At 50.1% G+C, this 56,986-nt stretch carries 56 protein-coding genes and 1 pseudogene (1 of these 57 running past the window's edge); 26 read left to right on the plus strand and 31 right to left on the minus strand.

Annotated elements, in window-relative coordinates; genetic code table 11:
- The 3 genes from S7335_RS23420 to S7335_RS23430 all read right to left on the minus strand — a co-directional run.
- The coding region (locus S7335_RS23420; protein ID WP_038020004.1) for an alpha/beta fold hydrolase at positions 1-578 on the minus strand (578 nt) is incomplete at its 3' end.
- Between the two features lie 58 nt (positions 579-636).
- Positions 637-1,179 (minus strand): NADPH-dependent FMN reductase, encoded by a 543-nt coding sequence (locus tag S7335_RS23425; RefSeq protein ID WP_006458577.1) that lies wholly within the window; start codon positions 1,177-1,179, stop codon positions 637-639.
- 50 nt (positions 1,180-1,229) lie between these two features.
- A complete protein-coding gene (locus tag S7335_RS23430; RefSeq protein WP_006458551.1) occupies positions 1,230-1,817 on the minus strand; it encodes a TetR/AcrR family transcriptional regulator in 588 nt (195 codons plus the stop codon).
- Between the two features lie 156 nt (positions 1,818-1,973).
- Between S7335_RS23430 and S7335_RS23435 the strand changes: the two genes are divergently transcribed.
- Complete coding sequence (locus S7335_RS23435) at positions 1,974-2,594, plus strand: hypothetical protein (protein WP_006458693.1); 621 nt, start codon at positions 1,974-1,976, stop codon at positions 2,592-2,594.
- A gap of 66 nt (positions 2,595-2,660) precedes the next feature.
- Here the strand turns inward: S7335_RS23435 and S7335_RS23440 are convergent, their stop codons facing one another.
- Complete coding sequence (locus S7335_RS23440) at positions 2,661-3,011, minus strand: cupin domain-containing protein (RefSeq protein ID WP_006458631.1); 351 nt, start codon at positions 3,009-3,011, stop codon at positions 2,661-2,663.
- Positions 3,012-3,146: 135 nt separating this feature from the next.
- Positions 3,147-3,563, minus strand: coding sequence for a recombinase family protein (locus S7335_RS23445; RefSeq protein ID WP_369791699.1), 417 nt, complete (start codon positions 3,561-3,563; stop codon positions 3,147-3,149).
- A 629-nt stretch (positions 3,564-4,192) separates the two neighbouring features.
- On the opposite strand from S7335_RS23445, the gene S7335_RS23450 reads away from it, so the two are divergent.
- Positions 4,193-4,564: a L,D-transpeptidase gene (locus S7335_RS23450; protein WP_038020010.1), complete on the plus strand. Its 372-nt coding sequence runs from the start codon at positions 4,193-4,195 to the stop codon at positions 4,562-4,564.
- A 359-nt stretch (positions 4,565-4,923) separates the two neighbouring features.
- Here S7335_RS23450 and S7335_RS27135 read toward each other — a convergent pair whose 3' ends face one another.
- Entirely contained in the window at positions 4,924-5,298 is a 375-nt protein-coding gene (locus S7335_RS27135; RefSeq protein ID WP_071777074.1) for a beta/gamma crystallin-related protein, read from the minus strand.
- A gap of 30 nt (positions 5,299-5,328) precedes the next feature.
- Positions 5,329-7,089: a group II intron reverse transcriptase/maturase gene (gene ltrA / locus S7335_RS23460; RefSeq protein WP_006458647.1), complete on the minus strand. Its 1,761-nt coding sequence runs from the start codon at positions 7,087-7,089 to the stop codon at positions 5,329-5,331.
- A gap of 1,049 nt (positions 7,090-8,138) precedes the next feature.
- Between ltrA and S7335_RS23465 the strand changes: the two genes are divergently transcribed.
- Positions 8,139-9,428, plus strand: a complete 1,290-nt coding sequence (locus tag S7335_RS23465; RefSeq protein WP_006458600.1) for a hypothetical protein — start codon at positions 8,139-8,141, stop codon at positions 9,426-9,428.
- A 131-nt stretch (positions 9,429-9,559) separates the two neighbouring features.
- Here the strand turns inward: S7335_RS23465 and istB are convergent, their stop codons facing one another.
- From istB to S7335_RS23490, 4 genes and pseudogenes are all read right to left on the minus strand, one after another.
- Positions 9,560-10,294 (minus strand): IS21-like element helper ATPase IstB, encoded by a 735-nt coding sequence (gene istB / locus S7335_RS23470; protein WP_050766049.1) that lies wholly within the window; start codon positions 10,292-10,294, stop codon positions 9,560-9,562.
- A gap of 971 nt (positions 10,295-11,265) precedes the next feature.
- On the minus strand, positions 11,266-12,984 hold the full coding sequence (locus S7335_RS23480) for a reverse transcriptase domain-containing protein (RefSeq protein WP_006458497.1): 1,719 nt from the start codon (positions 12,982-12,984) through the stop codon (positions 11,266-11,268).
- Between the two features lie 682 nt (positions 12,985-13,666).
- Positions 13,667-14,422: pseudogene (locus S7335_RS23485) on the minus strand (IS21 family transposase); the annotation flags it as partial.
- Positions 14,423-14,646: 224 nt separating this feature from the next.
- Positions 14,647-15,471, minus strand: coding sequence for a linear amide C-N hydrolase (locus S7335_RS23490; protein WP_006458695.1), 825 nt, complete (start codon positions 15,469-15,471; stop codon positions 14,647-14,649).
- A gap of 526 nt (positions 15,472-15,997) precedes the next feature.
- Between S7335_RS23490 and S7335_RS23495 the strand changes: the two genes are divergently transcribed.
- The 8 genes from S7335_RS23495 to S7335_RS23530 all read left to right on the plus strand — a co-directional run bounded on the left by S7335_RS23495 (position 15,998) and on the right by S7335_RS23530 (position 23,935).
- Positions 15,998-16,357, plus strand: coding sequence for a helix-turn-helix domain-containing protein (locus S7335_RS23495; protein ID WP_006458661.1), 360 nt, complete (start codon positions 15,998-16,000; stop codon positions 16,355-16,357).
- Between the two features lie 64 nt (positions 16,358-16,421).
- The gene (locus tag S7335_RS23500; RefSeq protein WP_006458494.1) at positions 16,422-16,718 is read left to right on the plus strand and encodes a hypothetical protein; all 297 of its coding nucleotides are present in this window, start codon (positions 16,422-16,424) and stop codon (positions 16,716-16,718) included.
- An 82-nt stretch (positions 16,719-16,800) separates the two neighbouring features.
- On the plus strand, positions 16,801-17,364 hold the full coding sequence (locus S7335_RS23505) for a hypothetical protein (RefSeq protein WP_038020013.1): 564 nt from the start codon (positions 16,801-16,803) through the stop codon (positions 17,362-17,364).
- Positions 17,365-17,495: 131 nt separating this feature from the next.
- Positions 17,496-18,545 carry a DUF932 domain-containing protein gene (locus tag S7335_RS23510; RefSeq protein WP_006458676.1) on the plus strand — a complete coding sequence of 350 codons (1,050 nt, stop codon included), beginning with the start codon at positions 17,496-17,498 and terminating at the stop codon, positions 18,543-18,545.
- A gap of 114 nt (positions 18,546-18,659) precedes the next feature.
- Entirely contained in the window at positions 18,660-18,947 is a 288-nt protein-coding gene (locus tag S7335_RS23515; protein ID WP_038020015.1) for a hypothetical protein, read from the plus strand.
- 12 nt (positions 18,948-18,959) lie between these two features.
- Positions 18,960-19,364: a hypothetical protein gene (locus S7335_RS23520; protein WP_006458538.1), complete on the plus strand. Its 405-nt coding sequence runs from the start codon at positions 18,960-18,962 to the stop codon at positions 19,362-19,364.
- Positions 19,365-19,543: 179 nt separating this feature from the next.
- The gene (locus S7335_RS23525; RefSeq protein ID WP_038020018.1) at positions 19,544-19,840 is read left to right on the plus strand and encodes a hypothetical protein; all 297 of its coding nucleotides are present in this window, start codon (positions 19,544-19,546) and stop codon (positions 19,838-19,840) included.
- Between the two features lie 36 nt (positions 19,841-19,876).
- A complete protein-coding gene (locus S7335_RS23530) occupies positions 19,877-23,935 on the plus strand; it encodes a hypothetical protein (RefSeq protein WP_006458534.1) in 4,059 nt (1,352 codons plus the stop codon).
- A 16-nt stretch (positions 23,936-23,951) separates the two neighbouring features.
- Here the strand turns inward: S7335_RS23530 and S7335_RS23535 are convergent, their stop codons facing one another.
- Entirely contained in the window at positions 23,952-24,323 is a 372-nt protein-coding gene (locus S7335_RS23535; protein ID WP_038020020.1) for a hypothetical protein, read from the minus strand.
- 114 nt (positions 24,324-24,437) lie between these two features.
- Positions 24,438-24,848, minus strand: coding sequence for a hypothetical protein (locus tag S7335_RS23540; RefSeq protein ID WP_227500113.1), 411 nt, complete (start codon positions 24,846-24,848; stop codon positions 24,438-24,440).
- Positions 24,849-25,073: 225 nt separating this feature from the next.
- On the opposite strand from S7335_RS23540, the gene S7335_RS23545 reads away from it, so the two are divergent.
- From S7335_RS23545 to S7335_RS23555, 3 genes are all read left to right on the plus strand, one after another.
- A complete protein-coding gene (locus S7335_RS23545) occupies positions 25,074-25,565 on the plus strand; it encodes a hypothetical protein (RefSeq protein WP_006458558.1) in 492 nt (163 codons plus the stop codon).
- Positions 25,566-25,694: 129 nt separating this feature from the next.
- Entirely contained in the window at positions 25,695-26,096 is a 402-nt protein-coding gene (locus tag S7335_RS23550) for a hypothetical protein (protein WP_006458570.1), read from the plus strand.
- A 124-nt stretch (positions 26,097-26,220) separates the two neighbouring features.
- Positions 26,221-26,457: a hypothetical protein gene (locus tag S7335_RS23555; RefSeq protein WP_006458502.1), complete on the plus strand. Its 237-nt coding sequence runs from the start codon at positions 26,221-26,223 to the stop codon at positions 26,455-26,457.
- A 5-nt stretch (positions 26,458-26,462) separates the two neighbouring features.
- Here the strand turns inward: S7335_RS23555 and S7335_RS23560 are convergent, their stop codons facing one another.
- The gene (locus S7335_RS23560) at positions 26,463-26,657 is read right to left on the minus strand and encodes a hypothetical protein (protein WP_006458573.1); all 195 of its coding nucleotides are present in this window, start codon (positions 26,655-26,657) and stop codon (positions 26,463-26,465) included.
- Between the two features lie 111 nt (positions 26,658-26,768).
- Here S7335_RS23560 and S7335_RS23565 point away from each other — a divergent pair, with 111 nt between their 5' ends.
- From S7335_RS23565 to S7335_RS23575, 3 genes are all read left to right on the plus strand, one after another.
- Positions 26,769-27,053 carry a hypothetical protein gene (locus tag S7335_RS23565; RefSeq protein ID WP_006458566.1) on the plus strand — a complete coding sequence of 95 codons (285 nt, stop codon included), beginning with the start codon at positions 26,769-26,771 and terminating at the stop codon, positions 27,051-27,053.
- A 143-nt stretch (positions 27,054-27,196) separates the two neighbouring features.
- Entirely contained in the window at positions 27,197-27,802 is a 606-nt protein-coding gene (locus S7335_RS23570) for a hypothetical protein (RefSeq protein WP_006458671.1), read from the plus strand.
- Positions 27,803-27,914: 112 nt separating this feature from the next.
- Positions 27,915-28,139, plus strand: coding sequence for a hypothetical protein (locus S7335_RS23575; protein ID WP_006458699.1), 225 nt, complete (start codon positions 27,915-27,917; stop codon positions 28,137-28,139).
- A gap of 109 nt (positions 28,140-28,248) precedes the next feature.
- Here the strand turns inward: S7335_RS23575 and S7335_RS23580 are convergent, their stop codons facing one another.
- Positions 28,249-28,479, minus strand: coding sequence for a hypothetical protein (locus S7335_RS23580; RefSeq protein ID WP_006458511.1), 231 nt, complete (start codon positions 28,477-28,479; stop codon positions 28,249-28,251).
- Positions 28,472-28,759, minus strand: coding sequence for a type II toxin-antitoxin system HicA family toxin (locus tag S7335_RS23585; RefSeq protein ID WP_198011493.1), 288 nt, complete (start codon positions 28,757-28,759; stop codon positions 28,472-28,474). The genes S7335_RS23580 and S7335_RS23585 overlap by 8 nt, the downstream gene beginning before the upstream one ends.
- A 119-nt stretch (positions 28,760-28,878) precedes the next feature.
- Here S7335_RS23585 and S7335_RS28185 point away from each other — a divergent pair, with 119 nt between their 5' ends.
- On the plus strand, positions 28,879-29,040 hold the full coding sequence (locus tag S7335_RS28185; RefSeq protein WP_157620708.1) for a hypothetical protein: 162 nt from the start codon (positions 28,879-28,881) through the stop codon (positions 29,038-29,040).
- On the opposite strand, the gene S7335_RS23590 is transcribed toward S7335_RS28185, so the two are convergent.
- Positions 29,037-29,417 (minus strand): hypothetical protein, encoded by a 381-nt coding sequence (locus S7335_RS23590; RefSeq protein ID WP_006458656.1) that lies wholly within the window; start codon positions 29,415-29,417, stop codon positions 29,037-29,039. The genes S7335_RS28185 and S7335_RS23590 overlap by 4 nt on opposite strands.
- 312 nt (positions 29,418-29,729) lie before the next feature.
- Between S7335_RS23590 and S7335_RS23595 the strand changes: the two genes are divergently transcribed.
- Together S7335_RS23595 and S7335_RS23600 are read left to right on the plus strand one after the other, a co-directional pair.
- A complete protein-coding gene (locus S7335_RS23595) occupies positions 29,730-29,951 on the plus strand; it encodes a hypothetical protein (protein ID WP_038020024.1) in 222 nt (73 codons plus the stop codon).
- Positions 29,952-30,065: 114 nt separating this feature from the next.
- On the plus strand, positions 30,066-30,266 hold the full coding sequence (locus tag S7335_RS23600) for a hypothetical protein (RefSeq protein WP_006458536.1): 201 nt from the start codon (positions 30,066-30,068) through the stop codon (positions 30,264-30,266).
- A gap of 14 nt (positions 30,267-30,280) precedes the next feature.
- On the opposite strand, the gene S7335_RS23605 is transcribed toward S7335_RS23600, so the two are convergent.
- Genes S7335_RS23605 through S7335_RS23620 form a run of 4 tightly spaced genes read right to left on the minus strand, consistent with a single transcriptional unit; the run spans position 30,281 to position 33,246 of the window.
- A complete protein-coding gene (locus S7335_RS23605; protein WP_006458689.1) occupies positions 30,281-30,799 on the minus strand; it encodes a hypothetical protein in 519 nt (172 codons plus the stop codon).
- 4 nt (positions 30,800-30,803) lie between these two features.
- On the minus strand, positions 30,804-31,655 hold the full coding sequence (locus S7335_RS23610; RefSeq protein WP_006458657.1) for a DUF6753 family protein: 852 nt from the start codon (positions 31,653-31,655) through the stop codon (positions 30,804-30,806).
- Positions 31,655-32,461 (minus strand): hypothetical protein, encoded by an 807-nt coding sequence (locus tag S7335_RS23615; protein ID WP_038020027.1) that lies wholly within the window; start codon positions 32,459-32,461, stop codon positions 31,655-31,657. The genes S7335_RS23610 and S7335_RS23615 overlap by 1 nt, the downstream gene beginning before the upstream one ends.
- Positions 32,458-33,246 (minus strand): hypothetical protein, encoded by a 789-nt coding sequence (locus tag S7335_RS23620; RefSeq protein WP_006458544.1) that lies wholly within the window; start codon positions 33,244-33,246, stop codon positions 32,458-32,460. Before S7335_RS23620 ends, S7335_RS23615 begins: the two co-directional genes overlap by 4 nt.
- A 608-nt stretch (positions 33,247-33,854) precedes the next feature.
- Here S7335_RS23620 and mobF point away from each other — a divergent pair.
- The 6 genes from mobF (at position 33,855) to S7335_RS23650 (ending at position 44,180) form a co-directional block, all read left to right on the plus strand.
- Positions 33,855-37,127 carry a MobF family relaxase gene (mobF, locus tag S7335_RS23625; RefSeq protein ID WP_006458658.1) on the plus strand — a complete coding sequence of 1,091 codons (3,273 nt, stop codon included), beginning with the start codon at positions 33,855-33,857 and terminating at the stop codon, positions 37,125-37,127.
- Positions 37,128-37,291: 164 nt separating this feature from the next.
- Positions 37,292-38,776: a class I SAM-dependent DNA methyltransferase gene (locus S7335_RS23630; RefSeq protein ID WP_006458593.1), complete on the plus strand. Its 1,485-nt coding sequence runs from the start codon at positions 37,292-37,294 to the stop codon at positions 38,774-38,776.
- Positions 38,773-40,002 carry a restriction endonuclease subunit S gene (locus tag S7335_RS26440; protein WP_006458532.1) on the plus strand — a complete coding sequence of 410 codons (1,230 nt, stop codon included), beginning with the start codon at positions 38,773-38,775 and terminating at the stop codon, positions 40,000-40,002. Before S7335_RS23630 ends, S7335_RS26440 begins: the two co-directional genes overlap by 4 nt.
- Before the next feature lie 95 nt (positions 40,003-40,097).
- Positions 40,098-40,352 carry a hypothetical protein gene (locus tag S7335_RS23640; RefSeq protein ID WP_006458620.1) on the plus strand — a complete coding sequence of 85 codons (255 nt, stop codon included), beginning with the start codon at positions 40,098-40,100 and terminating at the stop codon, positions 40,350-40,352.
- A complete protein-coding gene (locus tag S7335_RS23645) occupies positions 40,349-40,693 on the plus strand; it encodes a type II toxin-antitoxin system RelE/ParE family toxin (protein WP_006458615.1) in 345 nt (114 codons plus the stop codon). The genes S7335_RS23640 and S7335_RS23645 overlap by 4 nt, the downstream gene beginning before the upstream one ends.
- A 73-nt stretch (positions 40,694-40,766) precedes the next feature.
- The gene (locus S7335_RS23650; RefSeq protein ID WP_006458510.1) at positions 40,767-44,180 is read left to right on the plus strand and encodes a DEAD/DEAH box helicase family protein; all 3,414 of its coding nucleotides are present in this window, start codon (positions 40,767-40,769) and stop codon (positions 44,178-44,180) included.
- Between the two features lie 75 nt (positions 44,181-44,255).
- On the opposite strand, the gene S7335_RS23655 is transcribed toward S7335_RS23650, so the two are convergent.
- The 10 genes in view from S7335_RS23655 to S7335_RS23700 are tightly spaced (at most 30 nt apart) and all read right to left on the minus strand, a layout consistent with a single transcriptional unit that may run on beyond the window.
- Positions 44,256-46,286 (minus strand): hypothetical protein, encoded by a 2,031-nt coding sequence (locus S7335_RS23655; RefSeq protein ID WP_006458634.1) that lies wholly within the window; start codon positions 46,284-46,286, stop codon positions 44,256-44,258.
- An 18-nt stretch (positions 46,287-46,304) separates the two neighbouring features.
- Positions 46,305-48,155: a type IV secretory system conjugative DNA transfer family protein gene (locus S7335_RS23660; RefSeq protein WP_006458591.1), complete on the minus strand. Its 1,851-nt coding sequence runs from the start codon at positions 48,153-48,155 to the stop codon at positions 46,305-46,307.
- Between the two features lie 9 nt (positions 48,156-48,164).
- Positions 48,165-48,785 carry a hypothetical protein gene (locus S7335_RS23665; RefSeq protein ID WP_006458553.1) on the minus strand — a complete coding sequence of 207 codons (621 nt, stop codon included), beginning with the start codon at positions 48,783-48,785 and terminating at the stop codon, positions 48,165-48,167.
- 11 nt (positions 48,786-48,796) lie between these two features.
- The gene (locus S7335_RS29395; RefSeq protein WP_006458653.1) at positions 48,797-51,067 is read right to left on the minus strand and encodes a M23 family metallopeptidase; all 2,271 of its coding nucleotides are present in this window, start codon (positions 51,065-51,067) and stop codon (positions 48,797-48,799) included.
- 17 nt (positions 51,068-51,084) lie between these two features.
- Positions 51,085-51,726 carry a hypothetical protein gene (locus S7335_RS23675; RefSeq protein WP_006458637.1) on the minus strand — a complete coding sequence of 214 codons (642 nt, stop codon included), beginning with the start codon at positions 51,724-51,726 and terminating at the stop codon, positions 51,085-51,087.
- A gap of 1 nt (position 51,727) precedes the next feature.
- Entirely contained in the window at positions 51,728-53,530 is a 1,803-nt protein-coding gene (locus S7335_RS23680; RefSeq protein WP_157620710.1) for a hypothetical protein, read from the minus strand.
- Between the two features lie 25 nt (positions 53,531-53,555).
- Positions 53,556-54,296, minus strand: coding sequence for a hypothetical protein (locus S7335_RS23685; protein ID WP_006458522.1), 741 nt, complete (start codon positions 54,294-54,296; stop codon positions 53,556-53,558).
- Positions 54,293-54,679, minus strand: a complete 387-nt coding sequence (locus S7335_RS23690; RefSeq protein ID WP_038020034.1) for a hypothetical protein — start codon at positions 54,677-54,679, stop codon at positions 54,293-54,295. The genes S7335_RS23685 and S7335_RS23690 overlap by 4 nt, the downstream gene beginning before the upstream one ends.
- 30 nt (positions 54,680-54,709) lie before the next feature.
- Positions 54,710-55,885: a hypothetical protein gene (locus S7335_RS23695; protein ID WP_006458504.1), complete on the minus strand. Its 1,176-nt coding sequence runs from the start codon at positions 55,883-55,885 to the stop codon at positions 54,710-54,712.
- A gap of 15 nt (positions 55,886-55,900) precedes the next feature.
- Positions 55,901-56,986 carry the 3' portion of a hypothetical protein gene (locus tag S7335_RS23700; protein ID WP_006458619.1) on the minus strand. 162 nt of this gene lie beyond the right edge of the window, so the window shows 1,086 of its 1,248 coding nt (coding positions 163-1,248); its start codon lies off the right edge, out of view; it ends in the stop codon at positions 55,901-55,903.

A 56,986-nucleotide genomic window follows, 5' to 3' on the forward strand; every position in this document is an offset into this window, starting at 1 on the left:
TTCATTTCCCCAATTAGGCGCAGCAGTCCAACTTGGCTGACTATCCTAAAACCCTGATACAGCCAAGACGTCATTTTTATACGCCGCTCCATTTCGGATGTCATCTGATTTTCATGGGAAGAATCGACTAACACTAATCCGGCTATATCTTCTAGATGCTGGCTCGCATACAGCCGCATATTGACTCCACCCAGTGAGTGACCTACTAAAATGTATGGAGGCTCAATCTCAGCTTTACTCAGAAGTAGATGTAATTCATCAGCGCTCTGCTGGCTGGTTCGAGCTGCGCCGAAATTCGGTTCACTCCAACCGAACCCTGCGCGATCATAGATGCAAACACGGGCAAATTTAGCAATTTCAGAAGGAACCAAGCCCCATGCAATTGAGGGCGCACATCCGCCTGCATCCATAACAACCGTTAGGATTCCCTGTCCCATACAGTTGAGGTGTAGACGGAAGCCTCCGACATCTATCAACTCACCTTGTGGAGGATATCTGCGTTGATCTATGGCTGTACCCACGACTTGATAGAGGATTCCTGTAAGCAGTGAGATTGCAACGATAATTAGAGCAAGCATAGTCAAGTTTCTCTAGCCATATACAGTAGCCAACTTTGAGTGGTTGCCGGGGCTGCAGCTAGGCAATGCAAGAAGCTCTGAGCCCAGCGAACATCTCTCCTATCTGTTTGATTAATGTAGTATCTTCAATACTCTCTTTCTTTAGAATAGCCTTGACGTATGGAACAGGGAAAGAAGCCTGTTGAGCTACCTCAGCATCTAGTGCGCTCAGCGTCTGTTGCAACCAAACTAAAGCCCTATCGCCGCCTCTTTCTGAGGGTGAAGTGCTAATTGCCGCAGTCGGTTTCTTGTAGAGATGAGCCGAAGACACTATCCAGTCCAGTGCGTTCTTCAGTGCCCCTGGCATTCCATAGGCGTACTCCGGCGTACAGATGATGACCGCATCTGCTGCTCCCAGCAGCGTACGTAACCGAACAACTGGTGATGGCGGAGAAGATGTATCTATGTCAGGTGAAAAGAGCGGTAACGAACCTAGCTCTTCGTAGATAGTCATCTCGAGTTGAATAGGGGCTAGCTTGGCAACGGCTCGAAGGAAGGCAACGTTGGATGAACCTACTCGGAGACTACCTGCGATCGCAAGAATTTTCATAGATAGAAGCATAGGTAGAGCACTCCGATAGCATGTCACACTTAACCCCCTTAGGAGTACTCTCACCCCTTGTGCTGAGTTAGCAGCGTTTTGATTAGCTCTTGCGCCGTATGCAACCGTTGAGGGTCGTCTGATTGTGCAACCCACAACGCCAATTCATTAAGCGAGCCATTGATAAGGTGAGCAAAGCCTTCAATACTAATCGTGCTTAAGCAACCTTCCTCACTTACTACTTGAATGCCTTCGTAGAGTAACTTAAACCCACGCTGGTCAACCTCAGCAATAGTTTCCGCAGCTAAGACTGCTGGTGCTTCGATAAATACTAATCGCCTGAGATCTTCTTTTTGTGCAATTTCTAGAAACGCTTGACAGCCAATAACCAACCGTTCCCAGCTGTCCTCTACAGGTTCAATCCGGGCGTCAATGTAGTCAATGATTTCGCTGTAGGCTTCGGAATAAACGGCCTTGAAGACATCTATCTTGCCCTTGAAATGATAATACAGCGCACCGCGAGTGATAGACAGCTCACTAATGAGGGCTTCCGTTCCAGTGGCTGCATATCCGTGTTTCGTAAATAGGCTACGAGCCTGATCAAGAATGGCTCGACGAGTGCGCTCAGTTTGCCCAGCCTTAGTCAGCGGAGAAGCCATAGTTATTAGTTTCATTCAAGATACATACAGACTGTATCTTGACAGGTTGAGCAACCAACGCTTAGTCTACATACATACAGTCTGTATCTTTACAGCTAGATTATAGACTTACGCTTAAATTAATTTGAGCAAGTACGCTAACTTGCTGCTGGCAATATGGGACGCTTACCCGATGCAAATGACGCGAATAAACGGCCTTCTCTATCCTGGAGTCTGATTGTACTTGCTAGCCTTTCAATGAGCTTACTCTCTGCGCTTGTGCTCTCGAATGGCTTGGAGATGTCTTCAGTTTTGCTCGCCTTGCGAGTAAGCTCTTTGACTACGGCGCTACCATTTTTACTTGTCTTCTCCATGCGTCCTCTGAAGCGACTGAAATGGACGAGTGAGATAGGGCAGTGGTCGCAGCAGTACTATCGCGAGCTATGGGTTATCACTGCTGTTAGCCACCTGATTCACTTAGCACAGATAGGTCTTTACTACACTTTGGGCCAGTCGTGCCCTTTTTTAGTTTGGGCTGTAACGCTACCGCTATGGATCATTATGGTCGGCTTTGCAAGCATAGCTATCTTCAACCCCGTGTGGTTCAAGAATGGTCAATTCCAGGACGTACGGCTGTATACGCTCGGGAGCTGGTATATATGGCTAATTTTCACAGTAGCCTTTGCTCTTGGTTCAGCGACACAGCATCTATTGTTCTACAATCTTCCGTCTGCAATATTGTTCATCGCAGGTGCGATCTTACGTTTGCGTCCTAGAGATATTGTTGCGGTACGCTAAAAAAGAACAACAATCTAGGATTAGTTATCTTGTCTGACTGCGGAGCTTCAAAGGTTCTGAATTTGTCTAAATAGCAACCTTCTTTGCAGCCGTAGCGTCATCTCCAGTGTTAGGAACGCCTTTCGGTTCAATGAGCAGTAGATGTGTTTCAACTTCTGCTTTGGGGCAATGCTCTATGCCTTTAGGCACAATATATAGTTCTCCAGGCCCAAGCGTGATATCGCCATTACGCATCTGAATAACTAGCTCTCCTGACAAAACTAAGAAAAAGTCGTCAGTATTAGCGTGGTCGTGCCAGTTAAATTCACCTAGCACCTTCACAACCATGACCTCGTGACCGTTGAATTCTGAGACTATCTTTGGAGACCAGTATTCGTTGAATTTGCCTAGTTTTTCTTGTAAGTTGACCTTTTTCATTAGGCTGAGTGGCTACTAGTCTGATAATTACAGTGCTGAAAAGCGGTGCCTTCACCTATGAAAACTTCCATGTGAGCGCTCTAAAAGGATATACGTAGTGTGAACAACAGTGAACTATGTCCCCTCCGCTAGAGATTACGAACGTCTTTTCAGATTTGGAGCTATTTGCCGATAGTAAGTAGAGCGTGAACACCCGACTTGCTCGCAGATCTTATTGATCGTCAACTCACCTGCGTCAGCCAGTGCGATCGCCACCTTCATCTGACTTTTATCCAGCGACTTCGGACGACCACCCATCCGACCACGCGCCCGCGCCGCTTTCAATCCCGCCATTGTTCGCTCACGAATCAGATTCCTTTCATACTCGGCCATCGCCCCGATCACAGAAAAGACCATCTTCCCTGACGCGGTAGACGTGTCGAAGCCGTCCTGAATGCTGAGAAAGTGTGCGCCTCGCTCTTTCAAGTATTCGACTATGCTTAGCAGGTCGCTCAAAGAACGACCCAGACGGTCCAGCTTCCAGATAACGGCCCTTTGGTAGTAATGGAACAGAAACGCACGCTAAGGCTGAAAGTATTGCTATACAAGCTTTTTACTATAGGTCTTTTGAACTACCGTTGAGACGCTATTTCTGTACCAGTTGATCCTTACCCTAATTGGTACATAAATTTGGCACGGTATATCAAGGGTTTCAGCCCTCTTCTACCAAAGGGGTTCAACTGGTACAGTACCCTACGGGTGCTTAGCGTGCGTTTCTGCTCCGATGCTACTGATAGCCCTAACACTACAGAGTGAATCTGATAGCGATGTTACCTATTGCTGCGATCACATGGTCTGCTCTGCCAACATCGCTAAATTAACGCCCCTTTTTGTAACAAATCAAATGCTCAGACCTGAGCAATGATAGGCAATCGCGCAGCTCACATAGCGTCAGTTCTGAGTGCTAAGTTAACGACCATTTTTGGGACTGTAGCGGCACGAGGATGCAGCGTTTCAAAGGCCAAATAACTGCATATATTTTGGCCTCTAGGACAGCTCAGCATCTGATGCAGGTATGCGCCTTACTTTGCGGCCACAAGACAGAGAGAAAATAGAAAACACCGTTAGAAATACATTTAACAAACTACCCAAACTTATACAATCTGCATAGAGAGACATGCCCTATACTTCAGCCAGGTGTGATGGATACAAATGCTATGTCAACAAAGAGAATCAAGATTTCGTTAGGGTCTAACGCAAAAGGAACACTTGAATGTGTTGGCTTTGAAGAATTTAGCTGTTTAGGGAAAAAGGATGCCCCCTACAAAACTGATGTCACTGTGAAAGGTGAGGTTGGGGTGGATAAATTTTCCACTCGCCGTAGCAGCGAATTTCAAGTTGACCTAAACTGGGTAATCGTAATGGATGGGAATAAGGGTTACTGGATACACGAAGGAGATGTTGGTAGAAGATCATCAGCTGGGTGTATCAATCTCATTGCGGAGGATGCCAAAAAAGTATATGGATGGGTAGATGGAAGAACAAGAATTACAATTACTGCTCCTTGGCTTTGAAGTCAATTCTGTAGAATCCATTTAAGAGAACCGAGAAGTTCGATGGCAGTTCAAAGCAACTACATTGAAAAGCCTATACATTAGCGCTTCTAGCCTCAGCATAGTTTTCTATTCCAATACTGATACTACTCAAGGGCCTAGCACAAGAGTACAGGGCAAACGCATACTAAATTAGTCTCAACGAAGAAATGAGGCTTTCAGCGATTAACGAGCTACCAAACAGTATATTTTTTCTCAATAAACCGGCTTAGAGGTCTCCTTATTGAGAAAAATCGGGAGTATGCGTTTGCCCTGCACAAGAGTAGCTATTACGAAGAGATGTAGGAGATACTCCGTTACAATACTCCTTTCCTTATTTATTATCCGGGCGGAAAAATCACATTCTCTAAAATCAAGTTTTTTGTAATTGGAACAATTTGAACACTAGAGATCTTATCGTTCCATCCACCTGGCATTTCGCTCAAATTATTGATAGATTCAGGCCCAAATACTAACAGCCTTTTTCCGCCAAAATTCTCATGTTCAAAAAATGCTGCTGCTGTTCCGCCTAATACTTTTAGCGATGATATCTGATCATTCCAAGGTTCCCATCTAAACATGTTAACCTTCCAATGAACCTGAGTTAACCTGCCGATAACGTCACCGTTCCTGAAAGCCCTTGATGCATCTCTGCCATTTCTATCGCGAAAAATGATAACGGCCGAGTCACTGGGAGCACCTTTCTCCCCCTTCAAGGCCTAGTGCAGTTAGCTAGGCGAGACCTCTCACGAAGCCCCGCCCGCCTTCAGCACCGTGCCTGAACTTTTCAGTTCACACAGCGCCTCTCCTACCGTTTCCCCACGCCAAGGACGCACCGGGCACCAGCCCTGTTTGTCCCATCGTGTTTTGCGGTGATGACAGGTTGGATGCACCACTTGCAGATTGTCATACACGTCCAATCCACCACTGGCCATAGGCCGAACGTGGTCTCTCTCGATGGAATCGTGTAGGTCAAAGATCCTTCTACAAATAGGACATCGCCCGCGCTGACGCTTGAGTAGGGTTGCCTCTCTGATGTGAACCATCGGATGCTTCCCCCGTCGCGCTGCCCAGTAAGCCCAATCGCCGTCATACCAGCTTTTGTGTCCTCTGACTTTGACGTGCCTTCGGATAGACACATCAGAAAACTTGGCCAACTTAAGAGTGACCCTTCCTGCTTGTTTCACCCCGAATACCCAGTGACGTCGCCCGACCGTATGCCAGTAGCGGGATTTCACCCATTTCCGACCTTGGTGAGGGTGTCTGCGCTTTGCCCATCGTCTCAGTTGCCAGTACAGGACTGAATCGAGGTAGGCGAAGACCCGACTAGCCACATTCGAGCGGTGATAGTTGGCCCATCCCACAATGACGGGGTTGAGTGCCTCAATCAGCGCTGCTTGTGAGCAGCCGCGATGTTGTTTTATAATCTCTCTTAGTTTGGTGACTAATTTTTTGAGAGAAGCTTTACTGGGTTTGATGAGGGTTTTATAGGGCCGCTGGCTTTTGTTGATTCGTCGCCTGCGAGTGCGGTACTGGCGCACATGACAACCGAGAAAATCAAAGCCAGTTGAATACTCAGCACCCCCATTGAGAGTATGGACAATGCGGGTTTTATCAGCCCTGAGTTTTAACCCCTTACTCGCTAGCCACTGACGAATTAAGGTCTGGGCTTTGAAGATAGCCTCACGGTCTTGATGAAAGACCACGAAGTCATCAGCAAATCGCACAAGATGTGCGCCTCTAATCGTTGTTTTGACCAGTGTTTCCAGCCCATGTAAAGCGATATTGGCCAATAAGGGGGAGGCTATCCCGCCTTGAGGCGTACCTCTTTCCGTGAGCTGGATTTGGCCGTTGTCCAACACTCCTGCTTTCAGCCATGCCTTGCACTGCCGCGCAATAGATGGATGACTTTGAGAGAGTCGGGCAACTAACGGGCCGTGAGAGATTTGGTCGAAGCAGGCGGCGATATCAGCATCGAGTACCCATTTGGGCTTTTGACTGATACATCGGTGAACCTGTTCGAGTGCATCTTGGGGTGAACGTCCTGGTCTGAAGCCATAGGAGTTTGGGGCAAAAAGTGCTTCCCACTGTGGTTCCAAAGCAAGTTTGGCGAGTGCCTGTTTTGCTCTGTCGCGCATAGTAGGAATCCCTAGCTTTCGATACTCTGACTTCCCAGGCTTCGGAATCAGCACTCGGCGCACCGGGTCTGCATTCTTGTCCAGGGTCAGGTTTTTGGCTAGTTCTGTACGTTCTGGTGCTTTCAGAGAGGCTATCCCATCGACACCAGCCGTCTTTTTACCTTTGTTCTCCTGTGTGACGCGACGAACGGCAAGCATTCGCGCTGACCAGGATGTACTCAGCAAGCGTTGGAGTGATTTGACCGTGCGGTCATCACCCCGTTGTGAGGCGCGATAGATACGCTGTTGGAGGCGGAAAACAGTGCGCTCGACCTGGGGCCAGTTCACTGCTCTCCAGTCATCAGATATTTGTTGAACAAACTCCGTCATAATTCACTCCGACGTTGCATCGTCGCCATAGCAGTAGTGTGTACGTCAGCGTATCCATCGGCTTTCCCGACAGCATTGGCTTGTTACACAATCCTTCTCCCCTAAACACATACGCCGTGAGTCGGTTGCTTTAGCCTTTCAATAGAAAGGTTAAAGAGCGTTCTTGAGGAGTTACTTCGTTCCTAGAAGTCGGGCATTTGGGCTGATTTAGGCTCCTACTTTCCGCCAGGTGCTCTGTGCGCACTCCAGTGAAATACGCTAGTTTCATTGAGCGGCACCGTGTCCGTTTTGGACGAGGGGTATCAGATTCCATTTCCCCTCAGTTGACATAACGACGGTTCAGACGTGGGTTCGTCTCCTAGCCTTGTCAGCTCACCTAGAGCCGTTGACTCGTTAGAATCTCAAGTCAGTAGCCCATTTCACCCCGCTTTACGGATTGATGCTCAGTCGCTACCGCAGGGGTGACGGTGCTGGGTCTGTGCTCGACCAGTCAGGCTTTTGTTGGATGTGAAGTCCAACAAGGTACTGATCCGACCTCTAAGTTGTCTAGGTTCGGTTGAACCACGCTAGCTGTACGCCAATTCAGAATGAATCAACTTTCCAGCTAAACGAATCGCACAGCGTAGCTGTAACCAAGTGCAATAAGCTCGAAAGCGTTGATATATAAGGGTTTTGCAGTAGTCTATTTGTACTGTATTTTTAGGCCAGTGCGAGATTATAGCTTGATTTTTAACGAGTTTTCAACGTTTCAGGCTGCGACTCAGTCCTTATTGCACTTCGTGGCAGCTATGCTGTCAGCACCCCTTCAAGGAGACAATAGGGGTTTCAGCCATTTTCGAGGCTGAAAATCAGCAGTGTACTACTCACTTTTGAGCAAAAACCAGTTCAGCTTTAGTCCAGTGGGTGTACTACTGTGTTCCTTGTACAGCAGGGACTTGGCTGGTAAGTTGCCCCAAATCACAGCCTCGCTACCTTATGGCCTTTTGGGGTCTCCCTATACTTTCTGTCGAGTTGTCGGTAACTTGAGGGTAACGGAACTAAGCTGAGCAATGCAACCGGACTTTGAGTTACTCCATCACGCCACTTTTCTTATTTATCCTTTTCTTCATACCGTCGTGCCCAAAAGCCGTCCTAGCCGCCTTCAGATACTGAACAAGAGCTGGCAACCGTGGTGGTCTCGACTGGATGAAATCGCCACGGCTGAGGTTTTAGACGATACCTATTTCTTCCTGCCCTACATTCGTGGGCTGCTTTTTCCAGAAACCAGTCTTCTTCAAGACATTCCGCCTGGCTGCGGCTATAAGGAGCATGTGCGTAAGATTAGAGAAAACCGCAACGAGTTGTCCGCGTTCTACCAAGATCAAACCCTTGGGTCAGATAGCGTTTGGAGGATAACTTATGCCAAAGAATGTTTGGAACGCATGGCTAGCTTTAAAGTGGTCCATCATCGGGAGAAAGCGGGTAAGGTCCTCGAACATCAAGAAATTTCAGCCCGTTTTGCATGGATAGATGCCGTACTGTTTGCTTCAGGAATTGGATTTCTCATTCTTAAAGTAGAGCTCACAGACAACAACCCTTGTCTTTCACAGCTGATCGATGTGAATTACTTTTTACGGATGGTACATCCTCCTACCGTCGCCTGGACGCTACCTCAACTAGACTTTGATGGAAACACTGAAAAGGTCTTTGTGCGCGACCTGATGGATTTTCTGCTGCAGGGAATGGTCAGTGAAAATCAGATAGATTGTGATTTGCAGCGGTTTACGAAGCAGTTAGAGAAGCGTTGGCGGTACTCTGAAACGGAATTAGGTCAGGTCTATGGAGAGCGCTGTCAGGTGTTATCTTCTGCCTGTATCAACGTTACCAACGATCACCGGCAGCGCCTGTCAAAAGGGGGATTCTCTAGTTTAGAAGACCGTCTGCTGTATGAGTTCGCTGCCTGTCACCCTTTGGGAGATTCAGTTGAGCAATCGATGTGGATTCCCGCACCAGAAGCGGTAGAGCGTTTGAATAGGGAAAATCGAATTAGGGTATGGCAGTGCTGGCGAGCAATGGCCCTGAAGGATACAGTCATGTTTCTAGCAACTGAAGATATTGACTGTAATAAGAATAGTTTGCCCCATAATATCGAGAATGATTACCTCCCGCTTTATCTCTACACCTTATTCCAGAAATTCCAACTTTATGTTTTTTCTAATGAGCTGATGGGGAAGGGTGCCTACCTCAAGCAGAACCTTCAGGAAGTGCGGGACTTGATGGATCAGTTCATTCGCTTTCGTAGTCAGTGTTGGTTTAATGAGGTGACACGCAAGCCTCTAGGCGGTATCAGGTGTCAATAGCAACGTCGGGTCGCGACAATTATTTGGGCAAGAAACAGTTTCTAGAATTTGCATAATTTGGGATTTGAAATAGAGACGACAATTATGATCGGCGCGACAACTATGATCGGTTCGCTGTGACGGGCTGCTTTTTAGCGATTCTCTTTCGGAGAGGCTACGCCAACGTTTTTTTTCTGACCGCGTTCAGCAGCGGACTGCTGTCGAAAGCTGTCAGACTGAATTTCAACGATGAGCGCATGATGCACCAAGCGGTCAACCGCCGCGACGGTCATCATGTCATCGGCGAAGATGTTGTGCCACTGGCTGAAAGGCTGATTGGCGGTGATAAGCAAGCTTTTGCGCTCGTAGCGATAGGCAATCAGTTCAAAGAGTACCGAAGTCTCGGTCTCAGACTTTTTGACATAGCCTAAGTCGTCAATGACCAGGAGGTCATAGCGGTCGAGCTTCTTGAGCATCGCAGGCAACAGTAGCTCTAGCTTGGCTTGTTGCAGTTGCTGAACGAGCACCGTGGCTGAGAAGAACTTGGCCCGTTTGCCTAGCTCAATAACGGCTCTGGCTAAAGCCACAGAAAGATGAGTCTTTCCGACGCCTGAGGGGCCGAATATCAAACAGTTTTCGGCTCGCTCTAGCCAGCCGGTGTCAGTCGCTAGCTGCATCAAGGGAGCGGGATTGAACTTGGGTATATGCGTCCAGTCGAAGTTGGAAAGCGTTTTGGTGCCGGGGAACTGAGCTTCTTTGAGGTTGCGCTTGAGTCTCAAAGTCCAGCGTCGGTTGACCTCCAATTCGCAGAGTGCCAGCAAGAACTGAGCGTATGACCAATGCTCTTGCATCGCCTGGTTTTCCAGGCTTTGCCAGTGGTTGAGCATATGGGAGAGTCTCAGACTTTTGAGATGCTCGCTGAGACTTTGGTAGGGACTTGTGGGAGGGGATGTCTTTGTCAGGTTTGATGGATTCGATAGGGTTGACGAGTCTTTGAGAGCTGAGGAGTTGGTCATAGCTAGAAAGGTTATGTTGTTTGACGCTCACCGTTGGCATTGATGTCCCCGTGAGCAGTTGAAAATGACGACGTAGACCGACTAGTGTCAGACTGCCAGTGCCTAGTTCTGTCTCTAGATACTCAGCGACAGCAGGCGCTTTGTTCTGCGTGGCCGCGATGTAGAGGGCTTCGACCATCAGCACCGCCGCCGAGTCGATGTCAAAGTCAGCTTCTATCTGCGCCCATAGCCGTCGGTAGTGGTCATTCGGCAGCAGGTCATCTCGCCAAGTGCAGTAGATAAAGGCTCTGGGCTTGCGTTTGAGTCCTTCAATGACATGGCGATAGTTGATACAGCGGGCGCGGCGTTTACCCTGGTTACTCACTCGCAGCCGTGGCAGTTCAACAACAACTTGTTTGCCCAAATAACCCACAATCCGGTTGTGATAGAGATGCAGTTCTATCTGGCGACCAATCAACCGAGAGGGCACCGTATACAAGACACAGCGGACATCAATCGTACTGTGACGGCTGACCCGAGCGGTGAGCACTTCGTAGTCAGGCACGCGATACTTGGGCAATGGTTGTAGTGATTTCTGTTCTTCTTCAAACTTCGCCTGAGTACGTTGATTGAGCTTTTTAACTGACTCGTCAATGAAGTTCTGATAGGTAGCGATGCTCTCAAAATCAAAGCTGCCTCTGAGATACAGCGCTTGTTTGATGCGGTGTTTGAGGTGTCCGTGAGGTGATTCAATAGGGTCGAGTGACAAGTCGCCCTGTCACCCTCCCGTTCAAAACCGTGCTTACGAGTTTCCCAGTACACGGCTCCTCAACAGTACGGCTGTTGTCATCAGCACCGTTGCTCTATTTCAACCCTTTAATTGAAGCCAGTTCAGTGTCCTGTTCTAGCTCTTTTATACGGGCATTGTCACGAGCAGTTTTAACATCATGGCAATGACGATGAAGCGGTTGCAGATTATCGAACGTATCTGTGCCACCGTCCTGTTTAGGAACTTTGTGGTCAACCTCTATCAAATCGTTGGCAACAAACATCAGTCCACATTCGGAGCATTTTCCTTTGTACTTCTTGAGTAGCAGTGCTACCCGGTTTGGTAGTTCAGGATGTCTGCCTCTTCTTTTTCCCCAGTAAAGAACATCACCGTCAAAGTAGCTCTTAGTTCCTCGGACTTTTACATGGCGTCTAATTGGTATATCGGAGTGGGCAATGAGCCTGACGCCATCTTTGGTAGAGAACGTCAATCGATAACCAATACGGTGCCAGTATTTGTATAGAGTTTTAGCGCCAAAGTTGCCGGTTTTGTACCTTGCCCAAGCGCGCAACTGCGACCAAACAATGTTCTTGCAGTAGCTAAAAGTTTTCTTGCTGCTGACCGTCGAGTAATAGTTACACCATCCTCGGATGACCGAGTTTAGCTTCCGAATCAGCCCCTCTTGAGGCCCACCCTTATAGCTCTTGATGATATTTCCTACCCTTTCAACATGTAGTGCAATCTTCTTTTTGCTGGGCTTGATGATAGTCTTAAAGCCTAGTTTCTGACCCACACCGTTGCATCCAGATTGGTGCTTGCCAACGGCATGTTGTCTGATGTTGAAGCCGAGAAAGTCAAATCCAACATTTCCTTCATGCGGTGTCAGCGTATGAGAGATGCGAGTCTTGCTAGGTTTTAATTCTAGAGACATCTCGTTTAGCCAGTTTTCTGCTGCTTGCTTACACTGTAGAATGACTTCTAGCGATGGATGAAGTACAACAAAGTCATCGGCGTAGACTGCAACAGTTAATGCCCGTTGGGGTCTGCCTTGACGAAGACAACTTCTAATCGCTGTTTCCAACCCATACAGAGCTATCAAAGCCAGTAATGGTGAGCACACGCCGCCTTGCGGCGTTCCCTCTTCCGTTGGAAATAGTTGGCCATTCATCACCACCCCTGACTTCAACCAAGCTTTGATTTGCCTGGTGAGTGTTGGGAAGGTATTCAGCTTGGCTAACAACTTTTTCTGGTTGATTTTATCGAAGCACTTCGAGATATCGGCATCTAAGACATATTTGCCTTTGTACCGAATACCGGCAAAGATTGCTTCAATGGCATCATGAGAGCCTCTGCCTGCTCTGAACCCATAGGTATTGGTCTCAAAGACCGCTTCCCATTCCGGTTCTAATGCCAGTTTTACCAGCATCTGCCGTGCTCTTTCCGTCATGCAGGGAATACCCAGCGGCCTAGTTTCCGTTGTACCGGGCTTTGGTATCATCACCCGGCGCGTCGGTTTAGACTTGTCCGTTAGGTACAGGTTATTCGCGAGGTCAAACCGTTGTGGTGGTCGTAGGGACTTCACCCCATCCACACCTGCTGTTTTCTTGCCTGCATTGTCCTGCGTTACCCGTCTGACTGCTAGAAGCTTGGCAGAGCGAGACTTCATCAGTAGTTTCTGGAGTCTGTGAACCTGCTTGGTATCACCACGACGTTTGGCTTTGAAGATTCTGGTTTGGAGTCGGTAGACCATTTTCTCGACTGCTTTCCAGTCGATGGCTGCCCATTCATCACTACCCATCGCTGAGTGTGTCATCGTCTTTACTCTGACTAAAGGTTCTTCATTCCGTACTATCGGGTCTACGTCTGCATATCCTGGGCATTACCCCAGGCTTTGGCTTCTTAGACCATCTTTCACGCCAGTCCTTGCGGCTTAGTACCGTCTCTGAATGTTCGACCTTTCAGAGGAGAAGCTTGGTCGCGTTACTTCGTTCCTAATGTGCTTTGGTTGTGAGGTTAGGGCCGTACTGTCCACCGGGCTTGCTTTGGGTATAAAACCTTCTTTAGCAATCACAAGAAGGTTCTGAAGCCAGTAACTTTTGTTTCCAGTGTTCGTGAGGTTCAAGCGGTACCGTTGGTATCTCTCAAACTCACATCAGCCGCTTTCACTGGGTGAACGTAACGATGGTTAAAACATACGTTCAAGCGTTGCTTTGCCCATACACACTTGCTAACCGGGATTTCCAGTTGAGGCTACTAGATACCGGCATTTAACCCCGCTTCATCCCATTGGCGCTAAACCGCTGGCATGGGGGTTATGCTTTTACGCCTTATACCGGGCGGGTAGGACTTGCCTCCTCATTTAAGGAGACTCACCTACAAGCACATCAAGTTATCATCTGAGAGAGATTAAAGTGCGAACTCCACCCAGAAGGGGTTATCTCTCAGACGCCCTACCTTATTAGCCTTTCGACCTTTCGTGTAGGAACGAATCGCACTATAGCGCCATTCTCGTGTGCTATCCCTTTGTTGTTTCGCGTCGGTTCTAACCGGTAGTGGTCGCAGAGTTCCTCGTAATATTGAGTGAGCACTTTGCGGTGCTGGCCCCTCGCATTCTTGTAGGCTGCACTCAGACTATCCGTCCGATGTTGACGCGGGACGCCACCGCTAGCAGCCAGAGCATTCTGTAGTCCTTCGGATAGGGCAATGAAGCTTTCGCCGCCTTGAATAATCTGCGCATATCGCCAGCGGTAGGACCCCGCGTCGCTTTGCGGCGCTAGGGAATGCCTACTAAGACAACCACTGTAGGCTAATCGGTAGTGATAGATCAGGTGCTCGAACGGCTTGCCTTTGATAGTGACCTCGATTTCTTTGAGTTCGGTGAAGTCGGATAGTCCCATCATGCCGGGGTCGTGCCGCAGCTCAAACATCACTTCCGGGGCAGGGCCGTGGACGGCTTTCCACGTCTTCACCCGCCGTTGTAATGTCCGCAGCACCCGCGAGTATTGGCCAGGATACTGTTCCTCTAGATACTCATAGAGCGTCGTTGGCATCAGTCTGGGTTCTCGCCGCAGCATTGGCTCTAGAACGTCATCCCAGACCGCTGCCAAAGGATCTTCTCTTGTCCGCCAGTCATGCGCTCTGCCCCGGTTTGGGCGATGCCGCCCGGACTCTATTCGCTGGCCTGTTCGCTCCGAAAACTCTGCTAGTTTGGCCGCGTCTGTTTGCTTTAAGCCGCTTTCTCTTGCATTCATATACACACGGATTTGATACCGTTGAATAGTTTGTTTCGACACTTGAGGTTTTCCCTTTTCGCAGTTGGGTTTCCTCAGTGTCTTTTCTTTGCTTTGGATTAGTTGCCCGACGACCATTAGCTAGTCGCTTGCCTTCGTAGTTGACGTTGCCTGACTATGCAATTGTCACCTGATAGCCGTCAGATGAAAGAGTTGAACCAAAATCAGCATTTTTTTAATAGCGCTTAGCGCTTAGCAAATCCGCACTGAACTTTGTAAGGAGCTTCTCTAAAGCGGTCCTGTCCCTTTGCAGACATCAGCTTGAGCTGCCCAAAGTTGTAAAACTTATACCCCTGAGCGATTTCCCGATCGAGCTGGAACGTGAGAGGGTACTGAAACGCTCTCTCAATCCACAAACTCACCGTCTTTTGCGTCAGCGAGTAGAGGCTGGAGTAGACGGTTGATTGCTGCGATACCGCCTCAACCAGGGCGATTGCGGCCTGCTCGTTCGTCACTGTCGGCAACCACTGCTCAAGACGTTCAAAGCGATCGCAGGCGATCTTACTCTTGAGCGAGAGGGGAAAGTTGGTCACGGCGGCCAATGTCGTTGCATCTAATCGTTGAATCGTTGTTTTTTCTTGACCCGCGATGATGCAAACATCTCCCTGTTGATCAGCGATAAAATATTGCAGCCGGACATAGGGTTCAATTTTGTGAGGCACAATCTGAACCTGATCCAGGATGGCAACGGCTTGTTGGGTAGTAGTGGCTCGCTCCAGCACAAAGCGAATTGCCCCTAGCTCATCCAGGGCGATAGCAGCGTCGGACTGTCTTCTCTCAGGAAAATCGTCGGCATGAATGCCTGCCATGCCGATAAACAGTCCTTGGGAATTCAAACCCTCGAAGGGGCGATCGCTGCCCACTTGTTCAATCACGCATAGACCATAGGTCGTCAGGCCATACTGACGGGTGGGCATCACAAAGTGAATGTTGCCGCCTAGCTGTATCCAGTCGAAGTTGCGACCAACGACGACCTGCCCGTTAATGATTCGCGAAAAAATAGAACACATGATTTGGCATCTGTTGGAGGGAGGGAAAACAGGAGCAGCAGTAGTCTCTAGATCGCCTGAGTGTTTTTAATGACAGCGTTTTGTAATACCTCATCGTTGTCAGCCGCTTGAAAGAGGTAGACTCTCAAGTCTGAGTGTAGGGAAAAACCATGAGGAAGTTATGAAACCTCTTTTAGATGCCTCATGGCTTCTTTCTGCAAGCAAGTGGCATCACCGACTACGGACTCCCTGCTGGCATGGAGAAACGATAATCGTCCCCCCACTGTGATTACCCCGACCATCTTCCCTTCGACGTCTGAGTAGAACAGAACAGAGGACCAGAGAGCGCCACAATGCGTGGTGAGACACCGCCCGGATATTGGTTGATCTCTGATGATATGATACACCTTCTCAGCTTGGCATTTAGCGATCACAATCCACAGTCAACATCGATATTTGGCATGAAAGCCTCTAGAAAATCGTTTGTACTACTCAACGAGTTTTCAACGTTTCCCACGGTTTTGGGCGCTCTCTCCACCCAACGCATATGAACAACAAAGGACACACATCCAGCGATACAACATTCGGACAACGCATTCAAGCACAAAGAGTCAAGAAAGGCCATAGCCAGCGCTCTTTAGCCCAGCTAGTCGGGGTTCACCATACTTACCTATCCAAACTCGAAAACAACAGTTCGGCGTATCCTCCCAAAGTAGCCGTCATTCGACAGCTCGCTCAGCACTTAAAGTTAGATGCGACTGAGCTGAGCTATCTAGCAGGACGAATACCGCCAGAGGACGCCAAAGTTGTTGCAGAACTTGCCAAACTGTACCAGAAGAAACTGCCTGTGCTGCTTCGGGCTTTGAAGAATAAGCGGCTTGTAGGGAAGATATTGAAGGAATTGTAGGACTGTTTTCTCATCAGCCTGAAGCTGCCTTGCAGCGGCGGTCTGAAGCATTAGGAGACTTCCCATGATTACAGATCAATACAGTGCTGAGTGCCAGTACGAACAAGAACGTCGAGCAGCCTTAGACGACAATCGAGCATTCTGGACAGCCGACGAAACACCATTGGTTGTCACACCGCCCGCATCGCCTGTCTGCGCTCAGTGCGTGAACTGGCAGTATGGGCGGCAACTGCGTCTCGCAGACGGCACTACCCAGTACAGCTCAGGCTTCTGCACCGTTCGCGCCGTCGCTGAACTGGAGCAGATGTCTCAAGATTACGCGGCTACCTGTCGGCTCTATGAAGAGGCGATCCCGTTCTAATCGCCCATAACCCGCCCGCTGCAACTCCTGTAGTGGGCTTTTGCTTTGCAACGACTTTTTGAAGTTCATTCGGATTCAACCCATGACCCATAATCCCATTGTCCCAGACGTAGTTGCCTTGCTACAACAGATGCTATCAGCCGTAGAAGCCCTATCTCAGCCGACTGCGCTCGAAGGCTTCAGCGACTACAGAAAAGTTGTTTACAGCAACATCACTAAAGGCAACGGCGATGGTTGGTACACGCTCGAAGGTGACAAAGCGATCACGCAGCCACCCGTCTTCACCGGACGGATACTGCAAATCAGTTTCCCGATGCTTGAGCGTCGCGGCCAGGAAGTTCGCAAGTTTCACCTAACGATGAAAGCCAACGGCAGTGTCTTTACCTTCGAGAGCGGCTACGATTGCTTCTTCAGCAAAACGATTCTGGCTACTTGTGCAGCTACTTCACCGGAAGTGCTCTCACAGCCAGTACAGCTGAAGACCTACGTGAAGGAGCTGCGAACTGGCGACAAGACGCTCGCCGTTAGTCTGCGCGGTGCCAACAATCAGCTGCTGTCGTCCGAGTGGCAAAACGACGATGACTGGAACGCAATTGCAGCGTTGGCGATCGCCAACGTGAACACAGCCAACGGTTGCACTCAATAGACTGCACCCTCTCTCGATAGCCTCTGAGCTGTTGAGAGAGGGGTTTCCCTTTTTGTTCAATTGGACGCCCTTTGCTTCGCAAAGACTATCTGACAAGGGCTTCTCAACGAAGTCCACAACAGGATAAAGACATGAAAACTGGAAAATCATTGACCGAGATGGCACAAGCACTTGAGTCTCAGCAATCGCTGAAGAAAGACTTTGTAGCCGATACTCGCGCATTGGAGATGACTACTACAGGCCAGCTCGCGATTCCTGACGCTCAGCCATTCAACGTCACACCTCATGCACACCGTCAGATAGGCGATCGCATTGGCATTCCGGCCAAGTATTACGACCGGATGCGCGTGGAAGCGCCTCAGCTGTTGCAAGCAAACGTAAACCATTGGTTCCAAGAGCAGCCTGAGCAACGGATGATTCGTACATTAGGGACTGATGCTCGTGCATTCTTGAGCCGGCGTTACCGTCGCCTAGACAACTTTGACCTTGCAGAAGCAGTGTTGCCGACATTGCTAGAGATGCAGGGTGCGCGGGTAGTATCTTGCGAGTTGACCGAAACTCGCATGTATCTGAAGGTAGTCACCGATCGCATTCAGGCCGATGTGAAAGTAGGTGATGCAGTTCAAGCAGGGGTGTGCATCTCGAACTCAGAGATTGGCATGGGTTCCCTGCGGGTCGAACCACTGATCTACCGCCTGGTCTGCACCAACGGGATGGTCTCACCTGATCGCAGCGCTCGCAACCGCTTTACCCACCTGGGGAGAGCTGCTGCGGATACCCCTGACGCATACGAGTTGTTCTCAGACAAAACGTTGGAAGCGGATAATACTGCTTTCTTCCTGAAGGTTCAGGATTTGGTTCGTGACGCGGTAGATCGGACAAAGTTCGAGAAGCTAGTTGCACAGATGCGTGACACGACCGAGCGCCGGATCGAGGGCAACCCTGTGAAGACGGTCGAAGTACTCACGAGTAAGTTCAAGTTACAACAAGTGGAAAGTTCGGGAGTCCTTCAGCATCTGATTCGAGGAGGTGACTTGAGTCAATGGGGATTGCTGAATGCAGTTACCCGTACAGCTCAAGACGTAGAATCCTACGACCGTGCAACCGAGCTAGAGGAGCTTGGCTCAACTGTGATGACACTGCCCGCTAAACAGTGGAAGCAGCTAGCAACTGTTTCCTAGTTGCCGATAGTAAAGCAGCTCACCTGATCATTCAGGTGGGCTTTGCTTTTGTTTGCTTTGCAACGACGGACTGAACGAGGCTACGTCCGTCGTAGTCCACCATAGGTACCCAATATGAGTCGGCATTGCGTTCAGCATAGGAACTATCTCATCTGCTACGGCTGGGATCCAGTTCCTCCGATGCGTACCTTCTTCATGCAGGTAGTGTCTGAAGACAAGAATCATCCTGAAGAAACCATCTTCGATATCGGTCAAGGGTTAATCTTCAACGATGCCTTTACCGATATCGATAAGTTTGTTGCAGAATGCTCCAAGCAGTTGAAAGCAGCAGGCATTGATTTCGAGATCTCAGAATCGATGCAGTTTCAGTTACTTGATGATTTGTTCGGCATCGGCAGCTAACCAGAGACCCCCTTGCCAGTAGAGGACTGGCAAGGGTCTCCTTTTGCTTTGCAAAGAGCGCCTGATGTTTTTGGTTCATTGGAAATGTATACAACTGAAACACGAATTAGAAAGCCACAGGCAACCAGCTCTAACACCGCTAAGACTCACTTCAACCGTATCAAGCAGCTCGCTCACGGTTTCGGTATGACGGCGATGATTCCCTACTACATCCAGACGCAACCGGAAGGCGAACAGAAGGCTTTGCTGCGGTACTCCAAACGCTGGTTGTTGCGGTACTGGGATCAGAAGACGCTGAAGCTCAAGCAGCCGTACTACCTCGCTCTTATCGGTGAGCTGAACGATCTCCCGCTGCATTTATCCGTTGCCAACTATGCCTGCTACCAGGAGCGGATCGCAGCGAGTCACCCCTACTAAAGCTGCTTATTGATCGCCCTCTGAGCGCAATAACAACCTACTCGGCATCGTGCCGGGTAGGTTGTCTTTTTCATTGCAGAGGAGAATCGCATAACGTGGTTTTGAACCCTTAACTTTTTTGACGGATACAATTTGTCCTTTTCCTAATGAGTATGATGAAACCACAAACCGAGGTAACTATGAGCAAACGAGTAAACCCGCTACATGGCCGTGCTGCCGAACTGAACGAATACGCGACGAGCGACCTATCTGTTGAAGAACAGCTAGCGGGTGGCGCGAGTATCGATGACCTGGTAGATGCAGGCGTTCTTGATGATGATATTGATCGGGATAGCAATCATGAATTCACGCCAATGCCAACAGAAGAAGAGATGGCTGCAAGAGAGGCAGCAGCTTACCAAGGACCACCTCTGTCAACAGAGGAACAGTTCGCGTATATAGAAGCGTATTTTGCGGCTTACGATGCGCTTACTTAAACTGCGGTTATCAGAAGGCCCACACTTTATTAGCAAATGATTCAGGCCGACCAGTTTGATATCAAGACGGGTAAGCCCATTCAGGTTGTTATTGATGGGCAATGGCAACCCGCTATTAAACAAATCGAGAACTCTTATCTTGAATACTGGTGCCAAACTAACCACATAGATACCGAAAGACGCTTCTCAGTAGCTCAGTTCTACGAGAGCGTTCACGATGCGGATCGCCTTCAGTTGGAAGCAGAAGGTAGGTATTTGGTCTGTAGCAATGGTAGTGAAGGATTATTCACCGACTATCAGACCGCGCAGCTGATGACGCTAGGTAGCGAGACGGTTGCACCGATCTATGCAGATAACAAAGAGGCCGCGCATAATGGTGGCAAAGAGGCCGCGCATAACGCGGTTGCCTATGGCAGCTTAGTAACTTCAGACGGGTTTGCGTCTACAACACTCTCGTCAGCGCGTATTCTCGTGATTGACGACCAGGAGAGACCACCCGGTAGTGAGCATTTAGCAGCGCTCTATGACAAGATGGGCGACGGTACGATGCTTGTCTCTGAGCGGACGATGCAGTCGTTACTGACAGTCGAAGAGAAAGAACAGATTGCGCTTAAAGCTGCCCAGGCCAATGCCTCTATCGATGCAGCGGAACAGCAGGAAAGGACGCTAGCACGGCGTAGTGTCTATCAGTTTAGAGCGGCGAGTCCTAGCTTGCCCGGTATCGCCAAAGGTACGGTGTCGAGTAGTCGATGGTGTGAGCGACTAGAGGTAGATGCGATTATCTCTGTTAGCGACATCAAAGGCGATGATGGCCGCTTCTCGAAACCAGGTATTCAGAAAGTTCCTGATTTCTGGATCAATCGAAAAGCGATGGCTAAGTACGGCCAGCAGACCGTAGGCCCGCAGGTGAAGTACACCATACCCAAGGCAACCCGGCACGAGATCAACCCGATAGTCCAAGAGAAAGCCGAACAACTAGCGGCGGTTGCGGATGACTACGATGCGCTCAGTCAGCGCTACCTAGAACAGAAGGACAAAGAGAACCTACGACCCTACCAAGACAACGAGTCTGAGTCGTCCGGCCCGAGTCAACCAGACTGGCTATACAACGCGCTATCTGCCGATACGTTTGGACAACTAAGCGATGAGGCGCATATTGTCAGAGGCTTGAACCGACATGTCTCCGGCGAATGGAAGCGGTTGGCTACGAATGGTACGTCGGTCCCCTCAGCGATGGCCCAGCACCACAGCCAGTTGAAGCCGTGGGAAGTCTGTAACAAAGACCTACCGCACGGGGCTATCGTGGCGTACTATCGCTCGCCCTTCCCGAATGTTGGGGCAGCAGCGATCGCCATCAACAACAGAGAGATTATTCAAGAGCAGGACAAAGAAGCGTTCGCTAAGCAGGGTGTCGCCTATCTACCACCGTATACAGCAAAGGAAGTAGCAATCACCGACTTTGATGGTGACCTGAACGGTTTTTTTGTCGGCTACACGGCGACGGTAGAGAACCTGCCAGAAAAGCTGCGAGACGAGCTAGCGGATGTAGAAGACCTAGAACCAGATCAGCAGTACGGGTATGCTCGTGATTTGTTCGAGGAGATGATCGAACGCTACGAGCAGGAGAAAGCTGAAGTGATAGCACCTGCTGACTATCCGATGGCAGTAAAAGAGTTTATCGAGAAGAACGCACCAGACGTTAAGCCGCCGCAGGTTGTCAAGCAGAAGAAAGAGAAACACAGTTGGCGAGAAGGTGAGACGTATTCAGCGGCAACCTGGCGGGCATGGAGTATTACCGCAGACAACCCGACTGGAATGGTAGCGAACGCCTGTATGTCGTTGCAGGCACTCGCGAACGAACTAGAGTATGCGCCTGAGTCAAGAATGCAGTCGCTTCTCCATCGAACATCTGAGCACTTCTCTAAGGTACTCAAGCAAGCAGACCTACCCACAGACCATAAGGACAAGATCCACATTCCTAGTGACGAGTGGCTATCTTCTCAGGGCTTTTCTGGTTCATACAGGGAGAAGATTGCAAAGATAGCAGGTTCTAGTGGAGAGTTGAATAAGTTCCTAGAGCCACAAGCAAAGGAAAAGTTTATTGAAGAGTCTCTAGATCGTGCCTCCTTCTTTCTATCAGAAGTGGCAAACGGCCCTGGTAGCGTCAATCTACAGACAGCGGTAGATACTGCCAAAAGTGCTAAGGGCATCAATACTGAGGTTCACGACTTCATGAAAGCGCTGCGCTACAGTGAGGACCACTTTAGGAAGCATCGAAAGAGTACATGGCTCTATAAAAACGGCAAAGGCATGCCAACAAATCTCGAAGAACCCGTATCGTGGGGCGCTGAGCTAGTCAACGAACAGTACGATAGTGCGGTTCTACAAGAGAGAAGGAACGAGGCGTTTCAAGATCTCTTCCCCAAAGGAGAGACCCCCCAACAGCGCCGCCGAGCCGACGAGATTATCCAAACGTCTAACCATCTAACGGGACAGGCAAAAGAAAATAAGGATAGACACCGCGAGCGTCGAGCTGAGGATCATCGGCCTACGGTACAGGTAATCGCAGCGGGTAACCGTCAGCTCACGTTGCAGAATATAGATGATACTCAGGGCAGTTTCCCTTGGCGTAGCGAAGGCGCACAGCCGCACTGGTCGATTAGAATTACCCACAACAGTGAAGCGAAAGCGGCGGGTAAACGCTTTCCCGCCGAACTGAGAGTAGTCGATGCCAAAGGCCAGCGCCGCACTGAACCAATGGGCTATGTAGATGCCGCCTCAGCTAAACGCTTCAAGTTAGAGGAACGCTTCGAGAAATCTAGCTCATTAGTCATTCAGGCTCCGCATCTGACCACGCAGGTACCGTGGGCACAGCAGAACGATTCCAAGCTAATCTACGCGCAATTGGACCAGTACCTAGACCAAGCGTTTGCAGTACCAGAAGGGAAAGACCCGCAGGTACATGAAAAAGAGCAGGCGGTCGCACTATGGCGAAAGTCCGTAGGTGGACGCAATCTGGTGATGCAGCACTTCCCAGAGCAATTAGAGAGGCAGCTGCAATCGTTCTCTACCTTACTATCACGGGTCGAGAACTCGACTGCGCTGGTAGCGGATGGGCCGCGTACTGTACAGTTCGCTACGCACGAGTTCATCAATCAGAAGCAACAGCGCGTACAGAGAAAGTCAGTCTCCGTAGCCGAATCGACTGGCGAGTTTCAGCACCTGGGCTATATCTCGAATGCGGTAGAGCGAGTCTTGCCCGAAGGACATACCTTTATGGCAGCTTTCGATAGTGTGTACAACAAAGATGGCAGTCTTGCTACCGTTGTGCGGATGCACCTGATGGAGCTGCCGACGATAGAACAAACGCCCGCAGAGATGGCTGCGATGAGTGAAGGGCGTCGGCATCTAACGCTTGATGGTGAACCTTACGCTGAGTACGGCATTCGTGCAGGCGATATCCTGATTGCCCAAGCCGAAGACAGCAGAGAACAAGTTGCGCTTCGGGTGCAGGGCCAGCACATTTTAGATGAGAAACTAGCGGCTAAGCCTGGTGCGATCCAGCGTTGGGCCGAGGCGGAAAAGTCTGTCTCTAGTCCGTTCTTCGATCAGCTGACACAAGCGCGAGTTGAAGGTAAAGAGCTATGGGGGTTAAACGTACAGCCGCTTGGTACCTATGAGCGCGGTCGGATACAACCGTTTGAAACGGCAGTAGAACAACCCGCGCAGTTGACTGTGGCCTCTCAATCTCCACCGATCCAGACGCAACCTACCAAAGCTCAAGAGATGGTCAATCAACCCTCTGGAGTGATGGCAGCGATCGCCGCTCGTGGGGTTAGCCAGCAACCTGCTAATACTCCCCAGCCGACTAGACAATCGGGCGTAGCGACAGGGGTGATGGCCGCACTCTCGCGCAACAACCCGAAGTGGCAGCAGCAGTTGCAGCAGGCAGAGCAAAGTACAACCGATAAGCCTAGCAAGCAGACCAACAAAGCGGTATCGAACCAGCCGCCGAAAGCACGACCTCGATCTATCAAGCGCGGTCAGTCAGCGAAGAAAGCTCAGAAGCAGAAGGATAGCGGTATGGGCTATTAGCTGTGTGAATCTAGGCTCATCGAAGAATTGCGCTTCTTGGATCTAAAGCTTCCTGATGTTCGAGCATACAGAAAGGGCAACGGCAATCCTTACTCGTAGGAAATTGCTGGATAACTTCTACAGAAGGCAGTTCAACAATTTTTCCTGTACCAGTATTTTCTACAAATATTTTGTAAGCAAACTGGCCGTCAACTTCGGCTTCACATACCATTCCCGGCCATTCTGCATACTCGTTATAGGTGTAGTAGGATTTCTCATTTTTATAAGAGTAAAATAAAGCCTCACCAGTTGGTCGGACTACTATACATCCTACCAGTCGCCCTTTTACTGAGGGTGTTGGTTGTGGTTGACCTGTCTCTTCGCTATCCGTTGATGGTTCAATTTGCATTGAGCCGATTCGAGACTTCCTTTTAAGAAAATTCCACTGTCTCATATTTTGCGTCTAGGCTCAGGTATCAGCCTTTTGAAAGTAGTATGGGCCCTTAGAGGATTTAGCTGAAAATCAACTAGGAGAAGAAGTCAATTTTTTAAAATAAGCAGACGTAATATCGCATGCACCGATGAAAGCAATTAGGCACAGCATAGCGAAGGTAGCCGCAGATAACAGCGGATATAAACTCTCACTAACATTCATGAATATTTCTTTTACTTGATCGGCTAATCCATTCCAGACAAAGATAACCATCAGGCCACCACAAACCGCCAGAGCAAATGATGCCAGGTAATAGAGCAGTAGCAGAGTTCTATTCTCTTTCTTTACTTCTGCTTCCTCTAGATCTTCTTCCGAATAACCTTTGGCTACATCAATTAGACCGAATAAAAAATAGCCCCCGTAGCTAGCTGTCATCCAATACTCCACCTGGGCAAGAAAGACTTCTTGTCCAAGTCTTGAAGCGACGACTGCTACGGGCATAAGAAGGACAGCGAAGAGATAGAACCAGCGAGTTCCCGATGTCAGACGTAGATTTATCATTTACTCAAAAATTTCTACCTTCTAAACATACTTATGATGGTTCAAGAAGGCTCGACAAATCATAAAATTTAACTACGCTTATCGTTTGCCCATAGCAGATTTCTATGAGCGAACAGTTCGTGGCCGTGCTTTGCACAGACCTAATGACGAATTAGGTCTTTCATCATGTCTACTAACTTCACTATCGGTCAGCTAGTAAAGGTTGCCGACCACCGCTTGCTATCGTTCGGACGCTTCGGCTATGTCTCTTCTGTTGAAAATGGTACCGTGGCGATCGAATTTGCCGATCTGCCAGTGGCAACTTTCAAACGGAGGCGCTTTTGCTCATCTGCACTAGAGGCCGTTACGACTGTTCCGATCGCCACTTCCTATCTCATGGTGACGATTCGTACCGTAGTAGCCAATCACGAAATGCGTAAGTGCTACGCGATCGCCCACGTCGAGGACGGCGAAACAGGTGCAGATGTAGCTGAGACGATTGCAGCCAAGTTCTTCGGTTCTCTAGGCGAGTGGGACGGCGACTTCTACAGGTGGGAGAACTCGCAATATGCAGCGAAGCTTCTCAGCTACCGGATAATCACAGCCGCTGAGTACGACGTCCTAAGCATGACCACGCCTGACTACTGTTTGGGTGCAGAGGTCAGCAGTCCCTTCTAACCGATACCAGATAGCCAGCGCAGCGTAGTCCAATTGGACTGCGCTGTTCCTTTATGAGCGCACTTCGCGCTGAGCGGATGAGAGAGAACGTTTTGCGCTTTCTCTCATTTACCCTCAAAAGGACACACAATGATTGATCTAAAGAGACTGGCGATCGCGTTAACGACTACTGTACTGACGCTGCCAGCGATAGCGCAGCAGGTAGTAGCGGCCTCCTTCATTCACGAGTACTCGGATCGCGCCACCCTAGAAGCTGCCTGCATCCGTAAAGGCGGACAGTCTGTAGCGCTGGTGGAGCTGACTCAGCAGTTTGGCTATGTGGATCTGGTTTCTCTCCAGATCACAGCACCAGACCAGACCAGCGCTCGCATCGAACAGACTCTCCCTGTCGAACAGATCGCTAGAGTTGGGTATGTCTTCCCTGAAGGCCCGTCGAGCATTACGTTCAACGGCGCATTCTGGGGAGTCTCGGTTGGAGAAAGACCCATCCGCTACGACATCCCTGCTGGCACTACCGCCAAGTGCGATTAAGCCTCCACAGCGCCTATCTTCGATCGCTAGCGGTCGAAGATAGGCGCACTTTGTGCCGAGCTAATGAGGAAGAACGATTACTTGTTTTCCTGCTCACAGTTGCACAATATTTTGAGGTCAAAAGATGGACCCAACAGCACTACAAATGGTCACGACATATGCAATGACGATCGGTGCCCGTGTTGGTAGGCTCACGGAACAAGGACTAGTCGTTATCTTCCAAAACCAAGAGATGTTAGATCTGTTTACGCAGATGCTTGAAGACCCTAGTAATGAGCTGGTCAATATTCCTCAAGCCAATCTGACCGTAATCTCTAGAACAGACTCACAGATAACCGTTGTCGTCTCTATTCTAGGCTGAAGAAGTTAGTGGCTGGCCTTTTGCTGGTCACTAATATTTTTGTTCCCGCTTAAAGAGCAGACTACGTGGTTGCCTTGTCGCATCCAGATACCCGGTGGGTCGGGCATAAGGCTAATCGCAATTGCTTCGGTCTCTACTATGACATGCAGCTCTTGTCCATGCCTTTCAATGACGCAGGGAACACCTGACTCTTCCACCATACCGATTACCCACTTTTTACTTTCATTCTAGTCACTATGGGTGAATGCTTTTGCTACGCAACGAATGAATGACGGGACTTCGATTGCTGAAGTTCACAACAGGAAAACATCATGAGTCGCCACATCGTTGAACACAAGTCTGAAAACGACCTGGAGTACTGGATTTCATTCGGATGGGATCGCCCAACGAGTACCTTCTTCATGCAGGTTGAAGAAAAAGATGAAGAAGAGGTCGTCTTTGATATCGGTAGTATTTTCACGACCCGATACACCGAGATTGACGGCTTTGCCCAAGCCTGTTCAGAGAAATTGGCCGAAATTGGTATCAACGACTTCGAGTTGTCCCAAGAGCAAAAGTTCCAGCTGCTTAACGACATGAACGGTATTGGCAACTAGCCGCTGCTATTGTGATCGCTTACTGGAGAGTTCCAATAGGCGATCGCAATAGCTTTGCTTGGAGAGTATGAAAATAAGCCATCTCAAGCATTCCACTTCAGCTTGCGGATGGCTTCTACGACACATTTAAGGACATTAAACCAATGACTACTATCAAAGAATTGAAGACCGAGTGCTTTGCTGCACTTGGCGAAGAAACTGCCAAAGAACAGGCTCGGGCGATCGCATCTGAGCTTTCGACGGATAAACAGCAGTACAAACTGTCGCATAAGATTGTCTGGGAGTCCCTGCATGGCCAGCTGCAAGACAAAGAGCCAGTCACACTCGCTCAAGTTTGTGCGACACTTGCTAGCGAAGAGAATCCATTTCTCGCCATGCTGCTAGTTTCCGTTTGGCTGTTCTCGCAGTGGCTCAGTCTATTGCTATGGCTCGCGCCTCGGGCGATTGCATTGGGACGTGCTACTAGACAAGGGACGATTGCGATCGCCAATGGATACACCAAAGTAAGCTACCGCCTGACCCACAGCAGTGAATTCCCATCCGAACTGCCTGAGACACCGATGGTCGAAGCGGTAGTCGAGCAGCTGTTTGCAGAAGTATTGCCGTCAATTAGACAGGCCATTGCGGATGAGGCGATCGCTTGCTCGGTTGTTGCCCGTGACTTCTACCTAGTTTCAGCGGTGAGACTTCTGCATTTGTTGCAGAAGCGATGGTCTGCTGATCAACCACTGCTCCTGTCAGCCGCATAAACGCTGGTGAGATATCTTCAGGACTAGCGCTGGTCCTGAAGATATCTATCAAAGCTGTAGCAAATCCTCGAATGGTTCTCTACTATAGTCTTAGTAATTTTGGAAACCACTCATGGATACCAAACATAGCGCTGACGATCTTCCTGTAGAAGATTTGCTGGCTGGTGCAGCAGACGTTGATATACTGAGCATTGCCATAGTACTTGATTATGACTACGATCCAATCATGGCCCTGCCCAAGCCAGTGAAGACAGAGGATTTAGTGGTTGACCCTGTACCACCAATATCGCAGGAAGAGTGTCAGACTTTTCTCACAAAGGCTGGACCAATAAATTAGCAGCAATTTCTTCAGCTCGCTAATGATTTAGGATTGAGTCTGGATTCGTGAGTTATTCTGCTCTTGAGGTTTACACTAGCTGAGGATATCCATAAAACAATAAAACTCATTAAGCCAGAGCGGCAGATAGGGGCTGTTGTACCTCCCAGCCTTCAGCAGTGCAAGCAGTTAGATACTCATCAATCATCGCGTCGAAAGCAGCCTTGGCCTCAGCGATCGTTTCCCCCTCAGTCATATTGTGAATCTTGGGTGCATTAGCTACAGTGACATAGATGGTCTCATCCTCTGGCTCTACCTCGAACTTGGCACGGTAGCCTTTGTAGGTATAGGAACTAATCATCGCTGTTTTCCTCTATCAGTTGCTTGATGCCGCTATCTACTAAAAACTTACGGATCTGTTGAACGTAAGGCGGTTTTACCAGCGGTCGGGGATGCGGCGGATGCATTCCCCATGTATGACCGTCGTATTCAAAAACGACGTTGGCCCCTCCTTTTGTAGTCCGTTTGCAGCCTATAGCTGCTAACAGTTTATCTACGTCCGAGAATTTGAGAGTTTTAGTAGTCGGTTTCGCCCATATCTGCCTGTAGACTTTCGTCTGTTTGCTATTGAGCTTAACCATCATTCTATCCTGCTAACCTCCTTAATTTTCCAGTCAGATATCTCCAGACACCCTACGATAGGTTGCCTTCGTCTTGACGGCCTTGTTGTCAAATATTGCAATCTGGAGACACTTAATTCATGAACAAGCTATATGCTGGAGCAATTTTGCTAGGGCTAATGACTCCATTCATCGCAATCTCTGCTTACCAGTGGGGATACGAACAGGGATTCTCAATAGGCTTCTCATCGGTCGAAATAGAAGCTAACAGTCCTGAAGCGCTCAGAGGTACCGACATTTAGGATTGCAGAATTTCAAGAAGCGTTTTTATAAGCCCAAAGACCAGAAGGAAAAAGGCATAAAATAGGAGAGGCATTGCAGAAAAGCTAGCTCCAGGCTCAGGCATTTTCCTGTCGTCGCTGAAGAATCGCCATTTCGCTAGTAGCAACCACAGATAATATGGCAGTACAGCAGTAGTTAGCCATTTCATCCATAATGGCGGTCTATCTGAAAGACAAAAAGCAATGTAGGCAATGATTCCAGAAATTCCATAAAGACACTTCGCAAGCGTTCTTATATACTTTTTCTCATTATCATATAGAAAATATGAAACCAGTAGTCCTACCAAGCCTATTATCCCAAGGTTTTCGAGCAATACGCTGGGTGCATTGTCAATCATATGGCAATCCGATCTGATAGTTGTTGCTATTAGCAGATGTTACAGGTGCTTTTATCAGCTTCTTTGAGCCTATCTTACAGAAGATCATCGAAGAGTACACCATCTGTCAACTGGAGATAGGAAAAAGCGATCACCTTCATTTAAGAATTGCGATCGCCAGTCGATATAACCTTTGATGGAAAAGGGGATGTAGTTCATTGGTTGCTGCTGAGTTATTGCAGACTGGGACTTTATTGGCTGAAGTTTCTGGGAGCTGCGCTCTGAGGCAATAGAGGAAGACATTTGTTTACCCCTTCCTCGAAAGGAATTCTAATGACTGATCAACTAAAGTCTCAACTGGAATCTGCTGATGGCTGGGCTACTGAGGTTTTCGGCGGACACCTTACTGAGTCACATACTAGGGGATTCGAGGTCTTTTTCCCTCATCCACAGACTGTGCTTTCCTATGTTTGTTATATAAACCGAGAGTACCCTGGCTTAGTGGTAGAAAAGCATGAATGGTCCGTGGAAGTCTCCGTACCCGAAGAACAATAATCCTCTCATCAAACCCTCACCTTGCCGCTAATCAGCGGCTTCTTTTTGAGATTGCACTTTGTGCAGAGCGAATGAGAGAAAGCCTTTGTCTTTCCTTTGCTCTCAACCATCACAATGAATGCAGAACTACAGCAAGCGATAGAGCTAGCGCAGCTCTATGATTGCGTGATCGTCAACCTGACTGGCTCGTCAATGGATGTACTATTCGACGATAAGAGGCTGGCGAAAGCCTACACACGCCGGGTGAGCACGGCCACGAACACCCTGATTGCTCAGCTTTATGGCCTGACTGTGACCGTCGAGATTCAGGAATAGGTTTGTCTCACCAGCTACAGATCACCATCAGTCACTTCGGTGACTGTTTTTTTGTTTCTGCGTGGGTGAAACGTAATCACCCGGCCTTCCCTCGTCCAGTTCTCCAGCGAATCGGGAACTAGCTTGATAGCCGCTGCTTCCGACACTAGAACAAACCGCAGCTCATCATCCGGCAGAATCGAGTAGTCAACCACCCTAGCACCAGAGACTTCGCCAGCGGCCATTCGCTCATCTAACTCAGTTAACGAGATAGAAGAGCGAATAAGGGCTCTATGTTTGGCCGCTGCTTCGTCCCAGGTCTCAGCTAGCCAAGGATCATTCTGGCCATCGTCGCCACTAATAGTTGTTCTAAAGAACTTCGGCATGAACTCACTTCCCAGGTTCACGCCGACGAAAGCCGTATGCACCCCAAACTTACCCGCTGTTTCAGAGCCGACAATGCGCTCGGTTGAGTTCATGAACCGCTGCCAAACCTCGATGTCTTGGCAAGGCACTACTTGTTTATCTTTCAGGATGTAATAGGTCGATTGCATCTTATCAATTCCGCTGAGCGGTCTCCTTTGGCCTTTCAATATGAAAGTTGCAAGTCGGCGTTCTGGCTCTCAGACAAGCCTGTAGCTCATCTCCATTCCAGCGTTCGATGTCCGACCAAACGGTATTGTTCTCGACTCGACCGCGAGAGACCCAGGCCGTTGTCCATGAGGTTGCCATCAGCAGCGCCGCACAGCCACAGGCAAGACCTGCCGCTTCCAGGTAGTGTTTCCACTTGATACCTTTGTTGAACTCCTTTATCTGCTGCTGCATGTTAGCCTGCGCGGTGGCGATCGCATGAGCCGCGAGCTTACCCGCTTGCACTTCTAGCTCTTTCGCCTGCCCCTCGAATACGGTAGTGAGTAGTTCAGCTTGCGTCCCGGCCTGGACGCGAATTGTCTCTTGTTCAGTCGCCGCTGCTTTCTGGAGTCCTTCGCGTTGCTGCTGTAGGAGAGATTCTACTTTTTTTACTTCGGTATCGAGCAGCTCCTTGACCTCATGCAGCCGACTGTCAATCTTGTGAGCCGTCGTCGCCGTATCCATTGCTGAGCTACTGAGTTTGAGGTGTAGCTGCTGCCAGTCTGCTGCTAGTTTCTCAGAAGCCGTATGGGTAACCGAAGCAATCTCTTGTTGCAACGTTTCCCACCGCTGATTCATCTGGGCCAGTAAACTGATGAATAGACTTTCAAACTGCTGTGGGTACTTCGTTAGCAGTGCTTCTAAGGTAGAGGTTCCCACTAACAAGATGAAGGTCGGGTCCGTCTCATCGATGTCGTATTGCTGGACTAAGGCGCGGACAGTATCTTTGAACTCTGGCGAGCGACCTTTCAAAAGCTGCTCTAATGGACTTTCTTTCATCAGTTCATACCTAGTAGACGACCAGCTTTAGAAAACTCTTCACGCACGTTCTCTCGCCATTGATAAACCATTGAACGCCGCATCATCGGCAGACCGCTCTCTTTCTCTATCGCTTCAGAGTACGTCAGACTGTTCTGATCGATGCTATCGCTGGCAATCTCACCGAGCGCGGGAAAGTTAATCGTTCTACCCCTACGCTCTTCGAGCTGCTGCTTGGTTTTTGAGTTGTTGTAGGTCTCGAAGTAGTGCGGTCCACCGAAGTGCAGGTTGCGAACAGCGACATGACCAACGGGTAGCCCTTGCGTATCGTCGAGTGAACGCTGTAACAAGTTGACACTTTCAGGTGTCGTACTCATAACAAAGATGCGAGTGAGTCTAGCATCCATGTGTTTGAGATTACTGATGAACGCGAATCGTTTCTCTAGCTGACCCAGAATGTCTACTTCACCCGCAGGCGAGTCGATGATAATGCAGTCATGCCGTCTGGCTTCTATACGTTCTGCAAGGGTTTCTACAGCGATATCTACGGTTTTTCTATCACGGTTCGTCAGCGGTAGATACTCCGCTCCATAGAAGCGCTTGAACTGTGGATTAATCGGGTCACAGTCGTATCCATATAGACGATCAAAGTTGTCCGATAGTAGGTCTGTGAGGATGCGAGCCATTGTCGTCTTACCGACGCCACCCTTACCGCCACTCACCCAGAGAATCAATGGTGAAATACTGGTTTCTACTATCGGTGCTTCGATGGTTGGTACGACAGTCACAATCTGTGCTGCATCAGTCGTCATTTTTTGGTTACTCATAAGTCTTCATTAATAGAAAGAGGTTCGCCCTGTCCGGCTGGGTAACGCCCAGAACTGTCATCGCTTATCAGTCTGCCTTTACCCAATCGCTTAGATGGCGTAGTTGGTATAGAAACGGTTGTCTCTAATGTGGCTTCTGTGGGTGGACGATTGTTGACAGTAGGTTCACCTTCACTCAATCGCGTAGACGGTGGTACTGACTCAGATACTACTGGCTCAGGTGTAGCTACTACGCTTGAGGAGTCGTTTCCATTTGCCTTGCCTTCACCCAATCGCGTAGATGGTAACGATTGCTTAGCAGCAGTCGGTGATGCTGGTGCAGGAACAGTTGTCTCAGGTTCTGCTACTACGGCTGAGAAATTACTTCCAGCTGTCTCGTCTTCACTCAATCGCGTAGATGGCGATGGTTGTTCGGGAACGGTTGTCTGAGCTTTAGCTTCTACTGTTGAATAATTGTTCAACTTAGAGCGCTTACTACTGGCTTTCTTCTTCGTCTTAGTGTCTCGCTTATGCGTCACTGTTGTTACTGTCGGCTCTGGCTGATGCCTTCTTCGATACTGGGAAACGTACTTTCTCAACGAGCTTTCAGAGATGTCCAAGCCCCACTCTTTCAAGCCGCTAGCTACTTCGCGGTACGACCGTTTAGCTAGTGCTATCTCAATAGTGTCAATAATTTCTTCGATGGCTTCTTTTTTAGTGAAGGTCATTCGCGGTTGCTCAGCAATCTTCACTAAGTTAGATTGCCACTCTTCAACCTGAGTCCGGGAATAAAGAGATTGCGTCATAGTGTATTCAACAATTGTGAGCCAATATTAGCAAGCTAATTGAAGTGCATCTGGTGCATCTGTGTAAATTTAAATGAACAAATATAGTAATAGAGGTATCAGTTCAGGGGTACAGACAGTTAAGAGGTCAACAACTCTAGCTATATTACTGCTATAGCAGGGCGTTAGCTCATTCTTAGGTGCAAAACTCGCTGCTTGCAAAAGGATACAAAAAGATAACTCTATCCACTATCTTCCAAAAAGAGTTCTGTCTGATTTACCTAACGCCAGTAGCAAATACGTTCTAAAGATGCAGGCTATCAGGCATAAATATAGTGAGATAGCCGCAAGTTCAGGCATCCGAATTGGTCAGAACTATAGCAGAACTTTGGTTGTTCTCTGAGGCTGATACCCACTGCATTTCTTCCAAAAAGTTGACGACATCTCTCCGACTAAGTTGGTTCGGAAGTAGCCGCTACGCCCGCTCATAGGTGGTCTGGAACTGTGTCACAACGAATCGCGAGCGGGCTTCGCAAGAGGTCAGACAAGACGCCCGTTAGGGGCCGCGATTGCACTCAAGATGTTACTATGCCTGCAATAGAAGCAACAATCTTCAGAAACAACGAAAAATGCTCACAAACGCGAATGTTAAGGCTGAGCACGCAGGCAGTTATTACGAGAAGGATGACTACTATACGCAGGGTGATCCAGACCTGCAATCGGATACCCAATGGCAAGGGAAAGGAGCGGCTGTTTTAGGTCTTTCAGGGCCAGTTGATCAATCAGCCTTTCAACAGCTTCTCTACGGTCAGACGCCGAGTGGAGAGTCGCTACATTCACAAAAGATAGATCCAAAGAAGCATCGGGCAGCAACCGACTATACATTTAGTGCGCCGAAAAGTGTTTCGATCGCAGGATTAATTCAAAAAGATAGGCGAGTGATCAAAGCGCATGACCAGGCAGTGAGTACTGTGTTATCAGTACTCGAAAGTAGATACGCTCAGACCAGAGTAAGGCATGGTCCCAGCATCCGTTCGCGGGTAACGACAGGTAATATTATCGCGGCGACGTTTCGGCATGAGACGAGTCGAGAACAAGACCCGCAGCTGCATACTCATTGTGTGGTGATCAACTCCACTCAATTAGCGAATGGTCGCTGGCAGAGTATGGCGAATGAGGAGATAGTCAAAAATAGGAAGCTGCTTGGTGAGTTCTATCAAAATGAACTAGCTGTGCAGCTGCGTCAACTTGGCTATGAAATCGCCCCGCAAGGCAACGGACTATTCGAGTGCAAAAGCTACGAGCAGCCGTTACTTAATTTGTTCAGTACGCGCAGCCGACAGATAGAAGCGTACATCGATAAGTGGGAAGCCAAGCTACAGGCGGAAGGACGTAAACCGCTCAGTCCGAAGCAAAAGGAACAGGCGACTTTAGCCACCCGGTTGAAGAAGCAATCGGTACCTAGAGAAGTGTTGCTCGCTGGCTGGGAAAGTGCGATCTCTTCAGGTGAAGTTAAACTACCTGAGATTCCCAATTCTCTCCCTACCCTTTCGGAAAAAGTGCAGGTAGCAGTGGATGGAAAATTAATGAATGCTGCTACCGAAGGCGTGAGTCATGCGGCTGAACGGGAGAGCGTATTCAAGCGAGAGAAGGTAGAGCGTTTTGTGCTCGAACATCACCTCGGAGAACACTCGTTTGACGAACTACAAAGTGCAATTTCCCAGACTGATCTCGTCCCTGCCGAGGAGCTGTATACGACTGAAGCAGCAATCGAAAGAGAACTCGATACGATCGCGATGATGAAGCAGGGACAGGGGCAGGTCGCAGAGATCGCACCGCTATCAGACGCCAGTGCATTTGTTGCCGCAACGGTAGCAGAAACAGACGCGGTGTTAACCGAAGGACAGCACCTCGCCATTCTAGAGACGGCGATCAGTCAAGACCAGCTGATTGCATGGCAGGGTGTAGCCGGAGCAGGTAAGACCTACAGTCTCAAACTACTCGCCCAGCTAGCAACTGAACAGGGGTATGAAGTGACTGGCTATGCGCCCAGTGCTCAGGCGGCAAATGTTCTCGCTGAAGAAACCAATATCGAAGGCAGTACGGTAGCTCGTCTGCTGCATAGTCAAGATAGAGATGACAGCGACAAAAAAGCAATCTGGATTGTTGATGAGGCCGGACTACTGAGTGCGAAAGATGCTCATTCGTTATTGAAGAAAGCGCAGGTGAACGAGGCCCGAGTCATTCTAGTTGGAGATACGCGGCAGCTGTCGGCAGTAGAAGCAGGTAACCCCTTCCGGTCGTTGCAGTCAGCTGGGGTAGCTACCTGCTATCTAGAAGAGTCGCGCAGGCAGAAGACCGAGGCGCTACAAACGGCGGTAGTGTGTTTAGCCGCAGGTGAGCAGCTTGAAGGACTAGAGACACTAGATAGAGCTGGAATGATCAGCAAAGTCGAGAATGATGAGATTCGCCAGCTAGCCATCACCCGTGACTACATCCGGCTATCGCCTGAAGAGAGGCAGCAGACGCTAATACTCAGCGGTACGAACCGAGAACGGCTAGCACTAGCAGGCACCATTCGCAGCGCCCTACAGCGGGAAGGAACGCTCGGTGAAGACACGTTCAAGATGGGGTCTCTACGTGCCAAAGACCGCACGAAGCCACAGTTGAAGTATGCCTGTGCTTACGCGCTGAACGATGTGATTGTGCCTGTCAAAGACTACCGCCGCTATGGGATGCAGCGCCGCGAACAGTACCGTGTAGTCGGCTTGGACATTGCAGCCAACCGACTAACGCTAGCTGCTGCGGATGGTAGAACGTTTGCGTTCGACCCGGCCACCTGTGCCGAGAAGACCACCTATGAGGTGCAGCAGCTGAGGGTTGCGCCCGGTGAGCAGCTACGCTGGACGCGCAACGAAGCCGTCGCCGGGGCGCGGAACGGTCAGACAGTCACGGTAGAATCAGTCGATGCGTCCGGTAGTGCCACCTTACGCGACCCGAAAGGGGAACGGCTGGATGTCAGTTTGCGCGGGCAGCAGTACTTGGACTATGCGCTAGTCAGTACGACCTACAGCAGCCAGGGGAAGACAGCAGACCGGGTGCTCGCTGCGATAGACAGTACGCTCAGCAAAGAAGGGCTATACGTTGCCGTATCGCGGGCCAAGTCGAGCTTGAGTTTATACACAACGGACAGAGCCGCCCTGTATAAGAAAGCGCAGCGCTCGGCTGCGAAAAAGAATCCGAGCGACTTCCTAACGTTATTTGAGATGGTGAACCCAGATGCCCAGCAACAGAAGAGTACCGAACCCGCCCGAGACCTACGAGGTGCAGATCAATCCGAACACGTTGGCGATTGCGCTGGAGAGCGGATTGCAAGCGGCTTTGAAACCCGTGTACGAGGAAGTGATTACCTTACGCGAGGAGGTCAGCCAGCTCAAAGAACAGCAGCGAGCCTTACTCGAAGCCTTAGCCGAAAAGCCGATAGTGCTAGACACCGAGCTTTGGTAGCACGAGCGCCCTACCAACAGCAGTATCAGCGGTATTCAGCAGGGTACCAGGGCAGCTCTGCGACGGACTGTGACCGCTTTGTCGCAAGGCAGATGGTTGGTGAGCTATCAGCGCGTAGTGAGGGCCGTTCGCTGACCACAGATGAGCTGAAGCAAGTGGCTTTAGTCGTCGGCCAGGGAGCAACAGCGCAACGGCTCAAACGGACTGAGGGGAAGGACGCGAGTGTGATGTATGTCGCTGAGTTGACGGTGGATGGGAAGAGGGCAGTGGAGAAGGCACAGCAGGCCGAAGCTGATGCGGTTGAAGTCCTGACTAAGGAGAAAGCGATCGTGGAAAGGTGGCAGCAGGTCGAGCCTGCTAAGCAACGAAGTCGCAGCCAGGGGATGGAGCTGTAGAAATATGATTAAACGGCTCTAGGCTAAGCATAGCCGTATCGTAGTCTCAATTGGGAGCTGGGTGTGAGACTGAGATATTACGGTAGGAAGCGGCGTCTATCAATGACAAGATGCTGTAGCCGCTTGATTGTCTGCGTTCAATCGTTATCTAGGGAGCCTGATTCATGATCACAGGGGAATTAAAGTCGAAGGTCGATCACCTGTGGACGACTTTTTGGAATAACGGCATCAGTAATCCGCTGTCAGTGATTGAGCAGATTTCCTATCTGCTGTTTATCAAGCGGCTGGATGACTTGGAGGTGACGAAGGAGAGTAAGGCACGGCGATTGGGCCGCTCGGTTGAGCAGCCGACGTTTGCTGAGGATGAACAGGAATGCCGCTGGTCGTACTTTAAGAACTTGGACGACTCGGATAAGAAGCTTGAGATTGTGCGCGACCAGGCATTTCCGTTTATCAAGCAGCTCGGGGGTGAGGCGGCAGATAGTCCTTATGCGCGGCACATGCAGGACGCGGTGTTTTTGATTAGCTCGGCGGCGCTGCTCGATAGCGTGGTGACTCAGATTGACCAGATTCCGATGGAAGATCGGGATACGAAGGGCGATTTGTATGAGTATATGCTCTCGAAGCTGAGTACGGCGGGGACGAACGGGCAGTTTCGGACGCCGCGCCACATTATCAAGCTGATGGTGGCGCTGATGGCCCCGGGGCCGAATGAGATTATTTGCGATCCGGCCTGTGGGACGGGGGGCTTTTTGATTGGGGCGGCGGAGTATGTGCGCGACTTAAAAGATGGTGAGGGGAATGACGTGCTGAATGCGCCGGGGAATCTGGCGCATTTTAATGACGGCATGTTTCACGGGTTTGACTTTGATGCGACGATGCTGCGGATTGGCAGTATGAACCTGATGCTGCACGGCATCGAGCAGCCTGCGATTGAGGCGAGGGATTCGCTATCGGAGGATCATGCGGGGGTGGAGGAAGCGTTTACGATGATTCTGGCGAATCCGCCGTTTAAGGGCTCGGTGGAGAAATCGACGATTGCGAAGGATTTAGCGAAGGCAATTTCGACGAAGAAGACGGAGCTGTTGTTTATGGCTTTGTTTTTGCGGCTGCTGAAGAAGGGCGGACGGGCAGCGGTGATTGTGCCAGATGGGGTGCTGTTTGGTAGCAGCAAGGCACACAAGGGTTTGCGGAAGCTGCTGGTAGAAGCGCACAAGTTAGACGGGGTGATTTCGATGCCGTCGGGGGTGTTTAAGCCTTATGCAGGGGTGTCTACGGCGATTTTGATGTTTACGAAGGTGGGTGTAGAAAGTGGGGGGAGTGATTTTGTTTGGTTTTATGACATGGCGGCGGATGGGCTGAGCTTGGATGATAAGCGTCAGCCGATAGAAGAGAATGATATTCCAGATATTTTGGCGCGGTGGCAGAGCCGGGATGTAGAGAAGGATGTAGACCGGAAGGGAAAGGCGTTTTTTGTGCCGAGGGAGGAGATTGCGGAGAACGGGTATGACCTTTCGATCAATCGGTATAAGGAGATTGAGTATGAGGAGGTGGTATACGAGCCGCCGAAGGTGATTATTGGGAAGTTAAGAGCGCTGGAAGATGAGATTCGGGTGGATTTGGATGAGTTGGAGGGGATGTTGAAATGAATTTACCTCACGACTGGAAGCTAGTTTCTCTATCAGAGATAGCTTCTTCTGAAAAAGGAGCTATTCGCCGCGGCCCCTTTGGAGGCTCTCTTAAAAAGTCTATGTTTGTTGAAAGCGGCTTCAAGGTATATGAACAACAAAATGCTATTAGAGACGACTTTCAAATCGGACACTATTTTATTAATGACGAAAAATATAAGGAAATGGAAGGCTTTAGCGTTAAGCCTAGAGATCTGATTATTAGCTGTGCCGGAACGATAGGACGAATTGCCATAGTGCCTGATAGTGCGGAGCCTGGCGTCATAAACCAAGCTCTCATGAGAATCCGACCAGACACAAATGTCATTCTAGTACGCTATCTAAAGTGGTTGCTTGAGTCTCCTACGTACCAAAGAGATATCTTTGGAAAAAGTGCGGGCAGTGCGCTCAAAAATCTTGCGGCTATTGGTGAAATCAAAAAATGCAAAATTCCCCTTCCCCCAATCAAGGAGCAACGTCGGATTGCGGCAATTTTGGATAAAGCGGATGCAGTGCGGCGGAAACGGAAGGAGGCGATCGCACTCACCGAAGACCTACTACGCTCAGTATTCCTTGACTTTATGGAAAGCGTTTCAAACGATTGCAGAAAAGTAAGCTTTAAAGACGTTACTCTTGAGAGCCGAAATTCTTTTGTCAATGGCCCTTTCGGAAGTAATCTTCTAACCAGCGAATTGCAGTCAGAAGGAGTACCTGTAATCTATATCCGAGATATTCGAGAGGGTGTATATAATAGGGTGAGTCAAGCTTTTGTAACAAAGGAAAAAGCAAAAGAATTAGCTGCTTGTAATGTTTTCCCTGGGGATGTACTAATTGCTAAAGTAGGCGATCCGCCTGGTACAGCAGCTATTTATCCATTGTCTTCTCCGAATGGCATCGTGACTCAAGATGTTGTCCGTATGCGCTTAGATTTAGAAAATGCTACGCCTGAGTTTATAGCCGCATATATTAACTCGCAAATTGGGAAGCACACTCTTAAACCCATTATTGTCGAGGCCACTCGCTCTAGATTTCCACTTGGCGCTTTTAAAAATCTTGTGGTCACACTTCCCCCACTAGAAGATCAGCAGCGATTTAGTAAGCAATACAAGAAAATTCGACACATTCAGAATTTTCTACATTGCACATGCGAGCAGGAGAATAATCTCTTCCATTCCCTTCTCCAGCGCGCCTTCCGAGGTGACCTCTAGCCCATGTCCGCTCGCAACAGCAACGAACATCAACACCCATACAAGAACCATCCTTTCAAGCTCGCTAGAATAGACTCACCGCCAACCGCATAGCCATGTCTATCACCCTCGACCTCCCGCCTAGAATTGAAACCCTGCTTCGGCAACGCGCCGAAACCACCGGACAAGACATCGGCCAAATCGCGCTCGCCGTTCTTTCCTGGGGCCTCAGCCTTGACGACGAAGACTTCTTTGAAACCCTGAACGGCATTCAACGTGGTCTAGACGACTTCGAGCAAGGCAAATCCTCTAGCCTTGAGGACTTCATTGCCGAACAAAACCGAAAATACGGTCTTGCCCTAGAGTCATGACCTACCGCGTTGACCTATCTAGCGTGGCAAAAGCAGAAGCCGATGCAGCATTTCTCAGCTTCTCCCAATACACCACCCCCGAGCAGGCTCAGCGCTGGTATCAAGGACTGATCAAAGCCATCAGCACACTAGGAAAGATGCCTCGCCGCTGTCCCATTGCCCGCGAAAACGCATTCTTCAGCCAGGAGATTCGTCAACTGCTCTACGGCAAAGGACAACACACCTATCGCATTCTCTTTACCGTGCTAGACGAGCAACACATCCCTACCGTGCGAATTTTGCACATTCGGAACGCTGCCCAGCAAACGCTAGGAGAATCCGAAGATAAACCTCAACCCTAAGCTTGCTGTCTCCTGATCACGACAGGGCAAGCTTGTAGGGCATACCATTAGATCGAATCTTCCCCCTCCCCTTATGCCCTCCAACTTCGACTTCCTAAAGCCCGCCTTCCCCAAGCTCTACGGCCACGCTTTGGAAGCCGAACGCCTCGCACTCACCTCGCCCCGTGCCTGCTGCTTCTACACCCGCTTCGCCCTAGAGCAAACTGTACTGTGGCTCTACGAAAACGACCCCTACCTGCGCTTTCCCTACGACAATAAGCTCAGCACCCTAATCCACGAACAAACCTTCAAAGACAACCTAAAACCCGGCCTCTTTCCAAAGATTCGTACCATCCAAAAGATGGGCAACACAGCCGTTCATCGCTCCACCGCCATCAGCGAAAGAGACGCCCGTCGCCTAGTTGAAGAACTGTTTCATATCCTCTACTGGCTGTGCCGCGCCTACGGCCCCAACGGTAAAACGCTTGCCCCCCTAACCTTCAACCCTAACCTCATCCCGCAACCCGATAACGCAGCGGCAGATCTATCCAGCCAGCAGCTACAGCAGCTAGAGCGTCAGCTTTCCCAAGCCCAGCGCATGCAGCAAATCGAAGCCGATAGACGCCAGAAAACAGAAGCCGAGCTAGAAGCCACCAAAGCCGAAATCACCGCGCTCAAACAGCAAAACGCCGCTGCCCCCGACACTCACGACTACAACGAAGCCGACACCCGCCGTTACCTAATCGATATCCTACTCGGTGAAGCCGGATGGGACATCACCGCACCCGACTTCACCGAGTACAAAGTCACCGGGATGCCGACTACCAAAAGCACCGATACCGGCAACGGCAGAGTTGACTATGTACTGTGGGGCGACAACGGCACACCCCTCGCCCTAATCGAAGCCAAACGCACCAGCCGCGACGCCACTCAAGGTAAACATCAAGCCAAACTCTACGCCGACTGCTTAGAAGCACAGTTCAATCAACGTCCCGTCATCTTCTACACCAACGGCTATCAAACCTGGCTATGGGACGACCAGCAATATCCCCCACGCGAGATCCAAGGCTTCCTCAAAAAAGAAGAGCTAGAGCGGCTAATCTTTCGCCGTCAAAACCGCCTACCGCTCACGCAAGTCAGCGTCAAACCCGAAATCGTTAACCGCAGCTACCAACAAGAAGCGATCCGCCAAGTCACCGAACACTTTGAGCAACACAAGGCCCGTAAAGCACTCCTCGTGATGGCCACCGGCACCGGCAAGACAAGGACAGCGATCGCGCTGATAGACGTGCTCAAAACGGCAAACTGGGCCAAGCGCGTTCTCTTTCTAGCAGATCGCACCGCCCTGCTCACCCAAGCGTACCGAGCCTTCAAAACCCATCTGCCTAGCGTCACGCCGATCAACCTCACCGAAAACAAGAACAGCCAGCAGATAGAAAGCGCCAACGTTGTTCTTTCTACCTACGGCACCATGCTCAATGCCATTAACCGCACCGGCAGCGAGCAACGCTTCTTTGGCCCCGGCTACTTTGACCTGATCGTCGTCGATGAAGCCCACCGCTCGATCTACAACAAATACGGCGCCGTATTTGAATACTTTGACGGCCTCCTAGTTGGCCTAACCGCCACCCCGAGAGCCGAACTTGATCGAGACACCTATCGAATCTTTGAGCTACAGCAAGGCGTTCCGACCTTTGCCTACGAGCTAGACAACGCCGTCGAAGACGGTTACCTAGTGCCCCCGGTCGGCGTCAACGTGCCGTTCAAGTTTCTACGCAACGGCGTCAAGTACCAAGACCTGAGCCCTGAAGAAAAGCTCGAATACGAAGAGAAGTTTCGCGATGAAGAAACAGGCGAAGTGCCAGACCAGGTAAACGCCGCTGCGATCAACAAGTGGCTATTCAACACAGATACCGTAGACCAGGCGCTACAGCTGCTGATGGAGCGAGGTCTAAAAGTAGAAGGCGGTGACCAGCTCGGAAAAACAATTGTGTTTGCCCGCACCCATGAGCATGCCGAATTTATCGTTAGTCGCTTTGACTTGAACTACCCCCACCTCAAAGGCCAGTTCGCCCAGGTAATCGATAGCCATAATGCCTACGCCCAAAGCCTGCTAGATAACTTCTCAGAAGTAGAGAAAGCGCCGACGATCGCTGTTTCAGTAGACATGCTCGATACCGGCGTAGACGTACCCGAAGTCGTCAATCTCGTCTTCTTCAAGCCAGTCTACTCACGGGTCAAGTTCAACCAGATGATTGGTCGCGGTACCCGGCTGTGTGAAGACCTTTTTGGGCCTGGGCAGGACAAAGAATGCTTCTTGGTTTTTGACCTATGCAGTAACTTCGATTACTTCAGTCAGGAGATAGAAGAGAAAAGTCAGCCGTTGCCAGAGAGTCTAACTAGCCGGTTGATTAAACACCGTCTGCAACTCAGCGAGCTACTCAAGCAGGCGGAAGGCGAACAAGCCGCGCCTGAGCTAAGAACAGCACTGCTCGATAGTCTGCACCAACACGTTGCGACGATGGCCCCAGAGAATGTTCTAGTCCGACGGCACTTGCAACAGGTTGAAACCTTTTCCGAGCGCGATCGTTGGGAGACACTCAGCACCGAAGACATCGAAACCGTGGCGGAGCATCTAGCCGACCTCCCAAACGGCAACCCCCGCGAGAATCGGCTAGCCAAGGAATTTGACCTACTGTGCCTGAAATTACAGCTCGCCATCCTAGCGCGACAGAATACGTTTGAGCGATTGCGCGACCAGGTGCGCGACACTCTCGCCGCGCTAGAGCAAAAGCGCGATATCCCCATGGTCAAAGCGCAGCTGCCACTCATTACCGAAGCGCAGGCCGAAACCTGGTGGGAAGCCGTCACGCCCAAGATGGTAGAGTCTCTGCGGCTGAATCTACGAGAGCTGATTCAATTCATCGATCGGCAGGCGCAGCAGACGGTGTATACCGATTTTGCCGATCAGATGGGTGATGTCACCTTAGTTGACGTCCCGACTTATCAGACTGGCTTTAGTCCTTATCAGTATCGTAAGAAAGTTGAAAGCTACATCAGAGCTAATGAAGACCACGTTGCGATCGCCAAGCTCAAACGAAACTTACCGCTGACTGAAACTGACCTAGAGTCGCTAGAGACCATGCTGTTTGCAGCGGAGGAGATTGAGAGTCGAGAACGCTTTGAGCAGGTGTATGGTACTGACCGCAGCCTCAAGCTATTCATTCGGCAGCTAGTTGGCTTAGACCGTAATGCGGCCAAGGATGCGTTTTCTCAGTACCTAGTCGGCAGCACCTTCAGCGCAGGGCAGATTCGATTTGTAGAGACCATCATCGACTATCTGACGCAGAACGGCGTGATGAACCCTGGGCTGCTGTACGAACAACCCTTTACCAATATCCATAGCGGTGGCCTAGATGGGGTCTTTGCTGATGCGGAGGCTGACGCGATTGTGGCGATCGTCCGCTCCTTCAACGAGACGGTAGATATGCAGTACGGTGTCAGTTAGCGCTCGATATCACTTCCGTTTTATCGCTAATTTTGAGCAGTCCTGCGATGAAGCCCCCAAATTGTTGATGTTGCATCACATTTCCATACCTTGACCCTTCGACTTACTACGGACTTTCCGCTTGCCTGTTATGTTTTTAGTTGACGGCTTAGTTTGCTTTGACTGAGCAACTTTCTTGCTAGCGGACTTTTCTCGCTTCTGGTCTGTAGCTTGTCCCTTCTCAGCCTTCTTCCCAGACTGATTGCTTTGTTTTTCCTCCTTGATTTCTTCCTGCACCTCTTTGACGACACCTTTACCGTACTGGCTAGCGTCAGCTGATTGCTGCGCGGTGGGACTATTCTTAGAGATCGCCTTACCGATATGCTCAGGGTTGTAGCCTGCTTTTAGCGCACTATGGACGATGGCCTTATCTGTCTTGTTGGTCTGCCCTGAACTAGCCTGAGTCTGTTTCCAGATGACATCGGGAGCTTGCTTCGAGAAGCTATCGGTTGCTTGTGCCTTCTCGACCGTTCGAGCACCATAGGTATCGGGGCCGCGCAAGCTCTTTGCGTGAGGGCTGTTCTGCGCGATCACCGCTTTGACTTCGACAGGTGAGTAGCCTGCTTCTAGCGCTCTACTGGCGATCGCCATATCGTTGGTCCTCACATCCTTTTTCGCCATCGTTGCAAAGACACCACTTGCCTTAGACTCACTGAACTGGTTGTAGATCGCCTTGGAATCAAGCTTCGGCTGAGCTACTTGCGGTTGTTCGCTCTGTGGACTGACGGCAGCGGGTGTCGGTGACTGAAGTGCTGTAGCAGAAGGTTGTGGCTGTGCGACTGTTGCCTTTGTTGGCGCAGTCGTCTGGTCTCTGGCCTGTTCAGCGCGTGAGATTACCCTGTCAGCATAGTTAGAAGCCTTTTGTGCCTCCATACTGTTAGCTTCAGGGCTGTTACGTAGAATAGAGTCTTTTACTTCTGCTGTTGTTGCCCCAGTGGAAAGGGCATTGTAGGCAAAGTGGGCATCGTTCAGGACGGCGTTGTCTTCATAGTTCACTTCAGGCCGGAGCTGCTTTCCCTGCTCGGTAGGACTATGTTGTTGCCATAGCGATTCTGACTGCGCGGTTGTAGCTTCATTGCTAGGCGTACTTTGAACGGAGCTAGCTTCAGTCGTCTGCTGTTGCGCCTCGGGCTTTGGAGCAGACTGTTCTGCTTGGATCTGTGGTGTTGGCTGTGGTGATGCCTGCTGACTCGCTTCAGGCGAACGGTTGACGACAGGCTTACTCTCAGTTGACTGTGATGACTGTTCTGGTGAAGTGTTCTGTGCCTGTTTCACCTCCGAAAGTGCTTGAGCATGTGCTTGTCTAACGGCTTTGGAACGATTCGCCCCATTGCCTCTAGCTAGCTGGTCCGCTGCTTTTGCTGCTAGCTCAGGTGAAACGCCGTTCTTCTCATAGACACCCTGATACATCTCTTTGAGCAACTGATGCTGACGAATCTCCTGATGGGCTTGCTTAACTGCTGCTCCATCGGCAGCACCAAGGGCTTGATCAACTACTTCGCGGCTTGCGGCCTTTGCCGTTTTAGGGCTAGCTCCCTCTTTTTCGTAGGCTTTTTGTTGGTCTAGTAGCAAGGCTGCTTTCGCAACCGGATTGTCTTTGGGCGCAGCTTCAATTTGTTTTGCAGGTGCATCTAGTTGGTTGATTACCTGCGCTTTCGCTTCGGCAGTTTGGCCTTTAATACCCAGCTGTGTTTCTAACTGGTCGGTTCTATCGAGTGCCTGTCGTCTCTCTGCCATCGGCTTTGAACGATCTGCTGCAGTCTTCACCACCGTACGGTACTCTTGTGCTTGCTGTGCCCGTTGCACTACCTGAGCTTCCGCTTGCCGAACGGCCTCACTATCTTTCGCACCGAAACCTGCTGCCATATCCGCAGCGGCAGACTTAGCGGTCTTATCATCGACCCCTTTATCGCGATAGGCACGATAGAAATCTTTGTATAGCTTGGTATCTTCGGGCCGCTGCTGCTGTTGCTTCTGTAGTGTGAGTCGGATAGCAGCTTCGGCTATCTCACGGGCTTTGTTAGCAGCAGCAGTTTCCGCTTCTTGAACAGAACTGTGGTCGGCCATCTCTCATTCTCCTAATTGCTAGTTGAGTACAGCGGCTAGTGCCATGACTTCATTCATTCGTGCATCGTCAACGTCTTCGGTAGCAGGAGCAGGTGCTTTCGCAGCTATCTCTTCGATTACTTCTTTTGCTTCGACTGCTTCTTCAGCGACTGCATCAGCAGTCGGTTGTGCTTCCCTTTCCGTCGCGTCTGCTTCTGTCTCATCGGTTACTGGGGGCAGCAAGACTTCTACTTGTTCTCTACGTTCGAGCAACGCTTGCTCAACGTCACTGATGTAGTCGGCATCCTGCTTTCGCCGCTCGGTTAGTCGTTGCTGACTTTTGCTATCCCACACCTGACCTGCGATCGCCTGCTGCTTAATGTGTGCGTGGTTGAGTTTGGGTCTTGCCAGTATCGGGATAGATGCTTGCTCACCCGCTTGGGTTTGATAGCCAGGGGCGAACATGACAAACTTACCTTTGCCGAAGCGGTTTATCTCATCCGGTGAGAGGAGCGGTCCCTTCTGTCGGTGCTGGTTACGAGTTGGCTTGATCAGCAGTGCGCCGCTGCGACTCCAGGTATGATGAATGCGATCGCATTCACCAATCCGAGCGGAGACTTCTTTGGCCGTATCTACGTTGTTCGGGTTGAAAAATAGCGTATTACGACAGCCAGTCATGATAGAAGTTGCCATATCTTTGCCGTAGGTTTCTCGCATCTGAGAAAGCGACTGAACGCCAAGGAAAGCAACTAGACCAGCCGAGCGTAATAGGTTGACATACTGGGCGATCTTCGGCAGATACAGTAGCGGTAGCTCATCTAGAAACAGTCCCAAGATGTTCTTTCTCGGCTCGGAGAAGTTGTGCGCGATCAGCAGCTCGATCATCGCTGCAATCAGCGGCAATACCGCATCTTGCGTTTCTTCATCCACCTGCAAGAACAGAATCTGCTTGCCATCCATCTTCAGCGGCACGGTAGACGGGCCACAGAACGACGGCACTAGGTCAGCTGTGATAAAGCGCTCGAAGATACTTTGAGCGGTGACAATCATGCCAACTAGCTGCTTCTCACTCTCTTCAGACGAGACCATCTGGCCGAACTGTTTGAGTGTCCAAGCAGGTGCATTGCCACTCTCCATCAGTCCTTTGATGCGCCCAACCAGGTCAGGTCGATTGATAATCTCGCTAACGGTCATCAGATCTGACTGTGGCAGTAGTTTGCTGAGCATGATGCCTGCTTGCACAATACCGATGCCCGTCCGCTGGAAGAAGTCACCCTGGCCGCTCTTATTCGGATTGAAGCCAGCTGTGTTCTTTTCTAGAATGTTGGCAAGATGCAGCGACCGAGAAGCATCTATCGGAGAACGGATGAACTCAAGCGGGTTGAGACAGTCGGAGTAGTCCTTCCCCGGCGCGATCACACCCACGTTATAGCCCGCTCTACCTGCGAGTGGTGCGAACCGCCGCGTGATGCTATCCTCACGGCTTCCTTTGGCATCGAAGACGATCGCAGGTAGTCCTCGGTCGATGATTTCCATTAGGCCAGGGTCACCGACCGTTGCTGACTTACCTGAACCAGGTGCGCCGACAAACAGAACTGATTCGTTCGCATAGGGAATAGCCACATCGCCTAACCGAAGCGACATCTCTAGTCCGCCTGTGTTCCGTTGTTTCTTCGCTAGCTGTCGCGCTCTGGCTTTCTCAGCTCTACTAGCGAAGCGGCCCGTGCCCAGCTTTTGCTTCTTCGGTGCCGTGGCGATACGAGCAAAGCTAAGTCCACCCGCTAGCGCCATCATTAGCATTAACGTAGCGGCAGAGGCGACAGGATGGTCGTCGATAGCGGTTTCAACAAGCTCTGAGGGGTCTACCAGGGAGATATATTGGTGTTTCAAGTTAACTCCTCAGCTTCCAGAACCATAAGGTTGAGTTTCTTGATATTCAATAACTTCGTAGAGTTCACTAGGAATATCTATTCCTAGTTTTTTCCATGTCTCGACATCTATAGAAGAAAATTGCGATAGCTGACCGCCGCTCAGTCCATCTGGCTGTACGGCCTCTAATAACCCATTGCGGTAGGCTTCTAGCCCACCTACGTAATCTATGTTGTAGCGGATAGTTTCAAGCGACAGTTCTTCAGCGACTTCTCTTGGAACATATTCATAGGGAACCTCGCTATATCGAGAGTCATTCGCTAACCCGCAACCAGTTCCAATTAGGGTTGTTGTTCGCTCAACCACTCTTCCATCAATATCCATCCGCCAAACTTGATAGGTTTTGTACTCTACGGTACTTTCAGCGATTAGAACTAAGTTCGACGCGTCTTCTGGTTGACACATTGCCCCCAACTCGGCTGAACTCATCTGTGAACGATCAGAGACTAGCGTGGCATTTCCTGATACCAGCGCAGTAGGATAGTTAGCTTCTAGGCTGCTGAGCACTTTATTAAATGCACCAATAACGACGACTAAAGAAAACGTAACTAAGCCAATAGCGATGTTCTTCTTGACGCTGCGAATACGCATGATAGAGTCCTCTACGGTTTTTTCAGGTTCGATGCTACTACGTTGTAGTCCGTATCGATGTCGGGATTAACTGGGCCTCCACCTACCCTATTTTCATAATGTAGATGTGGACCTGTTGAGCCACCTGTACTACCGACAAAACCAATTACCTGCCCTTGTGCAACAGAAGCACCCTCACCGACTACATAATCCTGCAAGTGAGCATAGTAGCTCTCCCTACCGTTGTCATGGTCGATGATAATGAGCTTGCCATAGCCGGAGGTCATGCTGCCGGATATTCTTGCATGAGAGACGATCCCTCCATCAGCAGCAACTACTTCAGCACCCATAGGCGCACCGATATCGTCGCCTGCGTGCATACGATTTTCTTTATAAATGGGGTGCCATTCCATTCCAAACTGTCTCCCGCCAGGTTTATATCCTGCTAGTGTTGGGTTGATGTATTTCCCTGTCGCTTTACAGACTGAATCTCCATTCTTAATTTTCTCTTTGTATGCGGTGACCAGCTTTCTCGAATAACCACCGTGCGAACCAGGTCGTGCGCCTTTGCCACCTGTATGTAGTTCGCCAACTCTAGCGATCAAAGCATCTCCTTCATGTCCCTCAGCCATCGCCTGTTTGATTAGCGTGGCTTGATCTGATTTGAATAGTTCATCTTGTTCATCAGGAGGAAATAGTCGCCTCATCTCAGCAACCGAGAGTGAAGCGCCACTATCGGCTTTCGCTAGGAATTCAGCGCCACCCTGTTTAGGCATGATGCGGGCGCGAACCTCTTCTCTATACGACATATATTGGTACTTTCCTAAGCCACGACCGCGCAGTCTTTGGCCGTGTCCACCTTTCCCACCATCGACATATCTACCAATCGAATCGTATTCATCGATATTGGATTCGATTGTTTTATATGCAGCTGCTAACGATTCATAATCAACGCCACCTGGCCCTTCACCACAAAGTCCACCACCATACCCATTAGGGCTACTGCCCCCGAGACCAGAGGGTGCGCCCGGTTTCATATCTTCCCATTCTCTAGGTGCTTTAATCGGCTGCGTAGAGCCGCCGAGACCGTCTTTCACACCTGTGAGAATCGTGGCCCCTTCATGTGTCGTGATCGGTAGAGGCACCTCCATAAAGTACGCCGTACAGCCAAGATCAATCGGAAAACGTTTACAGAAGCGAAACGCCAGCCCCCATTCCGCCGCACCAGTGGCTTCATCGGTCGATCTCACCTGAAAAGCAAACGTCGGGCCAAACGGCACTCGGTAGGCACCCGCTTCGTCGAACATTGCACCCAATACGCCGAAGCCATCCCTGATTCGGTGGGCATTGGTCATCCAATTAGCACCTGCCCAAGCGCCCTTAATAGGAGAGATATCAGAGTCATACAGCTCAATGTGAGCACAGCCACCGACACAAGCAATCGGTTCCCAACCTTCTTTTCCGTTAGTGCCGCCCGAGACTGGCTTCGGTGTCGGTTTGCCCGACGAGTACTCCTTGCTGCCGAAGCTAATATCTTGCTTGGCGATCGGAATTAGGCCACCGACTATCTCTAGGCCGGGATACTGACCAAACTGAAGCGTCGATAGACCCGGTACGTTAGATATCTCTTCATCCTCTGCTTCAGGCATATCACCTAGCGCAGTTGCATCGAGGTTAGGCACATCCGCGACTTGCAAATCGCCTAGCTCAGCACTCGATAGCGTTAGTTCACCAATCTCAGGATTATTCGCTAGATACTGCGAAAGTGTCTCTTCGGACCCACTACCACCGATGCGTTCAGCGAGTTCAGGCATATCAGCTAGTGAATAGTCGCCAAGGTAAGGAACATCGTTCACCAGTTCATTCAGCGTGAAGTCTTGTAGGAACGGAACATCTGCTAACTGATAGCCTTGAATATCGAAGCCGACTCCTTGAGCAATATCACCAAGCGAGAGTTCTTCAAGCCCTGCGCCCGTATACATGACATCGCCTAGCTTGATCACATCGCTCGGATACTCCCCGGCAAACCACTCCCGCGATAGGTTGTAGTTATTCTCATAGCCCTCCATTTGCGCGTCGTAGTTGTCTAAGCTCGTTTGCCCTTCGAGTTGAAAGACAACATCACGCTCGCTTAGCATGAAGCCATCACTCTCGAAAGCAGGTAAGTCGTCGAAAGATAGCTGACTGGCAAGTATTTCCAAACTATCGGAGACATCGGTAGATCCCTCCTGCGCGATCGCCGGACGACACCAGAGACACAGGACAACTATGAACGATAGGAGAAAGCAAAGGAATCGTTTCATCGATCAAGAAAAAGTGTTTAGGCACCGACGCTATCGATTAGGAGACCGTCGAGGACAGGCTGACCCGATAGCTGCATGAGATGGTTCCACTCAACCTCTGCTTGCTGCGCGGCTAGCCTTTGAGAAGTGCCTTCATCTACTAGCGTGAGAAATACGCCCACACGCTGTAGAAAAGCATTATCTTCACCGTGTTGTTCTATTGCCGCTGCATGTTCAGCACGGAGGGCTTCGATGTTGATATCTGCACCACCAGGAAGCTGTGCGGTCTGCGAGAGATTAGGATTTACGCTAGGTAGCGCGCTGACGGTGTTGTGAACAGGTTGGGTACCGAAGGAAACATCGAAGACAAAGCAGCCGCTAGCGGTACTCGCGAGCAAAGAGGTAGTCGCGGTATGGGGCATTCCTGGAAAAGCCTGCGCGTCTACTTCTGTGAGAATGAGCGCATGTGTTCCTTGTTCAGGAATCGGCTCAAGAATGAGTCTCGATACATCGAACACCTGCGCCTGATACACGGGTTCGTTAAATGTAATACTAGCGCCGTGACCGCGATTGACCACCACATTAGGCCCGCGAGTACAGGCGGCTTTTGCAGCGGTGGGTGCGAACATCAGCGCCGCTGCTGAAAGGGCGATCGCTACTTTCTCTAGTGTCAGCTGCATCCTATGACCTCCGTAAGTTAGCAAGCGGAATATAGTTGTTGAAGGTGAGTCGAAGTGAACGAGAGTCAAGCGTCCAAACGACAGGCTGGGCCGCGCTGCGCGATGCTCGAACAGCCGCGTTAGCCCTGGAGCGCTGCATTTGATTATCGATTACAGTCTCAGCCATCCCCCCGGCGATATCACCCGCCAAGCTGTCGTTGTCGCTGATGACGTTGCCAAGGCTATTCCCCAGAGATTCCATTAGGAACCCACCAACGTTCGGGCCAGTTCTCGCAGGACCGCCACTGGCATTAGCGGTGAGCACCGAGCCATCTTCGGAATGGACAATAATACTAGAGCGAGGAATTTGGATATCTCTGGCTTCACCAAAGAGACCAACTACCTGTAAATTGACCACGCCAGAACCAGGATCAATCCGCGCCCTGGCGAGCAGCTGCGTTCCTGCTGGGATAACAGCGCGGCCTCCTGCCATGATGTCTTCTGTTGTTTCTAGCAGCACTTCGGGCAACGGTGCGCCTTCCTGCCAGCTAAAGCCATAGGGAAGGTTCGCACCGATGCTAGTCCCTGGCATGATTGCCATTGGCGCAGCCGCGACAGGTGTTTCGACAGATGCGGCTACGACAGGTGTTTCGATAACCGTACGGCTAGCGGCTGTTGCTTCTTGCTCAGTGCTCTTCTCAGAAGACTTGAACCGTCTAGGATCAATAACAGCGGAATCTTTTGTATCGATTGGTTCAATGACTTTGGGTTCATCGGCTTTTGACTCTACAGGTGCCAGTGCGACTTCCGCTTCAGGTAACTCGCTAGAGGGTGTGACTTCCGCTTCAGATAAATCTGCTTCAGGTGGTGCGGCAGATAACACCAGCTCAGCATCCTGTTGGTAATCTAGGTCTTCGGCGCTAGGGGGTTGTTCGACAGGCGCAACGGGTGCAGGTGCTGAGGTTTCAAACGCAATCGTCTGCACGTAGTAGTCGTCAGTCGAATCAAACGGGTTAGACGCTTGGGTGTAGCTTGCTGCTTGTGTCGGGTGGCCGTTGGTCGGCGGAGGTGCGCCGTAGCTACCAAGTGCTTGCAGCTGCGCTCGGCGCTCGAACGGGTCAACCGGGGGCTGCTGTACGATAGGTCGGCTGGGTGCTGAGGTAGAAGAAGCCGCTGGAGACTGTCTCGGTAGGGCCGCTACCTGCGCAGGTCTAGCGGCAGGTCTCGGTGCAGGTGAAGCTGCTCTTACCCGTACTGCTGTGGGCGACGAGGTTCTAGCAGGAGCCGCTGTACGCGCCGTGGCTGTACTCGCAGGCTTAGTTGGGGTGGATGGCTTATTAGGAGCAGCTTGCGCGGCGGCCTGCGCCTGTTTCTGTTGACCAGCGGCATCGATAGCCTCAATATCAACCTGCTGCGTAGCAAAGGCTTTCTCTGCTCGCAACTCTTCTAGTTCTGCCTGCTGCGCCGCATATTCTTCAGCCGTAACGTAGGTGTTTTCTTCTTCGCCTTCTAGCTCGATTACATCGCTAGTTTCTGCGGTTTGGCTGCTGCTGTTAGACATGCCAAAGAAAAGCGCACCGAGCGGGAAGATAGTCAAACCTACTAATGCAGCCGAGAGCGCGGTCTTCGGGCCTACTCGCCTAGCAAACGGCTTTTTCTCCTCGACTTCGGCAAAGTCTGTTGCGGAGGCGATGGGGGTACTATCAGCGGGTTGACTGGCTGCGACCGGCTTATCTGAGAGGGCCGGTTGGTTGATCACAGGTGCGCCGTCGAGTAAGGCTGTGATATCGTTCAGCGTCGTCTCCTGATTACTAGGAAAAGTCATGATGTTGTCGTTGTTCGGCATGGGTTTAACCTTTTTTGAGAGCAGTAATTTCGTCAATCCGAATACCCGATTCGAGTAAACGATAGGTCGCTTGAGCAGCAGGGGAAGGATTCTGGTCGAGCGCGAGCATAGGTACCTCAGCCGCGACCAGCGACAGACGAACATTCGTCGGAATCAGCTCGCCAGATGGATTATCAGGTGTAGTGATTAAGCGAGAACCGATGACATCGACTTCCCAGCGGCCAGGGTTGATTTCTCTCGGCACTGAGATGCGATAGGGCATATAGAGAGAGCTGAGGTTACCACTCTGCGCTTCTGGGTTGTAGATATTCTCAACAAAGCCTTTCAGGTAAGCATCTCTGGTCTTATCGGTTAAGAGATAACTCGCCGTGACCGTTTGCTCGGGTAAGTTGTTGCCATCGTAGGAAACCGTTACGGTCTGGTGGTCAATCTGCGGCAAATTACCAAACGAATAGTTCAGCAGTGCCCATTCACGCGCAACCTTCTGTAGAAGCTGTGGGTCGCGGTAGGTGTAATCAACAGGTTTGGCAACAAAGGCACGTCCGCCCACCTGTTGTACCAGTGTAGGCGCTTGACGGTTAGCAATTCTAGAAACGCTAGCGGCTAGCCAGAACATCATTACAAAGGTGAAAACGTTGCTACAGATTAGACATAGAAAGATTACTTTGCTGCCAGTTGACTCATCTGCTGACTTCACCTCTGGCAGCAGCCGATTCAGTTTCTTGAGTCTTAGTTTGGCAGTCATTTCTTCTCCTCCCTCTCTTTTCTTAGTCCTTCGAGTACACGACTAGTAAGCACACCACTATCGCCATTCGCAAGTTCTATCGCTAGCATCTGTTCATAGATCTCAATCTTTCCGTCGATGTCGTCTAGTACGCCGTATACCTTTAGCAGGCACATGCGATAAGCGAACGAGTTACTAAACTTCTCTTCTATTTCAGTGCAGGTATCTAAGGCTTCTTGTCTTTCATCTAGCTCTGCGTGATACCGCGCTTTTCTCTGATAGTCATCTTCAACAAAAAGAAGAACGTCATCTGGATCTGGATCAGGCCCTGAGTTAAAAACAGCAGGCATCCCCATTACAAATAGGGCAACAAACCAAAAGGGAACAATAAACAATACTCTCATGCGTTTTCCTCACAACTACTTTTGACTTTACTATCGTCTGGGAACTGGCACTGGAATCATTGAAACCATCGCAGTTGCGCCCCCCGCCATTGCATGAACAAGGCGAGTACCTGCCCAGCTACCCATTCCCATTGCTAGTATGGGGGAAAGAACGCCCATAGAAATTAGAAGACCAGTGCTACCGAAATCGGTTGCTTGAATGAGCGATGCCACCGCCGCAATCGCACCAATTAGAATGTTGTAGCTCATCTTCATTAGAGCAAAGCCAACATAACCTGCACCCCAGATAAACAAAACTCTAGGTTGTAGCGGTGCCAGCGACGAGACTACCGCAACTGGGGCAAGCAAAGCAGTCAGATAGAAGCCCACATCAATGATTGTCATCATCGCGCTTTGAAAGCCCTTCATTAGTTGTTGGGTTATGGCCTGACCCGTTGTTTGGAAAGCGAAGTTAAGCAGTCCGAACGTCATATCGTTCATCCCGTTATTGGCTGTGATATCGATATCTTTAATTACCCTATCTAGACGCTTAATCAGACTTTCTAAACGTGCAAATCGAATCCCTAGAAATCGCTTATCATTTCTAATTTCTTCAAGAGACTCTTTTGCTTCTTCTGCACCATCTACGTAACACTTTTTTTGTTCTTCTCCCTCCTTAGCTTCACATTCGGCTAGGTTCGCTTGAATAGTGGCCTTTGCTTCTTCTGTTATCAACACATCGGTGAGCGCATCTTGCATGGTGACCGGACCCAGCTGAAACGATAGGATTTCTCTAGTCGATGCGTTGATGAAGTTTCTAGAACCGTGGCTGATCGTAGTGATTAGGCCGAAGTCGTTTGCCGATAGCATCAGGATCAATACCAGCCAAGCCACATGCTTGAACATCTCTTCATAGCGGTTAGAAACAAAGTCACGGGTAATAGGAATAAACAGCCAGAAGAAGGGAATAACAGCTATCTTTCGAGCGAAGTCAATGATGGCGTCATAACCGGGCGAATAGCCGTTTGTGAATGTTGTTTTCCATAGTTCATTAAGTCCTTCTTCACTTTTGATAGAGACTTCTAGCGCGTTGTCTAAAATAGAGGTAGGGCCTCCAGGCGCGTCCTGGGCAAAGACAGCCGATGCTGAGACAAACAGAATCAAGCCTGCGTAGAAGCAAGCGACTAAGTAGGATCTATATTTGACTTGTCTGTCGAATAACAGCATAGAATGAGTAAAAGGCTAAGGGGATACGAATAGAGAATCAGCGGGCGGTGCAGTTGCTGTGCTATCAGGTGTCGATTTCGCAGAAGCGACATCGGCTAGTCCTGGAATAATCATGGCTTCGTATGCAGAACCAGAAAGGGCAGCAGCGCGACTCGCCCGGTCTCTACGGTTTTGTTCATCGGCGGCTTCGCTACTATTGGCGGCAAGCTGAAGCTGAGCACTTTGTAGCCGCTGCATATTCCAAAGCGATTCGCTCATCAGTGCGTTCTGCTGCATCTCCTGCATCTGCAACGTCGCGGCCATACCGGAAATTTCAGCACTACGCCTGACAATCTCCTGGGTAGAGGTCGCATCAGTCGCTTCAGTAGACTTAGTGACAGCGCTCTGCGTGGTTTTTAACCCCGCCTGCATCATGTCGGAACTGTTGGAGATCTGTGCGCCTAACCACTTGTTCCCCGCTTCTGCCAGCATCGGCGCAGCCATCGCCCGTCCGAGCGTCTGATCATACGCATTCGCCCGGTCTCGTCTCAGTACAATTGGCGAACGAGTCAGAATGCCACCTTCTTTATTCTTAGAGTCGTTGCGGTCGATACTTTTATCTTTCTTATTGGGTAAGCGCACCTTGTAAGGATCTGGTGGTGTCGATTTCTTACCATCACCATCGATATCTTTCCAATCATCACCCAGCACAACTTCCATCATCTCCTCAAAGATTCTGTTCTCGCCTATCAGTACGCCGAAGACCGTTTCAAGAATGCCGCCCATATCGCCGTTCATGATGTCGTCGAAGATTTCAGGCACCGGGCCACTGCCTTTACCGAAGATGCTACCTAATCCGATATTGAATACATCACTTCCAGAAGACGGGAACTGTCCATTTTCTAAGCCAGAGAGATCGAAGATGCTACCTAGTTCGCCCATAGAACCGTTGCCAGCCATATCGCCAATAGCATCTCCGGCAATATCACCAACCGCACTTCCGGCCATATCCCCAATGGTGCTTCCAGCCATATCACCGACCACGCCGCCGACCGCATCGCCAGCCATACCGCCAACCGCATCACCGATCGCATCACCGCCAGCACTATCGCTACCGCCGCC

This window comes from Synechococcus sp. PCC 7335, from assembly GCF_000155595.1.
In the GTDB taxonomy this organism is placed as follows: domain Bacteria; phylum Cyanobacteriota; class Cyanobacteriia; order Phormidesmidales; family Phormidesmidaceae; genus Phormidesmis.

Coding starts and splice junctions, on each gene's coding strand:
- S7335_RS23425 (WP_006458577.1), bottom strand. CDS start 1,179: ATGCTTCTATCTATGAAAATTCTTGCGATCGCAGGTAGTCTCCGAGTA.
- S7335_RS23430 (WP_006458551.1), bottom strand. CDS start 1,817: ATGGCTTCTCCGCTGACTAAGGCTGGGCAAACTGAGCGCACTCGTCGA.
- S7335_RS23435 (WP_006458693.1), top strand. CDS start 1,974: ATGGGACGCTTACCCGATGCAAATGACGCGAATAAACGGCCTTCTCTA.
- S7335_RS23440 (WP_006458631.1), bottom strand. CDS start 3,011: ATGAAAAAGGTCAACTTACAAGAAAAACTAGGCAAATTCAACGAATAC.
- S7335_RS23450 (WP_038020010.1), top strand. CDS start 4,193: ATGGATACAAATGCTATGTCAACAAAGAGAATCAAGATTTCGTTAGGG.
- ltrA (WP_006458647.1), bottom strand. CDS start 7,089: ATGACGGAGTTTGTTCAACAAATATCTGATGACTGGAGAGCAGTGAAC.
- S7335_RS23465 (WP_006458600.1), top strand. CDS start 8,139: ATGCAACCGGACTTTGAGTTACTCCATCACGCCACTTTTCTTATTTAT.
- istB (WP_050766049.1), bottom strand. CDS start 10,294: ATGCTCAACCACTGGCAAAGCCTGGAAAACCAGGCGATGCAAGAGCAT.
- S7335_RS23480 (WP_006458497.1), bottom strand. CDS start 12,984: ATGACACACTCAGCGATGGGTAGTGATGAATGGGCAGCCATCGACTGG.
- S7335_RS23490 (WP_006458695.1), bottom strand. CDS start 15,471: ATGTGTTCTATTTTTTCGCGAATCATTAACGGGCAGGTCGTCGTTGGT.
- S7335_RS23495 (WP_006458661.1), top strand. CDS start 15,998: ATGAACAACAAAGGACACACATCCAGCGATACAACATTCGGACAACGC.
- S7335_RS23500 (WP_006458494.1), top strand. CDS start 16,422: ATGATTACAGATCAATACAGTGCTGAGTGCCAGTACGAACAAGAACGT.
- S7335_RS23505 (WP_038020013.1), top strand. CDS start 16,801: ATGACCCATAATCCCATTGTCCCAGACGTAGTTGCCTTGCTACAACAG.
- S7335_RS23510 (WP_006458676.1), top strand. CDS start 17,496: ATGAAAACTGGAAAATCATTGACCGAGATGGCACAAGCACTTGAGTCT.
- S7335_RS23515 (WP_038020015.1), top strand. CDS start 18,660: ATGAGTCGGCATTGCGTTCAGCATAGGAACTATCTCATCTGCTACGGC.
- S7335_RS23525 (WP_038020018.1), top strand. CDS start 19,544: ATGAGCAAACGAGTAAACCCGCTACATGGCCGTGCTGCCGAACTGAAC.
- S7335_RS23530 (WP_006458534.1), top strand. CDS start 19,877: ATGATTCAGGCCGACCAGTTTGATATCAAGACGGGTAAGCCCATTCAG.
- S7335_RS23535 (WP_038020020.1), bottom strand. CDS start 24,323: ATGCAAATTGAACCATCAACGGATAGCGAAGAGACAGGTCAACCACAA.
- S7335_RS23540 (WP_227500113.1), bottom strand. CDS start 24,848: ATGCCCGTAGCAGTCGTCGCTTCAAGACTTGGACAAGAAGTCTTTCTT.
- S7335_RS23545 (WP_006458558.1), top strand. CDS start 25,074: ATGTCTACTAACTTCACTATCGGTCAGCTAGTAAAGGTTGCCGACCAC.
- S7335_RS23550 (WP_006458570.1), top strand. CDS start 25,695: ATGATTGATCTAAAGAGACTGGCGATCGCGTTAACGACTACTGTACTG.
- S7335_RS23555 (WP_006458502.1), top strand. CDS start 26,221: ATGGACCCAACAGCACTACAAATGGTCACGACATATGCAATGACGATC.
- S7335_RS23560 (WP_006458573.1), bottom strand. CDS start 26,657: ATGGTGGAAGAGTCAGGTGTTCCCTGCGTCATTGAAAGGCATGGACAA.
- S7335_RS23565 (WP_006458566.1), top strand. CDS start 26,769: ATGAGTCGCCACATCGTTGAACACAAGTCTGAAAACGACCTGGAGTAC.
- S7335_RS23570 (WP_006458671.1), top strand. CDS start 27,197: ATGACTACTATCAAAGAATTGAAGACCGAGTGCTTTGCTGCACTTGGC.
- S7335_RS23575 (WP_006458699.1), top strand. CDS start 27,915: ATGGATACCAAACATAGCGCTGACGATCTTCCTGTAGAAGATTTGCTG.
- S7335_RS23580 (WP_006458511.1), bottom strand. CDS start 28,479: ATGATTAGTTCCTATACCTACAAAGGCTACCGTGCCAAGTTCGAGGTA.
- S7335_RS23585 (WP_198011493.1), bottom strand. CDS start 28,759: ATGGTTAAGCTCAATAGCAAACAGACGAAAGTCTACAGGCAGATATGG.
- S7335_RS28185 (WP_157620708.1), top strand. CDS start 28,879: ATGAACAAGCTATATGCTGGAGCAATTTTGCTAGGGCTAATGACTCCA.
- S7335_RS23590 (WP_006458656.1), bottom strand. CDS start 29,417: ATGATTGACAATGCACCCAGCGTATTGCTCGAAAACCTTGGGATAATA.
- S7335_RS23595 (WP_038020024.1), top strand. CDS start 29,730: ATGACTGATCAACTAAAGTCTCAACTGGAATCTGCTGATGGCTGGGCT.
- S7335_RS23600 (WP_006458536.1), top strand. CDS start 30,066: ATGAATGCAGAACTACAGCAAGCGATAGAGCTAGCGCAGCTCTATGAT.
- S7335_RS23605 (WP_006458689.1), bottom strand. CDS start 30,799: ATGCAATCGACCTATTACATCCTGAAAGATAAACAAGTAGTGCCTTGC.
- S7335_RS23610 (WP_006458657.1), bottom strand. CDS start 31,655: ATGAAAGAAAGTCCATTAGAGCAGCTTTTGAAAGGTCGCTCGCCAGAG.
- S7335_RS23615 (WP_038020027.1), bottom strand. CDS start 32,461: ATGAGTAACCAAAAAATGACGACTGATGCAGCACAGATTGTGACTGTC.
- S7335_RS23620 (WP_006458544.1), bottom strand. CDS start 33,246: ATGACGCAATCTCTTTATTCCCGGACTCAGGTTGAAGAGTGGCAATCT.
- mobF (WP_006458658.1), top strand. CDS start 33,855: ATGCTCACAAACGCGAATGTTAAGGCTGAGCACGCAGGCAGTTATTAC.
- S7335_RS23630 (WP_006458593.1), top strand. CDS start 37,292: ATGATCACAGGGGAATTAAAGTCGAAGGTCGATCACCTGTGGACGACT.
- S7335_RS26440 (WP_006458532.1), top strand. CDS start 38,773: ATGAATTTACCTCACGACTGGAAGCTAGTTTCTCTATCAGAGATAGCT.
- S7335_RS23640 (WP_006458620.1), top strand. CDS start 40,098: ATGTCTATCACCCTCGACCTCCCGCCTAGAATTGAAACCCTGCTTCGG.
- S7335_RS23645 (WP_006458615.1), top strand. CDS start 40,349: ATGACCTACCGCGTTGACCTATCTAGCGTGGCAAAAGCAGAAGCCGAT.
- S7335_RS23650 (WP_006458510.1), top strand. CDS start 40,767: ATGCCCTCCAACTTCGACTTCCTAAAGCCCGCCTTCCCCAAGCTCTAC.
- S7335_RS23655 (WP_006458634.1), bottom strand. CDS start 46,286: ATGGCCGACCACAGTTCTGTTCAAGAAGCGGAAACTGCTGCTGCTAAC.
- S7335_RS23665 (WP_006458553.1), bottom strand. CDS start 48,785: ATGCGTATTCGCAGCGTCAAGAAGAACATCGCTATTGGCTTAGTTACG.
- S7335_RS29395 (WP_006458653.1), bottom strand. CDS start 51,067: ATGAAACGATTCCTTTGCTTTCTCCTATCGTTCATAGTTGTCCTGTGT.
- S7335_RS23675 (WP_006458637.1), bottom strand. CDS start 51,726: ATGCAGCTGACACTAGAGAAAGTAGCGATCGCCCTTTCAGCAGCGGCG.
- S7335_RS23680 (WP_157620710.1), bottom strand. CDS start 53,530: ATGACTTTTCCTAGTAATCAGGAGACGACGCTGAACGATATCACAGCC.
- S7335_RS23685 (WP_006458522.1), bottom strand. CDS start 54,296: ATGACTGCCAAACTAAGACTCAAGAAACTGAATCGGCTGCTGCCAGAG.
- S7335_RS23690 (WP_038020034.1), bottom strand. CDS start 54,679: ATGAGAGTATTGTTTATTGTTCCCTTTTGGTTTGTTGCCCTATTTGTA.
- S7335_RS23695 (WP_006458504.1), bottom strand. CDS start 55,885: ATGCTGTTATTCGACAGACAAGTCAAATATAGATCCTACTTAGTCGCT.